This window comes from Bacillus sp. sid0103, from assembly GCF_019219025.1.
In genome coordinates this window covers 1-42,140 of record NZ_JAHUWN010000043.1, presented here as the reverse complement: position 1 = coordinate 42,140, position 42,140 = coordinate 1, and the positions used below count along the sequence as shown (strand labels likewise).

General features: G+C 37.4%; 47 protein-coding genes, 4 pseudogenes and 1 riboswitch. Of the genes and pseudogenes, 36 read left to right on the top strand and 15 right to left on the bottom strand.

Annotation, left to right across the window (positions count from 1 at the left end; genetic code table 11):
- Nucleotides 1-193 precede the first annotated feature (193 nt).
- Nucleotides 194-748 (bottom strand): helix-turn-helix domain-containing protein, encoded by a 555-nt coding sequence (locus KW850_RS29935; protein ID WP_218351326.1) that lies wholly within the window; start codon nucleotides 746-748, stop codon nucleotides 194-196.
- Nucleotides 749-865: 117 nt separating this feature from the next.
- Here KW850_RS29935 and KW850_RS29930 point away from each other — a divergent pair, with 117 nt between their 5' ends.
- Complete coding sequence (locus KW850_RS29930) at nucleotides 866-1,456, top strand: LysE family transporter (protein WP_218351325.1); 591 nt, start codon at nucleotides 866-868, stop codon at nucleotides 1,454-1,456.
- 585 nt (nucleotides 1,457-2,041) lie between these two features.
- On the opposite strand, the gene KW850_RS29925 is transcribed toward KW850_RS29930, so the two are convergent.
- Complete coding sequence (locus KW850_RS29925) at nucleotides 2,042-3,157, bottom strand: IS110 family RNA-guided transposase (RefSeq protein ID WP_218351324.1); 1,116 nt, start codon at nucleotides 3,155-3,157, stop codon at nucleotides 2,042-2,044.
- Nucleotides 3,158-3,333: 176 nt separating this feature from the next.
- Nucleotides 3,334-4,147 (bottom strand): annotated as a pseudogene (locus KW850_RS29920) (tyrosine-type recombinase/integrase).
- Between the two features lie 166 nt (nucleotides 4,148-4,313).
- On the opposite strand from KW850_RS29920, the gene KW850_RS29915 reads away from it, so the two are divergent.
- From KW850_RS29915 to KW850_RS29895, 5 genes and pseudogenes are all read left to right on the top strand, one after another.
- Nucleotides 4,314-4,739, top strand: a complete 426-nt coding sequence (locus KW850_RS29915; RefSeq protein ID WP_308128880.1) for a GNAT family N-acetyltransferase — start codon at nucleotides 4,314-4,316, stop codon at nucleotides 4,737-4,739.
- 153 nt (nucleotides 4,740-4,892) lie between these two features.
- Nucleotides 4,893-5,060 carry a hypothetical protein gene (locus tag KW850_RS29910; RefSeq protein WP_218351322.1) on the top strand — a complete coding sequence of 56 codons (168 nt, stop codon included), beginning with the start codon at nucleotides 4,893-4,895 and terminating at the stop codon, nucleotides 5,058-5,060.
- A gap of 32 nt (nucleotides 5,061-5,092) precedes the next feature.
- Entirely contained in the window at nucleotides 5,093-6,337 is a 1,245-nt protein-coding gene (locus KW850_RS29905) for a serine hydrolase domain-containing protein (protein ID WP_218351321.1), read from the top strand.
- 518 nt (nucleotides 6,338-6,855) lie between these two features.
- A pseudogene (locus KW850_RS29900) lies at nucleotides 6,856-7,262 on the top strand (NADPH-dependent FMN reductase); the annotation flags it as partial.
- A 242-nt stretch (nucleotides 7,263-7,504) separates the two neighbouring features.
- Nucleotides 7,505-7,735, top strand: a complete 231-nt coding sequence (locus KW850_RS29895) for a hypothetical protein (RefSeq protein WP_218351320.1) — start codon at nucleotides 7,505-7,507, stop codon at nucleotides 7,733-7,735.
- A gap of 139 nt (nucleotides 7,736-7,874) precedes the next feature.
- Here the strand turns inward: KW850_RS29895 and KW850_RS29890 are convergent, their stop codons facing one another.
- Complete coding sequence (locus KW850_RS29890) at nucleotides 7,875-8,366, bottom strand: RrF2 family transcriptional regulator (RefSeq protein ID WP_218351319.1); 492 nt, start codon at nucleotides 8,364-8,366, stop codon at nucleotides 7,875-7,877.
- Between the two features lie 205 nt (nucleotides 8,367-8,571).
- On the opposite strand from KW850_RS29890, the gene KW850_RS29885 reads away from it, so the two are divergent.
- The 6 genes from KW850_RS29885 (at nucleotide 8,572) to KW850_RS29860 (ending at nucleotide 12,408) form a co-directional block, all read left to right on the top strand.
- Complete coding sequence (locus KW850_RS29885) at nucleotides 8,572-9,225, top strand: FMN-dependent NADH-azoreductase (RefSeq protein ID WP_218351318.1); 654 nt, start codon at nucleotides 8,572-8,574, stop codon at nucleotides 9,223-9,225.
- Between the two features lie 34 nt (nucleotides 9,226-9,259).
- Nucleotides 9,260-9,703 carry a carboxymuconolactone decarboxylase family protein gene (locus tag KW850_RS29880; protein ID WP_218351317.1) on the top strand — a complete coding sequence of 148 codons (444 nt, stop codon included), beginning with the start codon at nucleotides 9,260-9,262 and terminating at the stop codon, nucleotides 9,701-9,703.
- Between the two features lie 80 nt (nucleotides 9,704-9,783).
- Complete coding sequence (locus KW850_RS29875; protein WP_374226398.1) at nucleotides 9,784-9,999, top strand: MFS transporter; 216 nt, start codon at nucleotides 9,784-9,786, stop codon at nucleotides 9,997-9,999.
- Nucleotides 10,000-10,036: 37 nt separating this feature from the next.
- Nucleotides 10,037-10,954 (top strand): Gfo/Idh/MocA family protein, encoded by a 918-nt coding sequence (locus KW850_RS29870; protein ID WP_218351331.1) that lies wholly within the window; start codon nucleotides 10,037-10,039, stop codon nucleotides 10,952-10,954.
- Nucleotides 10,955-11,308: 354 nt separating this feature from the next.
- Entirely contained in the window at nucleotides 11,309-11,764 is a 456-nt protein-coding gene (locus KW850_RS29865; protein WP_218351330.1) for a GNAT family N-acetyltransferase, read from the top strand.
- A gap of 224 nt (nucleotides 11,765-11,988) precedes the next feature.
- Nucleotides 11,989-12,408 carry a hypothetical protein gene (locus KW850_RS29860; protein WP_218351316.1) on the top strand — a complete coding sequence of 140 codons (420 nt, stop codon included), beginning with the start codon at nucleotides 11,989-11,991 and terminating at the stop codon, nucleotides 12,406-12,408.
- Nucleotides 12,409-12,635: 227 nt separating this feature from the next.
- Here KW850_RS29860 and KW850_RS29855 read toward each other — a convergent pair whose 3' ends face one another.
- Nucleotides 12,636-13,097: a CBO0543 family protein gene (locus KW850_RS29855; RefSeq protein ID WP_218351315.1), complete on the bottom strand. Its 462-nt coding sequence runs from the start codon at nucleotides 13,095-13,097 to the stop codon at nucleotides 12,636-12,638.
- 331 nt (nucleotides 13,098-13,428) lie between these two features.
- Here KW850_RS29855 and queC point away from each other — a divergent pair, with 331 nt between their 5' ends.
- The 7 genes from queC (at nucleotide 13,429) to KW850_RS29820 (ending at nucleotide 17,558) form a co-directional block, all read left to right on the top strand.
- The gene (gene queC / locus KW850_RS29850; RefSeq protein ID WP_218351314.1) at nucleotides 13,429-14,085 is read left to right on the top strand and encodes a 7-cyano-7-deazaguanine synthase QueC; all 657 of its coding nucleotides are present in this window, start codon (nucleotides 13,429-13,431) and stop codon (nucleotides 14,083-14,085) included.
- A 3-nt stretch (nucleotides 14,086-14,088) separates the two neighbouring features.
- Entirely contained in the window at nucleotides 14,089-14,565 is a 477-nt protein-coding gene (queD, locus tag KW850_RS29845; RefSeq protein ID WP_218351313.1) for a 6-carboxytetrahydropterin synthase QueD, read from the top strand.
- Nucleotides 14,562-15,290 (top strand): 7-carboxy-7-deazaguanine synthase QueE, encoded by a 729-nt coding sequence (queE, locus tag KW850_RS29840; RefSeq protein WP_218351312.1) that lies wholly within the window; start codon nucleotides 14,562-14,564, stop codon nucleotides 15,288-15,290. The genes queD and queE overlap by 4 nt, the downstream gene beginning before the upstream one ends.
- A 34-nt stretch (nucleotides 15,291-15,324) precedes the next feature.
- On the top strand, nucleotides 15,325-15,864 hold the full coding sequence (locus KW850_RS29835) for a VUT family protein (protein ID WP_218351311.1): 540 nt from the start codon (nucleotides 15,325-15,327) through the stop codon (nucleotides 15,862-15,864).
- Between the two features lie 163 nt (nucleotides 15,865-16,027).
- Nucleotides 16,028-16,168, top strand: coding sequence for a hypothetical protein (locus KW850_RS29830; RefSeq protein WP_218351310.1), 141 nt, complete (start codon nucleotides 16,028-16,030; stop codon nucleotides 16,166-16,168).
- A gap of 278 nt (nucleotides 16,169-16,446) precedes the next feature.
- Nucleotides 16,447-17,154 carry a DNA alkylation repair protein gene (locus KW850_RS29825; RefSeq protein ID WP_218351309.1) on the top strand — a complete coding sequence of 236 codons (708 nt, stop codon included), beginning with the start codon at nucleotides 16,447-16,449 and terminating at the stop codon, nucleotides 17,152-17,154.
- A gap of 23 nt (nucleotides 17,155-17,177) precedes the next feature.
- Nucleotides 17,178-17,558: a M20/M25/M40 family metallo-hydrolase gene (locus KW850_RS29820; RefSeq protein WP_218351308.1), complete on the top strand. Its 381-nt coding sequence runs from the start codon at nucleotides 17,178-17,180 to the stop codon at nucleotides 17,556-17,558.
- A 197-nt stretch (nucleotides 17,559-17,755) separates the two neighbouring features.
- On the opposite strand, the gene KW850_RS29815 is transcribed toward KW850_RS29820, so the two are convergent.
- A complete protein-coding gene (locus KW850_RS29815) occupies nucleotides 17,756-17,899 on the bottom strand; it encodes a hypothetical protein (protein ID WP_218351307.1) in 144 nt (47 codons plus the stop codon).
- 387 nt (nucleotides 17,900-18,286) lie between these two features.
- Between KW850_RS29815 and KW850_RS29810 the strand changes: the two genes are divergently transcribed.
- Both KW850_RS29810 and KW850_RS29805 read left to right on the top strand, forming a co-directional pair.
- Complete coding sequence (locus KW850_RS29810) at nucleotides 18,287-19,075, top strand: alpha/beta fold hydrolase (RefSeq protein ID WP_218351306.1); 789 nt, start codon at nucleotides 18,287-18,289, stop codon at nucleotides 19,073-19,075.
- A 2-nt stretch (nucleotides 19,076-19,077) separates the two neighbouring features.
- A complete protein-coding gene (locus KW850_RS29805) occupies nucleotides 19,078-19,575 on the top strand; it encodes an undecaprenyl-diphosphatase (RefSeq protein ID WP_218351305.1) in 498 nt (165 codons plus the stop codon).
- A 269-nt stretch (nucleotides 19,576-19,844) separates the two neighbouring features.
- On the opposite strand, the gene KW850_RS29800 is transcribed toward KW850_RS29805, so the two are convergent.
- Nucleotides 19,845-20,081 carry a VOC family protein gene (locus KW850_RS29800; protein WP_218351304.1) on the bottom strand — a complete coding sequence of 79 codons (237 nt, stop codon included), beginning with the start codon at nucleotides 20,079-20,081 and terminating at the stop codon, nucleotides 19,845-19,847.
- Nucleotides 20,078-20,251, bottom strand: coding sequence for a VOC family protein (locus KW850_RS29795; protein ID WP_218351303.1), 174 nt, complete (start codon nucleotides 20,249-20,251; stop codon nucleotides 20,078-20,080). Before KW850_RS29795 ends, KW850_RS29800 begins: the two co-directional genes overlap by 4 nt.
- A 409-nt stretch (nucleotides 20,252-20,660) precedes the next feature.
- Here KW850_RS29795 and KW850_RS29790 point away from each other — a divergent pair, with 409 nt between their 5' ends.
- Nucleotides 20,661-21,020, top strand: coding sequence for an LGFP repeat-containing protein (locus KW850_RS29790; protein WP_218351302.1), 360 nt, complete (start codon nucleotides 20,661-20,663; stop codon nucleotides 21,018-21,020).
- Nucleotides 20,989-21,264 carry an LGFP repeat-containing protein gene (locus KW850_RS29785; protein ID WP_218351301.1) on the top strand — a complete coding sequence of 92 codons (276 nt, stop codon included), beginning with the start codon at nucleotides 20,989-20,991 and terminating at the stop codon, nucleotides 21,262-21,264. Before KW850_RS29790 ends, KW850_RS29785 begins: the two co-directional genes overlap by 32 nt.
- 221 nt (nucleotides 21,265-21,485) lie before the next feature.
- On the opposite strand, the gene KW850_RS29780 is transcribed toward KW850_RS29785, so the two are convergent.
- On the bottom strand, nucleotides 21,486-21,788 hold the full coding sequence (locus KW850_RS29780) for an EthD family reductase (protein WP_218351300.1): 303 nt from the start codon (nucleotides 21,786-21,788) through the stop codon (nucleotides 21,486-21,488).
- Between the two features lie 115 nt (nucleotides 21,789-21,903).
- Nucleotides 21,904-22,041 (bottom strand): hypothetical protein, encoded by a 138-nt coding sequence (locus KW850_RS29775; protein ID WP_218351299.1) that lies wholly within the window; start codon nucleotides 22,039-22,041, stop codon nucleotides 21,904-21,906.
- 252 nt (nucleotides 22,042-22,293) lie between these two features.
- A riboswitch (cyclic di-AMP (ydaO/yuaA leader) is annotated at nucleotides 22,294-22,432 on the top strand.
- A gap of 228 nt (nucleotides 22,433-22,660) precedes the next feature.
- On the opposite strand from KW850_RS29775, the gene KW850_RS29770 reads away from it, so the two are divergent.
- A complete protein-coding gene (locus KW850_RS29770; RefSeq protein WP_218351298.1) occupies nucleotides 22,661-24,565 on the top strand; it encodes an APC family permease in 1,905 nt (634 codons plus the stop codon).
- A 261-nt stretch (nucleotides 24,566-24,826) separates the two neighbouring features.
- Here the strand turns inward: KW850_RS29770 and KW850_RS29765 are convergent, their stop codons facing one another.
- Nucleotides 24,827-25,240, bottom strand: a complete 414-nt coding sequence (locus KW850_RS29765; RefSeq protein ID WP_218351297.1) for a MerR family transcriptional regulator — start codon at nucleotides 25,238-25,240, stop codon at nucleotides 24,827-24,829.
- 298 nt (nucleotides 25,241-25,538) lie between these two features.
- Here KW850_RS29765 and KW850_RS29760 point away from each other — a divergent pair, with 298 nt between their 5' ends.
- From KW850_RS29760 to KW850_RS29745, 4 genes are all read left to right on the top strand, one after another.
- Nucleotides 25,539-26,579, top strand: coding sequence for an NAD(P)-dependent alcohol dehydrogenase (locus tag KW850_RS29760; protein WP_218351296.1), 1,041 nt, complete (start codon nucleotides 25,539-25,541; stop codon nucleotides 26,577-26,579).
- A 377-nt stretch (nucleotides 26,580-26,956) separates the two neighbouring features.
- The gene (locus KW850_RS29755) at nucleotides 26,957-27,289 is read left to right on the top strand and encodes a cyclophilin-like fold protein (protein ID WP_218351295.1); all 333 of its coding nucleotides are present in this window, start codon (nucleotides 26,957-26,959) and stop codon (nucleotides 27,287-27,289) included.
- Nucleotides 27,290-27,312: 23 nt separating this feature from the next.
- Nucleotides 27,313-28,482: an MFS transporter gene (locus KW850_RS29750; RefSeq protein ID WP_218351294.1), complete on the top strand. Its 1,170-nt coding sequence runs from the start codon at nucleotides 27,313-27,315 to the stop codon at nucleotides 28,480-28,482.
- Between the two features lie 64 nt (nucleotides 28,483-28,546).
- Nucleotides 28,547-29,254 carry an SDR family oxidoreductase gene (locus KW850_RS29745; RefSeq protein WP_218351293.1) on the top strand — a complete coding sequence of 236 codons (708 nt, stop codon included), beginning with the start codon at nucleotides 28,547-28,549 and terminating at the stop codon, nucleotides 29,252-29,254.
- Between the two features lie 736 nt (nucleotides 29,255-29,990).
- On the opposite strand, the gene KW850_RS29740 is transcribed toward KW850_RS29745, so the two are convergent.
- A complete protein-coding gene (locus KW850_RS29740; protein ID WP_218351292.1) occupies nucleotides 29,991-30,389 on the bottom strand; it encodes a YmaF family protein in 399 nt (132 codons plus the stop codon).
- Nucleotides 30,390-30,460: 71 nt separating this feature from the next.
- On the opposite strand from KW850_RS29740, the pseudogene KW850_RS33665 reads away from it, so the two are divergent.
- The 6 genes and pseudogenes from KW850_RS33665 to KW850_RS29715 form a co-directional block, all read left to right on the top strand.
- Nucleotides 30,461-30,625: pseudogene (locus tag KW850_RS33665) on the top strand (hotdog family protein); the annotation flags it as partial.
- A 390-nt stretch (nucleotides 30,626-31,015) separates the two neighbouring features.
- Nucleotides 31,016-32,020, top strand: a complete 1,005-nt coding sequence (locus tag KW850_RS29735; protein WP_218351329.1) for an ROK family transcriptional regulator — start codon at nucleotides 31,016-31,018, stop codon at nucleotides 32,018-32,020.
- A 46-nt stretch (nucleotides 32,021-32,066) separates the two neighbouring features.
- A complete protein-coding gene (locus tag KW850_RS29730) occupies nucleotides 32,067-33,299 on the top strand; it encodes an MFS transporter (protein WP_218351291.1) in 1,233 nt (410 codons plus the stop codon).
- Nucleotides 33,300-33,377: 78 nt separating this feature from the next.
- Entirely contained in the window at nucleotides 33,378-33,758 is a 381-nt protein-coding gene (locus tag KW850_RS29725) for a VOC family protein (protein ID WP_218351290.1), read from the top strand.
- Between the two features lie 110 nt (nucleotides 33,759-33,868).
- Nucleotides 33,869-34,063, top strand: coding sequence for a hypothetical protein (locus tag KW850_RS29720; RefSeq protein ID WP_218351289.1), 195 nt, complete (start codon nucleotides 33,869-33,871; stop codon nucleotides 34,061-34,063).
- A 215-nt stretch (nucleotides 34,064-34,278) separates the two neighbouring features.
- Nucleotides 34,279-35,553: an L-cysteine desulfidase family protein gene (locus KW850_RS29715; protein ID WP_218351288.1), complete on the top strand. Its 1,275-nt coding sequence runs from the start codon at nucleotides 34,279-34,281 to the stop codon at nucleotides 35,551-35,553.
- Nucleotides 35,554-35,917: 364 nt separating this feature from the next.
- On the opposite strand, the gene KW850_RS29710 is transcribed toward KW850_RS29715, so the two are convergent.
- Nucleotides 35,918-37,123: a COG4705 family protein gene (locus KW850_RS29710; RefSeq protein WP_218351287.1), complete on the bottom strand. Its 1,206-nt coding sequence runs from the start codon at nucleotides 37,121-37,123 to the stop codon at nucleotides 35,918-35,920.
- A 416-nt stretch (nucleotides 37,124-37,539) separates the two neighbouring features.
- Between KW850_RS29710 and KW850_RS29705 the strand changes: the two are divergent.
- A pseudogene (locus tag KW850_RS29705) lies at nucleotides 37,540-38,854 on the top strand (IS110 family RNA-guided transposase).
- Between the two features lie 480 nt (nucleotides 38,855-39,334).
- Nucleotides 39,335-39,913 carry a hypothetical protein gene (locus KW850_RS29700; protein WP_256358535.1) on the top strand — a complete coding sequence of 193 codons (579 nt, stop codon included), beginning with the start codon at nucleotides 39,335-39,337 and terminating at the stop codon, nucleotides 39,911-39,913.
- A gap of 215 nt (nucleotides 39,914-40,128) precedes the next feature.
- Here the strand turns inward: KW850_RS29700 and KW850_RS29695 are convergent, their stop codons facing one another.
- Nucleotides 40,129-40,635, bottom strand: a complete 507-nt coding sequence (locus KW850_RS29695) for a DUF3231 family protein (RefSeq protein WP_218351327.1) — start codon at nucleotides 40,633-40,635, stop codon at nucleotides 40,129-40,131.
- Nucleotides 40,636-40,818: 183 nt separating this feature from the next.
- Nucleotides 40,819-41,841 (bottom strand): DUF3231 family protein, encoded by a 1,023-nt coding sequence (locus tag KW850_RS29690; RefSeq protein ID WP_218351286.1) that lies wholly within the window; start codon nucleotides 41,839-41,841, stop codon nucleotides 40,819-40,821.
- Between the last annotated feature and the right edge of the window lie 299 nt (nucleotides 41,842-42,140).

The following is a 42,140-nucleotide window of genomic DNA, read 5'->3' as shown; positions in this document are numbered from 1 at the left end:
GATTAGCTACATCTTGTGAATGATAACTAGGAGGAGCCGTGTGCGTGAATAGCGCAAGCACGGTTCTGCGAGGGGGGAGAAACACAATCTACCGCGAGGTAGAGAGGTTCTCTTCTACTCAACTAGTTTAATAACGCATTGTTATATTAGTGAATAATACAATGGTAAAACCCCGTTTTAATTAAACGGGGTTTTAATTTGGATAGTATAAAACCATACTTAATCGAGTTAATGTTTCTCCAGAATTATGATAAGTATGAGGTCTATCAGCCTTGAATCTAATAGAATCGCCTTTTTTCACTGTATATTCAACGTCATTTACTCGGACAGTTAATTCACCATCATAAATAGTTACAAATTCCTCAGTTCCTTCCCTGTGCGAATCAGCACTTAGGAACCCACCTTTTTCAATCTCAACAGAATATACTTCAAAACGTCTATCATCTTCAAAGGGAAAGTATGGATAAAGCCGATATTTCCCTTTATCCTCCACAAGAGTTTGAACCTCGCTCATTGAAATAACTTTTGTATCTGGCTGCGGATTATTGATTAAAGAAGTAAAAGAAATTTTTAATCCATTTGCTATTTTCCAGATAGTTGTAATAGTAGGACTGGATTCACCTCTTTCAATTTGACCAATCATTGTTTTACTTACACCAGTAACCTCTGCAACCTTTTCAAGGCTTAATTTTTTACTTTCTCTATAGGCTTTTAAGTTTTTGGCAATGATTTGATTTATTTCTTCCATAAAAACACTCCTAAAATTCATTATTTACAATATAACGTATGTATCGTACAATATAAAGGAAATCGTTATATTGTCTATTTCGAACATTATAACATACAATAAAAGGAGGGTTCCATTTTGGCTTTATTATCATTTTTGTTATATGTCTTTGTTACTGCTTTTACCCCAGGTCCAAATAATATTATGGCAATGTTAGTTGCTAACAAATACGGATTAAAAAAGACAATTAGATTTTCGTTAGGGGTTGGTTCAGGTTTCTTTGTACTAATATTATTGTGTGCTTATTTTGGTCTTTTGCTTAAAAGCTTCATTCCAAAAGTTGAATTTATAATGACTATTCTAGGTGTAATCTATATGTTGTATCTGGCTATAAAAATTATTACCAGTAAGAATGATGGTAATCACAATGATGAGGACAAGAATAACAGTTTTTTAACAGGTATGCTTTTACAATTCATAAATCCGAAAGGTATTTTATATGGCATAACTACAATATCAACCTTTGTCCTCCCATATCACACTTCAAATGTCAGCTTAATATTCTATTCATTCTTTCTAGCTTTTGTTGGTTTTTTAGGTACTTACTCTTGGGGTGTGTTTGGTTCAATTTTCCGAAAATTCTTATCAAAGTATAATACTCAGTTTAATATAGTTATGGCTTTATTATTGATGTTTAGCGCAATTTCGATACTTTTGGAATCGAGATAATGTAACGGGTGCGATGCTTTAAAAAGGCATCGGCTTTTTTTGATTTAATTAACAAAGCAGATTGTGAAGTATTGTACTGATATGAACGAAACTGTCAATGCTCCCTACCAAGTTGGTTTTGGTTTCGGTTTTTGTGCAACTCTAAGAAGAGAAGCGTTTTTCGGCTTCTTTGCTTTTTAGTTGGGTTTCAGCCTTTTCAAGGCTAGGGAATCTCCTTCTCAGCTTACTAACTGCTCCTCAATCTCCAAATTGGCTGTCAAGTGCTCTCCTTGACAGGCAATTTGGAGATTGAGATACTTTTTAAAGCTGAGAATGAATAAAATTACTCCTTTCATATTAATATAAAAAGTTAAGTACACGGCACGAAGGCAAAAATCTCAACTGCGGTTAGCACTCTGATATTCGTGGGTTTTCACATTTTATCTTTCCGTATAATGGAGCTTCCACTAACTTAAAACGTGAGTTAGCCTATTTAGGCATATCACAAGTACAATTCGTGGTTTCTCCTTACCGGTTTTTACCTTTGCCTCCGAGCCCTAAGCTCCGACTTCTAAATAAAATTGATATTTATTTTATTCGACATTATTACTTTGCCATGGATTTATTTTCAATTTCTTGAGTAACTGCCCAGATAAATCCTGCTAATTCTCTTGCAATGGCTGTTAATGCCTTTCCAAATGCTTTTCCACGTGATAATAAACGAAAATATTTTTTATGAAGGCGATTTTGAGCTTTCCATGAGATCATTTGAACATTGGGCAACTGTCCTTCTAGTCTTTTCTTTAAATCTCCCTTTATAGCAGGTGGAAATCGATAACTCCAAGCTGCTTCTACAAGCAACCGACGAACATGACGATTACCTGTTTTGGTAATTTTACCTTGCCTTCTGATTTCACCACTAGAACTTTCACTTGGAATTAAACCAACGTAAGACATTAATTTTTTGGGAGAAGTAAATCTCTTAAATGATCCTATCTCAGCCACAAGACTAGTAGCTGTAATCGTAGCTATTCCCCTCAATGATTGTAGTGCTTGAATCATTGGCGCATGGTAACCTTCGGTTGATTGTAATTTTATTTCTTCCTCTAATCGTTTTACCCTTTGCTCAATTTCTTGTAGATGGTGCAGATATTCTTGAAATACTACTTTAGACGTGGAGCGTTCAAACTTTAGAGTATTTAACCATTCACGATATCTACGAGTCCACTTTTTCCCATTGAAAGGAGGGTGAATATCATTCCGTAAAAGGAATTTAGATAATCGATGTTTAGCTCTTAATTCATCCTCTTTGGCATCTTCCCGAGCCCGAACTAAATCCCGAAGGGCTTCATCATCTTCTGTTGGCACATAAACAGGAGTTAATTCGCCGGCGCGAAATAACTTTGCTAGTTTAATCGAATCCCTACGGTCTGTTTTGATGCGCTCACCTGGTTTTTTAGGGATTAAAGATGGGGCGATCACTTCACACTCAATTCCTAGGCTATGAAAAAGTCGATATAAACCATAACCAGTTGGTCCAGCTTCATAGCACACTCGAAGATTCTCTTTTTCTCCAAGCTTTTTTACTAACTTTCTAATGGATTCCGGAGTGTTAGGAATCATTCCCCAATACCTTGGCTCATCACGACCTTCATCTGCAATGGCAACGGCAATTTTTTCTTTTGAAACGTCTAAACCTACATATTTTATGGTATCCTGCATAATAACTAGCTCCTTCCGTAATGTAGCTCTGATTTGGTTTGTTTTTTCCAGTAAACAGTGTAACCAAATTAACCTACGGTGTTACGAGTAAGGAGCTAGTTTCGTTCATGATAACTTAAAGAAACGGGTGCAAGAGTGAAAACAGCAACGCATGGAGATGCGTTACTGTTTTATTATTAAAAATACTTCCTATAAAATTCCTGTCTGATGCTTCCACTTAATTGGGCATAAATCCGGGTAGTTTCACTTTTTTCATGACCTAATAAGCTTTGAATAAAATCGAGAGGTGCTCCATTATTCAATAAATGGGTTGCATAGCTGTGCCTGAGTTGGTGCGGATGAATGTCTTTGTTAATGCCAGTACGGTTGGAAATCCGCTTTATTATGTATCTCATCGTGGCAATGCTCATTCGATGAGGATCGCGTTCCGTGACAAAGATGGCAGGATCCTTATCTACACGATTATCCAGATATCGTTTTAACCAAATTTCGCAGCGAATATTAAAATAGACCTCTCGTTCCTTATCGCCTTTACCTCTGATAACAGCTGACCGGTTCGACCAATTAATTCTACCCCTATCTAAGGTAACAACTTCTCCTATTCGGCATCCAGTGGAGAACATGAATTCAAACAGAGCCTTTTCCATAGGGGAACAACAGGCTTCCCGTAAATATTCAATTTCCATTTCGGTCAAAAATTTAGGAATTCGTTTTCCGGTTTTAGGTTCTTTTATTTTAGTTGCAGGATTTTTGGGAATATGCCCTTCTTCATGAACGAATTCGATGAGCCAAACTTGCAGGCTTAAGGCTTTCACTTGATTTTGCTAAATAAGTTTTTAATTGAACCGTAGTGATCGTATCAAGTTGAACATCATTAATAAAGCGTATAAGTAAGCCGGACTGTTGTTTATATGCTTTTAATGTTTGCGGCGAAAAGCCTTCAATACGTTTATCAGATTCATACGTTTCCCATGCTTGAGATAATAACAAGTTCATCTCTCCCCAAAAAATTCTTTTTTTCATGAATTATTGACCTGTTTCACGAAATTGAAACGGCGACTCTTATTAAGCTTAAGAAGCAGGTTAGTTGAAGAAGAAAGGACTATTTGATTATTAAATTGAATAAATAAAATAGAAATTTAAAAAGGAGAGGGAGATAGTTAAAATGAAAATAATAAAACAATGGAAACAAGAAGATAGTGATTACATAAGAAAAAAGGTGATTGAACATAACCTAAAAAGTCTTTCATATGAAGAAAAAACTCCTTCGGAAAATATTAGTTTTGTAGTGAAAAATGAAAAAGAAGAAATTATAGGAGGAGTAACGGCGACAACATTCTGGCACCACTTGCACGTTGACTTTCTGTGGATTTCTGAAGAATATAGACACGAAGGCTATGGTAGCAAGTTGATGAAACATATTGAAGAATTTGCAATTGAAAAAGAATGTCGACTGATAAACTTGGATACATTTAGTTTTCAAGCTCCAAATTTCTATAAGAAGCTGGGATATAAAGTGATAGGAGTAAGTGAAGATCATCCTAAAGGACATAATCAATACTATTTGGAAAAAAGATTATAAAAATCTTATTTAACTAACGGGTGCAAGAGTTTAAGTACGGAGATCGCTGCGGCGGTCTTTTCTTTTTGTGCTAACGTCCAGGATAGTTGAAGAAGGAATATGTATTTACTTACAGAATATACATAATTAGGTAATGTGAAGGTAGGGACTTAAATGGATAAGGGCAGTATTATCGCCCTGCTCGGCTCCAATGGGGCGGGCAAGACAACGGTTGTCAAAGAAGATTACTTACGGAATAATGGTGACTTTGAATTTGATGAAACCGAGAATAAACGTCCGATGAACAATTGGCTCTATGCTAAGCGCAGGACATATCCATAGGGCTGATAAAAAAGTAAAGAGAGGGAAACCAAATGAAAAAGATTACAACGGAACAAAGCAACAGCGGCTTCTCCGAAACTGGGCTGCGCAGAATGCGCGACGTGCTGGCACGGCATGTCGAATCCGGGAAGATTCCTGGGCTCGTCGCCCTGGTCAGCCGGTACGATGAGACGCACGTCGAAGCGATCGGGACGATGCGCCATGACGATGGTGCGCCGATGCGCCGGGACACGATCTTCCGGATGGCCTCAACGTCCAAGCCGGTTACGATCGCGGCGGCGATGGTCCTGCTCGACGAGTGCAGGCTGCGGCTGGATGACCTGGTAGAGCAGTGGCTGCCGGAACTCGCCGACCGGCGGGTGCTGAAGAGGATCGACGGCCCGCTGGACGATACCGTACCGGCGCGGCGGCCGATCACCGTACGGGACCTGCTGACCTCCACGTTCGGGCTCGGCATGGATATGACGTCGCTGGGCACTCCGATCATGAACGCGATCTTCGAGCAGGGGCTCACGCCCAATCTACCGGAGCCGGTGCCCGAGCCGGATGAGTGGATGCGCCGCCTTGGCGCGCTTCCGCTGATGCACCATCCCGGAGAGCGCTGGCAGTACCACATCAGCAACGATCTACTCGGCGTGCTCGTCGCCAGGGTCACGGGCCAGTCGTTTGAGACGTTCCTTCGCGAACGCATCCTCGACCCCCTGGGCATGAAGGACACCGGTTTCCACGTGCCCGCCGACAAGATCGACCGGCTGCCAACCCTCTACGCCCCCGACCCGCAGACCGGAGAGTTCATAGTGTGGGACGAGGCCAAGGGGGGACGCCACAGCCAGCCTCCGGCGTTCCAGGGGGGCGGCGGCGGACTGGTCTCCACCGTCGACGACTACCACGCCTACTTCCGGATGCTGCTGAATCACGGGATGCACGGGACCGAACGGATCCTATCCCGGCCCGCCGTCCAGCTGATGACCACCAACCGCCTTACGCCCGAGCAACAAGCCGCCCGAAACGCCATGGCCCGCAACAACGTCCATGTGTCATTCGGCCAAGGGCAGCACGGCGGCTGGGGCTTCGGGATGGCGGTGCGCACCTACCGTGGTGACTACGCGTCTATCGGCCAGTTCGGCTGGGACGGCGGAAGCGGCACCGCGACGTACGCTGACCCGGACAAACAGCTCACCGGAATCCTGCTCACCCAGGTTGGGGCGTCCACTCCAGATTCAACGCGGCTTATCCACGACTTCTGGACCATGGTCTACCAGGCAATCGAAGACTGACACCGAGCCCGCGGTTCGTCGTTCGTTTAAAAAAAGGCCAATGAATTTCATCGACCTTATTGGGGCAGAACCATGACGTGACGCGGAGTTGGTTGTTCGGAGTGGAAGCGGGCAGGGGCATGACCGCAAGTCCTTGGAGGTCTATTCAAAGCTTGTAATCACCGATGCCCAGCAGGGATATAACGAGGTCATCAATAAATAATTCCCCATTTAATTACATCTACATTGCGGGTGGTGTCAGCTTCGCTGGTACTACCCCTTTTTAAGTTGAAAAAATAAATTGATAAAAATGCTCGACTTAAGGGTGCGTTATTCCAGGAAGGATTAACGCCTTTTTTGTTGAAGTTATTGAACTAACGAAGCAGGAATGTTTAATTAGGGATAAAATATTATCTAGACCGACTAAAATCAATAACATTAAGGGAGTAAGCTATGAATTCAGAGAAGTTAATACGATGGTATAAGAAACATAATATAGAACAAAGAACAATTAATGATTTTTGGACATATCTTGATAATTTAATCTTCCGTTTTTAGGAACAACCGATGGAACAGAACCGGGAATTGCAGCATGGAATGAAAAACTTGCAAGCCTCGATGGATTCGTATTCATTGTTCAAGAGTACAACACAGTATTACGGGTGCATTAAAGAACGCTATCGATTTTGCCCGTGATGCGTGGTATAACTAGGCGGCTGGTATCGGAAGTTATGGTTCAACTGGAGGAGCTCGTGCAGCTGAACACTTACGTGGAATTCTTGCAGAACAAAAAGTGGCGGATGTTCGTACACATCCAACTTTAAGTCTATTTACCGATTTTGTTAATGGAACGGAGTTTAAACCACAAGATTTACTTCTTAATAATGTAAATGCGATGCTCGAAGAAGTGGTTGCTTGGAGCGGAGCATTAAAAACACTACGATAAAATTAAACATTTATTAAGAAATATTGGCTGAATTTCAGTAAAAAATCTTAACCGACCTTTACTATATTAAAAGGTCGATTTTAAATATTAAAGTTAAATGTATGTGAAGAATTTTACTTAAACTAAAGGGTGCAAGACTTAAAGATCCAGCTGCTTCAGCGGCTTTTTTTCTTATTCAAGTAAAGTAAGCAGGTTAGTTGCATAGATGTTGGGTAGAATATTTTATTTTTGGGAGATTACTTTTGATGTTAAAAGATGTTTGTAATTGCGAATTTTCCCATTCATTTAAACTAGAAGCGGATTTTGTGGCTGACCCAATTTGGTGCAACGTATGTGGCTGGAATCTCGATATTGATGACTTTCCGTTGACAGATAATCTTAAAAATGACTTATATCAATGGACTGAACAATATAAGAAAATCCCAATTAATGATCATAATGCAATCGGGCCATTTAATGGAATAATTTACTAAGATTGTGAATGGGCCAACTAGCAGGTTAATTGAGGATTGGTTGTAGTTCTTACTAGACAATTGAATGATACGATTCTTTGAACTAAGAAAAAACCTCTCTTAATTCCCTTTAATTAAGGAATTTCACGAGAGGTTTGTTTTATGTGTTGCTCTTCGAAAAATATTTCCGAGTATCTTCACGTATTTGTTTTGATAAGACACTATCAAGTTCTTCATTTAACCATGAAAGTGATTTACTACGTAAGTCATCACGCATTTTTTCTTCCGCAGATAGCATAACTAAATTGATGGTGCAAAAGGAGGGAGCTTGACAGCAGTTTTTTCTATACAAATAACCATTATCTTTAATATTTTTACATTGAAAAATAGGCTTAGGGCCTTCAATTGCTTCAATTACATCCCAAAAGGAAATATCTTCCGGAGACTTAGATAATCTATATCCTCCTTTTACCCCGGGGACAGAACTTACAATTCCAGCCTTAGATAATTTACCGAAAACTTTTGAAAGAAATGTCTCAGGAAGACCTTGGAATTCTGCCAAATCCTTTATCCCAATACTATCGTTGGAAGGAACATCAATTAAATAAACCAGACAATGTAAAGCATATTCAACTCCGACACTATACTGCATATAAACTCACCTGCTTTTGATTTTAAGGGTTATCAAATTGTATCTTAGGAGTATTTAGAGTTTTAGTCAAATAAAAGAAATCTCTTTTGGGTAAATCATATTCATTTGACAAAAATAATTATAGTATATATTATAGACTATGTTAATCGGCGATTAACTTAGTCTCCAATTTGGACTTAAAATTCATTTTAAAGGGGAAATAAAAATGAATAAAACACTTATCATTAACGCACATCCAAAAGTAGATGATACTTCTTCAGTAAGCTTGCAGGTTTTTAACCACTTTTTGAAAGCATATAAAGAATTAATTCCTGACAGCGAAGCAATTGAACAGATTAATTTGTATAGTGATGAAGTGCCTATGATAGATAAAACGGTTTTAAGTGCATGGGAAAAACAACGAAAAGAACAAGAGCTAACTAGTCAAGAACAAAAAGTAACGGAGCGTATGTCCGAGATCTTAAATCAATTTATAAGTGCAAATACGTATATCATTGTTTTACCTTTGCATAATTTTAATATTCCATCAAAGTTAAAAGATTATATGGACAATATCCTGATTGCACGTGAAACTTTTAAATATACTGAAAATGGGTCAGTGGGTCTACTTAATGACGGACGAAGAATGCTTATTATACAAGCAAGTGGATCAATCTATACCAATAATGATTGGTATACAGAAGTTGATTACTCCCAAAAATACCTGAAGTCAATGTTCAATTTCCTTGGTATTGAAGATTATCAAATCATTCGGGCGCAAGGAACTGCTTTACTAGAATCAAATGAAGTATTACAAAAAGCATATAAAGAAGCTGAAGAAGCTGCTTCTAGATTAGCACCTAAATTAATACTGACTTAAAGGCAAAGAAAAGAAATATAAGGAGGAAATTAAATTGGAACAACGAGTTGATTATTACAATGTAGCATCTGAAGCACTTAAAATAATGATGGAAATGGAGAAGTATACGAAAACAACAGGTATAGACCGTAAACTTCGTGAACTTATAAAAATTCGGGCTTCTCAAATAAATGGTTGTGCATATTGTCTTAACATGCATACAGCTGATGCTAGAAAAATGGGAGAAACGGAACAACGTTTATATTGTATTAGTGCTTGGAGAGAGTGCACATTTTACACAGATCCTGAAAAAGTGGCTCTTGAGTTGACAGAATACGTAACTTTAATCCCGACAAAACGTGTGCCAGATGAGCTTTATCAACGAGTACGTGAACATTATGACGAGCGACAATATGTTGACCTTGTACTAATAATTAATCAAATCAATAGTTGGAATAGAATATCTATTGCAATGGGGAATACAGCAACTGAAAAATAATTATTCTCAACAAACATCTTATGGGTGTTCGGCACAGTTTGTAAACAAAAGGCATCCAAATAAAGTAACAGGTATCTATAATGCAATCGATCACATCACTACTTATTGTTCGCTTTTTCCATGGAATTGGATTTGGAATGGCAACTACAGCTACCGGAGCCATCGTAGCAGATCTCATCCCTGAATCACGAAAAGGGGAAGGGATGGGCTATTATGGATCTTGGTATGGTAGTTGGACCTTTTTTAGGGTTAACTATTATGCATCACGGAGGAACAAATCAATTGTTCTTCATTAATGCTTTACCAAATCTATATATGAAAAGGATGATTAATTTGATGAAACCTAGAATCGGTATGGTAGGACTGGGTGGTATCGCTCAGAAAGCATATTTGCCTATTCTTTCAAAAGAAACAGATTGGACATTTGCGGGTGCATTTTCACCCAGTAGAGAGAAGAGAAAGGCAATCTGCAATCAGTATCGTATACAAGATTTTGATAGCTTACTAGCATTGGCTCAAGAGTGTGATGCCGTGTTTGTACACAGCTCTACTGAATCACATTATGAAGTGGTTTCGGAACTGCTTAGCAAAGGGATAGATGTATATGTCGATAAACCATTGGCAGCATCTATTTCAGAAGCAGAAAAATTAGTCGAATTAAGTGAAAAATTGGGAAGAAAGCTTATGGTTGGATTTAATCGTCGTTTTGCTCCAATGTATGTGAAAGCAAAGGAAAAAGCGAATAATATAGCTTGGGTACGTGTTGAAAAGCACAGAACGGACAGTGTGGGTCCTTATTCTTATGAGTTCACAATGTTAGATGATTATCTTCACTTAGTCGATACAGTACGTTGGTTGGGTGATGGAGATCTTAGTGTGCTGTATGGAACTGTTCATACGAACGATGAAAATCAACTTTTATATGCGCAGCATACGTATGAATCCTCTCAAAATATATCTTTCACCACAGCTATGCATAGAAAAGCAGGAACGAATTTAGAACAAATAGAATTGATAACAGACGGAGCAATTATCCGTGTAAAAAACATGAATACAACAGAAATCGAAGAAGAAAATGCAATATCTACAACAGTTTCTTCTTCATGGGAAACAACTTTAAAACAACGAGGCTTTGAAGATGCTGTACAGCATTTCATTTATTGTATTCAAAATGATGAGCAACCCCTTGTTGATGGATTAGAAGGGTTAAAGTCTCAACTACTTGTTGATCAATTACTAAAGCAAAAATAATTAAATTCATAAGTAAATGGTGTATAAAGCTGGCTTTTAAAGTCAGCTTTATATTTTGATTAACTTCCTATAATCTCACTTATGTTATATAGGCAGAAAAGAAATATGTTTGTTCCACAAACGGGCGCTTTTCTTTAATAAGAAGGCGTCTTTTTGTAATGAGATTATGTTTAAGTATAAAAGAGATTGTGAAGTTTCTACTTAAACTATAGGGTGCAAGAGATAAGGATCGGGATGGCTGCGGCGATCCCTTTTTCTTATTGCACTTACGTGGCAGTTTAGTTGAACAAAATTTAAATCTGTAGTTTAATTTATTGCAGAACATTCAAAAAAATAGGGGGGCTTAATTTGGAAATGTGGATTAATAAAGGGTTTTCAATTTCTACAAATAAAGAGTATTTAGATTTAACATTAATACATACCTTCTTGAGTCAAGAAGCCTACTGGTCAAAGGGGATACCCAAGCAAATAGTAAAAAAGGCAATGGAAAATTCTCCGTTATGTTTTGGAGTTTATAAAGGTGAAGTAGGTAAAGACGTTATTGAACAAGTTGGTTTTGCAAGGGTAATTTCTGATTTAGCAACTTATGCCTATCTATGTGATGTGTTTATATTGCCAGATTATCGGAAATTAGGGTTATCAAAATGGTTAATGGGTATTATCACAAACCATTCCGAATTACAGGGAGTTCGTAGATTTATGTTAGCTACTAATGATGCACATTCATTATATAACCAATACGGTTTTGAACAAATTGTTAATCCAGAACTATTTATGCAAAAGGTACTTAAAAATCCATATCAACAATAAAAACTCTTCTAACGATTGCAAGAGATCAAGATCCAGCTGCCATTAGCGGCTTTTCTTGTTTCACTAACGTGGCAGGCTAGTTGAACATCAAAATGGTTCGTTGATGTCCTATTGAAACAAATTACGAAACAACTTGGTTTGGAGATAAGGGTTAGTGGCTGTTGTGGATAATATTAATTGAAGATGCGAAATCTAACTGTAAAAAATTTTTGGGAGTAAGCATCGTGAAGAAAACGATTGTCCTCTTTACAATTTTATTAATGATTGCCACAGATAACTTGGTTAATGCGAAACCTCCAGAGCCAAAGGAAATTAAACCGTATGCAGAAGACTGGTATGTTACACCAGAAGATATTATTCGAGATATTATATTTCCAGCTGTTGATAAAAGGGTAATAAAAGAGTATGGAGGAAAAGAAGCTTCTGGTTTTGGCTGGCAGCAACGGAGGATTGTTAATATTCTTTATAACAACAATCATTCTTATGATATTTCCTTAAGAATTCAAGTTCCTGACAGTAACAATAATCCATTTGAATATGGAGAAGACTTGGTTAAAGTAAGAGTATCTCCATCTTGTGATAGTCCTAAAATTGGATGTAGTCATGGCTTTATGGTAGAAGTATTAGATTACGAACATAAGTAATGGGAAAAGGTGTTGCCTTTAATTGGTAGCACCTTATTTGAATCGAACTTTTTCAACTAACGGGTGCAAGACTTAAAAATCCAGCTGCTTCGGCGGCTTTTTTTCTTATTCAAGTAAAGGAGCAGCATTCCTGTAATGAAGAAATATGAGGTTTGAACATAAAAAAGCCCCTTGCTGTGATTTTAGCCGCTAATTCGAATTTTGTACTTCAAAACCGAACCCGTTTGTCAGCGGTTCCCTTTTTTTAGTAGTCGTTTTACAAACCATACTTGTAAAAATAGTAATTCGTATAAGAAGGGATAGGATATAGCTGAATGCCACCATTTCCATCCATTGTTAAAGTGTTCATAGCCTGCAAGATAAAAGGAATACTCAAATGCCGTTGAGAATATAGACCAGGCAAGGACATAAGCAACTTTGGCTTTCCTGGTTCGTTCATAAGGATACCCATTAATCAAAAGAATGGTAGCTGCTGGATAAATACCCAGGATAATAAGGGTACTTTCCCAATCAATAACCCCTGGTTCAAAGAATCCATACCAGTCCCATTTATCAGTCCATCTGTCCGTAAATTCTGCGAAAAATAGCCCCCAGAAGACCGAAGCGTAATAAACAATAGGTTGTAATTTCTTTTTGGTGATTAAGGCTACTGTATTAAAGGTCAATACAGAAAAATAAAGATACCACATAAGCGCCCTCTCTTGACTCTCGATAAGTATAGGATGTGTTTATCGTAGTTTTTTATCATGATCTATGGCAATAAATTTGAAGAATGGCTTGTACATTGCTTATTAAACAACCAAGCTTTAATGATCTGAAAACAAAGAAACTCGAAAAATGTCGACAAATAGGTGGAAAGATAGTAAAATGGGTTTATTATTGTGTATATTTTTGAATTGAATAAATAATCGCATTAGCGATAAGAGGTTCTAGCCCCCCTCATTAAAAAAACTAAGATGAAGCAGTACTTCTATCTTGGAGTGCTGTTTTTTCTATTTTGAAAGGAAGTATCGGAAAGAAATGTTAAAAAATGAGAAGGCCATTGTTGTATTTAGTGGTGGACAAGACAGCACCACTTGTTTATTTTGGGCATTAAAACAATTTAAAGAAGTAGAAGTCGTGACATTTGATTACAATCAACGGCATAGTTTAGAAATTGAATGTGCGAAAAATATAGCGAATGAACTTGGTGTGAAGCACCATATTTTAGATATGTCATTACTGAATCAACTAGCTCCTAATGCGTTAACACGTTCAGATATTGAAGTTACTGATGGCGGCGAGGGTGAACTACCGTCGACATTTGTGCCTGGCCGTAACTTGTTATTCCTGACGTTCGCAGGTGTATTAGCACGTCAAATTGGTGCCAAGCATTTGGTAACTGGTGTGTGTGAAACAGATTTCAGCGGCTACCCGGATTGCCGTGATATTTTCATCAAATCACTGAATGTGACCTTGAATCTATCCATGGACGATAATTTTGTCATTCATACCCCATTAATGTGGATCAACAAAGCAGAAACATGGGCTCTAGCGGATGAATTAGGCGCATTAGAATTTGTACGTGAAAAAACATTAACCTGCTACAACGGTGTGATTGCCGATGGATGCGGCGAATGCCCAGCCTGCGTATTACGAAAAAGAGGGCTCGATGACTTTTTAAATGGGAGGTTTTAAACGATGGGTTTTAGAATCGTCGATAAACTTCAAAAAATAAATGAGGATATTCATCCTCATCAATTAAAATATCACGCAAAACGTGTACTAGTGAGCAAAGAATTTACTTTCGATGCTTCACATCACTTGCATTGCTATGAAGGGAAATGCAAGAACTTGCACGGTCACACGTACCACGTTATTTTCGGAATCAGCGGTTTTGTCGATGAACGCGGCTTAATGATCGACTTTGGTGATATTAAAGAGATTTGGAAAAATGAAATCGAAATATTCCTTGATCATCAATACTTGAATGAAACCCTTCCTTCGATGAATACAACAGCGGAAAACATGGTTGTGTGGATTTACGAAAAAATGAAGGAAGCATTAGCTACAGAAGAGCGTAAGAATCAATATCATGGAGCAAGAGTCGAATTTGTTCGTCTGTTTGAAACTCCGACCAGCTATGCAGAAGCGAGAAGGGAGTGGATGGAGGAATGAGTAAGATTCCTGTTTTAGAAATATTTGGTCCAACCATTCAAGGAGAAGGCATGGTCATTGGTCAAAAGACGATGTTCGTTCGGACCGCTGGCTGTGATTATTCCTGCAGTTGGTGTGATTCAGCCTTTACATGGGATGGCAGTGCCAAAGAGGATATTCAGCAAATGACAGCTGAAGAAATTTGGGCTGAATTAAAAAGAGTCGGCGGCGATAATTTCTCGTTTGTAACGATCTCAGGCGGAAATCCCGCTCTGCTGAAAAATTTAGATGTTTTTATCGATTTATTAAAAGAAAATGATATAAAAATTGGCATCGAAACGCAAGGCAGCCGATGGCAGGACTGGTTCGTCAATATCGATGAACTAACGATCTCACCCAAACCGCCAAGTTCTAAGATGGTAACTAATTTTGAAATCTTAGATGCTATTTTTCAAAATTTAAACGACCATGATTTTAAACACCAAGTGAGCCTAAAAGTCGTCATCTTTGATGAAGCGGATCTAGAATATGCGAAAACGGTCCATAACCGCTACGCGGATATCCCTTTTTATCTTCAGGTCGGAAACGATGATATCACGAATGGCAATAATAACGAATTGATTCAAAAACTATTGATGAAATATGAGTGGTTAGTCAATTGTGTAGTTTCGGATCATGAATTGAATGATGTAAAGGTGTTACCGCAATTACATGCACTTCTTTGGGGGAATAAGCGAGGTGTGTAAGGCGAATAGAGGTTAGAAAGAGAGTAAGGAAAGAATGAGAATCCTATTATATTTAATATCAATTGTAACCGCGAATGTTGTTACTGCAGCTTTCGCACCATTGCAACTGGGCGTATTTATTGTTCCAATGGGAACATTGTTTATTGGAGCCACGTTTATTTTTCGTGACTTGGTTCAAAACAAATATGGAAGAAAAAAGACTTATATTTTCATAGGAACGGCCTTATTATTGTCTGGACTTGTGTCATTCATACTAGGTGATACACTGATCATCGTGTTAGCTTCTGCTCTATCATTTGCAGTAGCAGAAACAACCGATACAGAAATTTATTCAAGATTAAATCTACCAATGAGCTGGAGAGTGTTTTATAGCGGAATCGTTGGCGGCCTATTGGATTCCGTCATTTTCGTCATTATCGGCCTAAGCCCGATGGGGGCAAACTTCTTACCATGGGAAGCCGTTCCAGCAGCCATCCTCGGGCAAGTCATCGTGAAAACGATCATTCAGGCGATTGCAGCAGGACTATTAAGCCTTGTATATAAATCATCCAATCAGAATACGGTATCTAATTAATATAAATGCACTTGCCAAGGAGAGTGAGAGAATCACACCAAGGTAAGTGCTTTTTTATATTCAGTCAAGAATATTTTAATTCTTGTTAAAAATAATGCACATTTCCTCCCATTCAACATATAGTAACTTCTGTGAGAAATTTTATTGGAAGGAAGAAATCACCATGAACAACCATCATTTAAAAATAACTACAACTAAAAACGAGTATAACAACGGAGGAACCGGATATAAAGTGATTGAAATCAATGTAACCGATCCATCTGAAAATTTATTTGCAGTGGTAGCTCCTATAAAAATGAAATAGTATGGAAGTGTGTACTACTTGTTTCGGGCGCATTTCATAAAGAACGCTGAGCTGATTTTAGCTCTTTTTTATTTAATAAACTGGCAGGATAACGGTATTAAGTTCAAGAATTAATGAAGATGGAAATGTTGAAAAGAGGTAGTAAAAATATGGGATGACTTTTTGTTTTCCTTGTTCTAATATAGAATAAAAAGTCGTTCTCAGTAATGTATATTGTTTAGTCATTTAGATAGTTAAAATGAAGTGGGTATGATTATTAAGGAGGGAAGTGCAAAACGATGGATTTCGAAAAGGTTATGCAGGAACTGGAAGCGCTCGGTAAGGAGCGAATGAAAAAGATGTACATAAGCAATGGTGCACACGAGCCGGTTTTTGGCGTGGCTACAGGCGCAATGAAGCCGCTCGCAAAGAAAATCAAGAAGAATCAGCCTTTGGCCGAGCAGCTTTACGCCACCGGGAACTATGATGCCATGTATTTTGCCGGCATCATTGCGGACCCAATGGCAATGACTGAGGCAGATTTTGATCGTTGGATCGATGCGGCGTATTTTTATATGCTTTCCGAATACGTGGTGGCAGTAACTTTGGCGGAAGCCGATATTGCGCAAGTTGTTGCCGATAAGTGGATCGCAAGCGGTGAAGAACTTAGAATGTCAGCAGGCTGGAGCTGTTACTGCTGGCTTTTAGGTAACCGTAAGGACAGTGAATTTAGCGAAAGCAAGATTGCCAGTATGCTTGATCAGGTGAAAAATACGATTCACGATTCTCCTGATCGAACAAAATCCGCGATGAATAATTTTCTCTACACAGTCGCGATTTCATATGTGCCGCTCCATGATAAGGCGGTTGAAACTGCAAAGGCAGTAGGCCCAGTTGAAATCAGACGAGGCACGAAAAAAAGCAGTACCTTGCTTGCTTCCGAAAATATTCAAAAGGAAGTCGATAGAGGGAAGCTTGGTTTTAAACGCAAATATGTAAGATGTTAGCATGTTTTGTAGTGTAACTAAACATGAACGAGGCTCCATACATCATTCGAAGGTTAACGAAGGGGCTCACTGAAGCAAACGACGCTTCCTATCAATTTGATTATCAGTTCGGCTACGCTTCTGTTGTTAATGAAGAAAATATCACCAAATTAGTTGATAATACCCTCGTAGAAACCTTTGGTGAAAGTAATCGGGTGATATCCCAAGCAATCATGGGTGGAGAGGATTTCTCGGCATTTTCAGAGGCAGCACCAGGTTGCTTTGTGTTATTGGGGGCAGGAAATGATAGATTAGAAGAAAATTTCCGTCATCATCACCCTAAATTTGATGTTAAAGAAGAATCATTGATTCTTGGTGTTAATGATTATGTTCAAACTGCATTAACATTTTTGAATGAAAAATAAATCACTTCATTTTTCCATGAAGTGGATTATAGAAGGTGAGAAGGAAGCGCAGGCACGGTATTAATCCTGTCCGCTAACTCCTCACTTTTTTTATTTAACCTGATATGAGATTCCTTAATAAATCGGAACTTTCACAGCGACAATGGTACCCCATCCAAGCTTACTCCGAATCGTAATTCCATAATTTTCTCCATAGGTTAATTAAAATCGTTTATTTGTATTATAAAGACAAGTGGACCAAGAACAGAACCCAAAGCAGCTTCAGCGACAGCACCGACACCAGTTCCTACCGCTTCGCCAGCATCATTATCGACACGGTTACGTTCGTTTTTATCAGCCACTCAACTCACTCCTTATTCAGAATAGGCAAGTGCTTGCCAGCACAATACCGTTACATATTTTGCTCTATAAGGACAGATTTACGCGAATGTTAAATCTGTCCTTAAAACTTTGCAATTTCCACTATCCTTCACGTTGTACAATAAGAAAAGCTGCCATAATGACAGCCATCTTAAACAAACGCACCCATTACTTTAAGTAGAATGTTTCACAATCTTTCTAAATTACCTATTTCGGAAAGGAGCGAGATTTCTGAACATTTAACATTCTAAGGGATGACTGGGAATTTGAGTTGTAAAATAGTTTGGAAGGCCAAGCTATTTTTGTATGATTCAACAAAAATGCCAAATAATAAATGAAAGCATGGTTTTATTAATTGAGGTGATATAATGCCAATCCTCGAAGTTGATGAAAGTAGCCTTTATTACTCTGTTAAAGGAAAAGGGATTCCTATCATTTTTATTCATCCGCCTGTTCTAACTTCCACAAACTTCATATATCAGGCAGAAGAACTATCCAATCATTTCCAAATCATCACCTTTGATATACGTGGACATGGAAGGAGTCCTTTTTCAATCAAACCCGTTACTTATCCACTCATCGTAGAGGATATAAAAAAGCTAATGAACCATCTGAACATTAAACAAGCCTTTTTATGTGGCTATTCAGCAGGGGCATCTATCCTATTGGAATTTTTGTTATCAACATCAACGGGGCGTATTTTAGGTGGAATCATTATTAGTGGGATGTCTGAGGTAAATGACTGGCGTCTAAAAAACAGAATACTTCTTGCTAAAAACCTTTTAAAGATTGGGGCATTGCCTGCTTTGGCTTGGTCAATATCAAAAAGCAATTCAGATACAGAAGAGTTATTCGAGAAGATTTTACTAGAAGCTAAAAAGGGAGATGCAAGGAACATCTTGCAATACTATGATTACAGTTTGGACTATAACAGTTCGAATCAACTTGAAAAAATCAATATGCCTATTTCCCTCATATATGGCGAAAAGGATAAACCATTTTTTCGTTATGCACAACAATTACATAGTAAACTCCCTCAAAACGAAATAACCTTTGTTGAAGGCATTAAACATCAGCTACCAACAAAAGCAGCAGGTGAATTGAATAAAGTTATTTATCAATTTATTGAGAAACATTCTAGCAAACGGGGTGAATAAGCTTGGATGTCAAACTATTTCGTTTAATAAATTTACTTTCCGGACGTTATTTGGTTATCGATAAATTAATGATACTTATTTCCAACAAGATCAAATTTGTTTTCTTTTTTATTTTAGTGATTCAACTTTTTAGAAAAAGGAAAGTATTTATTGAAGCAGTAGTGTCTATTGTGATTACATTATTCATGCATTATATAACTAAGTTATTTTATTTTAAGCCACGTCCATTTATAGACAGGAGAGTACGTATACTTACCCCTTCTAAATCCGATTCTTCCTTTCCAAGTAAGCATACTTTACTAACTTTTGCCGTTTCAACAATATTTCTCTTTTATCAACGCACCGTTGGATCTATTCTGTTAGGGTTCTCGGTTTTAACGGGATTGTCACGAATTTGGGTAGGACACCATTATCCCTCTGATATTGCAGGAAGTGCAGTTTTAGGTTCTTTTACAAGTTCGATCATTCATAAATTATTAATAATTTCAAAAAGAAAATAGAGCGACATCATTATCTATATGGGTATCAATATTATCCATATTGTCACCATCCGTATGGACATTACCCCTATGAATCTTCATAGTAATAATATTAAAGTATTTTTTATTAAATGGGATGTTCGTACTTAACGATCAGTGAGGTAGTGACATGACAGAGCAAAAGAGCTGAAGAAAGGATCTTCAGCTCTTAATCATTTTTTATATAAAAACCACAAGAAGGAGTTTAGCAGAAAAGATAATGACTCAAATGTATTATGGGATTACCGTATCTATTCTACTGTAAACATCCAACTTACTCCATATTTGTCCTTCACAGAACCATGCAGCTTGGCAAAGAATGTTGGTTGAAGATCCATAAGAATGGTTCCACCATCTTCGAGCACATTCCATGCATTTTTAGCACGCTCTTCAGAGTCAAGTTCGACACTGATGACTACCTTCTCACTATTTGGAAAGTCCCGATTTCCATCCGAACCCATAATAATACCCGAATCTGTTAATTTCAATTGTGCACATGCAACACAAGGTTTTTATCGCTTTCAGGAACAGGAAAATTAGGATTTGCCGGCATCTCACCGTATCTTTGCATTAAAATCATTTCTCCATCAAATGCTTTTTGATACCATTTAAAAGCCTCTTCGCATTCTCTGTTAAACATTAAATAGGGTTTAATCATTATACTTTCTCCTTTGTCATTAAATTAGATAAGCCATGGTTCTTAATTAACAGCAACAGTGGTCATATTTTATATTATACACGAACATTTGTTCTTATTCAATCTATTAAATAAGTTTCATTCTCAGCTTCCTATTACACTTTAATCAAGCTGAATAAAGAGGTAGTAATATTCGCTTTTATAGAGTGGGGGAGAATTTCCCTAGTTGGAGTAATTGCCCAACCACTATTCTGTATCCTTGCACTTACCTTACACACAGTGATTTGTGTTGTTATGTTTGAGAAGGACCCCGGGCAGACGTGCGTTGAAAAGATTAAGGGCCCCAAAATATAAATGGACAGTCACCTAGAAAGAATACAGCCAAATATAATAATAGGAAAACTAAGATTAAGTTAGGGAGGAGTATACATTGAATATAGATCCATATAGGCAGATTCCCTACTACGGACACTATTTTCCCATAAATCCACATAGACAATACCGTGAGAGTGAAATTGAGGCTAAATATCAAGAACTTTTAAGAAGGGGGTTTAAGGGGCCTCCAATTACAGCTGAGAGCACTGCTCGAGACGGAGTTGGGCGATATAGGCATTATCGCGAACCGAATGGTCGAGAGTGGTCTATTTATTGGCACCCTGAATCTGGGGCAAAAGAGGTTCATGGTCCTATTCGGGATAAGTGGGTCAGTCTTGGCCGTGAAGGTTTTGGCTATCCAATCACGGATGAATTTGTTACAAATGATGGAACTGGACGGTTCAACTTTTTTTAAAGCTGTACATGAACAGGGGAAGCCACTAAAGTCAATCTTCTGGTCATTGAGAACGGGTGCCCATCCTATAACTGGACCAATACTGGCCAAGTGGGCAGAATTTGGCTTTGAAAGCAAGCTTGGTTTTCCAATGGAAGACGAAAAAGCTCGACCTGGTGGCGGGCGAATTCAACTGTTCCAACATGGTTCAATCATTTGGACTCCCCAGATAGGTGCATCTGTTGAGGGGCTTCCACCGTCATAAACGAATCCTGTTAACCGAGTATTGTTGTAAGCTTCAGTACTTACAGCAAAATGGATTATAGGAAAAATATGATGAATGGTGCCTAACAAATTTAAAAGCACTAATTCAAAACAAATTAAAGCGAATGTTACTTTCCGTTTATTTGGACGGTAACCTTCGCTTTAATAGTTTATTACCTATTGAACATTATTAGAAACAACGATTTAGTAAAATCAGTCTTCTTATTCAACAATTGTGATAATTGGAGGATTATTTAGGTATTTAAATAAATCTATTCCATCCGCCTTAGCATCTTTGGCCTCAGGGCTGGACAATGCTTGATTTAGTGTATCCATGCTTTCAAATTCAAGTTCCGTGATTAAGTAAAAGTTTAAGCTTGTATTTTGCGTCTGAATGACTCGTCGAATCGATTCACTTTTTATATGGGGAATCTTTCTTCCCAGAGGAACATGTACATCAAAGTAATGTTTCTCAAATCCTTCTTTGTCCTTTGGTTGTTCATAAAGAATGATAATTTTAGCCAATAGACAAAACCTCCTCATTGTCAATCATTCTATATTATTCAACCGTATTTTAAGCTATTCCATTGGAACAGGAAATGATAGGTTAGAAGAAAATTTCCCTCAGGGGGAAGACAAATTAATATTGGAGAAAATTTTCTAAGAATGGATCCAGATCATCACTACCTAGACATGTTTCACAAATTATTAAAACGGTCATTTGTTCTTGATTAATAACATCTTTTTTATCACCACAAATGGTACAAACATGTTCCATTTTAATCACTCCTTTTTTCTCATATTCATATTTTTCCCATAATGTCCTCTATAACTCCTATTAAAAAAAATAGAAATAAATTAAATCCAAATTTTGAGAGTCGATCGGAATAATAGAAATAAAGTGAACGAAGAAGTAAATAGTGAATGTAAGCGTTTTATTGTAGAAAAAATGAATTTATTCATCTTTTATCAACCTTTTTAAGCCTTTACAATTGATTTTCATGGGAGTATTATCAAGCACATAGGAAAAAATTTTATATTGCCTAGTCCCCAAAAGGGAACGGAGGACCCATTTTTTTGGGGTTAATTCTACTATTTGTAGAAGGGATGTGATACTCTTTCGCCATCCTACCCGTCAGCTAACTTCGTCGGCTAAAGCGAAGGAGGTCAAAAGACCACCTATGAAGGTGCTTTTTTTGTGCTCTTTTTACAAGAAAAGCTCACTTTCGATTTCGGAGGTCTTTTTGTTTTGGAAAAAATAGGAAAAGGAGGACACAATTAAAGTGGAATAGTGTATTTCTTGGTTCTCCTATTTGATTTTAGGAAAGCCTACATACAGCAGTACGAGCACTTTTGATGTCTTATTATTATTATTTAGATGATAAGGAGTATGTAAAATGAATGATCCAAGGCATTGGGTTGAAATAATATTATTTATTATAGCCGTATCCCTAATTTGGGTGGCATTTACCAACTTTGCAGGCTTAAAACGAGTTTTAATTGGTCGACGCATGCGAACCGCTGAACTATTAGGACAACACACAAAAATTGTATGGTTCATCGCTTTACCGATCCTTGCTGCTGACCTTTATTCTTCCGTGTCTTATGGCCCAGAAGCGGGGATGATTGAACTTGCCAGGTTTGGAGAAGAAGGAAAATGGTTAATCATCCCCATAACTATTGCTACCATTACTCTTTTAGCTATTTTAATCTCTTCGTACATTATGGGGATTTTAGCTTATCCTAGTGGAGGCGGAGCATACGCGATTGCGAAAGATAATTTCAAGGCTAAATGGGTTTCGCTAATAGCTTCCAGTTCCCTGCTAGTTGATTATATACTGACCGTTGCAGTGTCTGTATCAGCAGCCTTAGAAGCCGTTTCCTCCGCTTATCCTGCGGCCGAACCTTTCCGAACGGAATTAGGGATTACGATTATATTTTTGCTTTTGATTATGAACTTGCGTGGTGTGGCTGAGTCAGCAAAAATATTTGCATGGCCTACCATTGGATTTATGTTATGTATGCTCTTATTAATCTTTACTGGTGTATTTGATGGATTAAAACATGGATTTGTCCAGGAGTCTACCCCTCCATTTGGTACGGTGCCTGAAGGATTAGGCATATTGCTGATCCTAAAAGCATTTAGTTCAGCTTGTTCGGCATTAACAGGAATTGAAACGATTTCAAATGCGGTTCCTGTTTTTAGGGATCCTCAACAAAAAGGAGCCATAAAAGCCTATATCACTTTAGGAGCAATTACTGGCTTTACTCTTATAGGTTTTGCATATCTGTTATATATCAAAGGGATTTCACCTTCACCTGAAAACACGATGTTGTCCCAGTTGGCAGAAATGTATGTTGGTCATGGAATTTTGTATCAGATAATTATCTGGTTCACATTTATTGTATTAATATTGGCAGCAAATTCAACTTTTACAGGTTTTGCACAATTATCTGCGATTGTCGCAGCTGATGGTTTCTTACCCCGTGTCCTAACAAACCGAGGGGATCGCTTAGCCTATTCAAACGGTATTATTGCACTAGCAGCGGCTGCAAGCGTATTAATCTTAGCCTTTCATTCAGAAACCCATGCTTTGATTCCGCTTTATGCAATCGGTGTATTTCTGTCCTTCTCAATTGCACAATTCGGTTTGGTCCGCCGATGGTTAAGAGTAAAGGGTTCACGTTGGCAAATTAAATTAGGTGTGAATATTGTTGGGTTGATTGTGACTTCTATCGTTACGGTAATTGTTGCTGTCACCAAGTTCACAGGTGGAGCCTGGCTTGTCTTAGTGGTTTTGCCATTAATCGTTTTCATGTCGCTAGCTATACGTCGCCACTACAATTATGTGGCAGAAGATCTGTATATAGACATTGATAAAGAGTTTCCAGAAATGCGAGAAGTTACAACGATTGTACTTGTTTCAGGAGTCCACCGGGTAGTTAATAATACACTATCTTTTGCAAAAAGTTTGGGCGGTAATATGATTGCTGTTTACGTGGGATTTGATGATGAATCAATTGTTAAAATGGAGGAAAAGTGGGAAAAATGGGGTTCTCCATGTAGACTAGTTGTCCTTCGAAGTAAATATCGTTCAGTGTTGGAACCACTTAATCGCTTTATGAAAATAGTAGAAGAAAAGAAAGGTGAAGGGCACATCCATTTGATTATTCCACAGTTTATACCAAAAAAATGGTGGCATAATCTGTTGCATAATCAAACTGCCCTTCAATTGCGGATTTGGTTTCTCCGCCATAAGGATGTAGTGATCACGACTGTACCGTATCAGCTAAAAAAGTAACAAAGGCAAATGAAAACTATAGTTCTCTTAAAGCGAGGCATTACCATAAAAGGTATGCCTCCTTCTTTTTCACTAACAGGTGCTTAAATTCAACAATGTATGGCTGTTTCGACAGCCATTTTCTTATTTCACTAACGGGAGATTAGTTTAAGTATATTTCTTCACAATGTAATAGGAAAAGGATAATCGGCTTTTTTCTCTTATTGGGTTTTAAAACAATATGCAGTTTCTTAGTAAAATGGATACTAAACTCAATATGATCTACGTAATGGAAATCCCTATTTTATCGTTTTTATGAATATCTTCCGTTCCGGCATCCAATGCAGTCTTGTAATATCTGCATTTATGTTCGATGACTTCCATTGTTTTTTTTAGTTCTTCTATTTGTGCTTCTACAATAGCTTTTCGTTCCATAAACATGTCATATCTTTGTTGCAGCGTGGAATCCCCATCAGAACACCAATCAAAGAAATTTTTAATTTCCTTAATAGGCATCCCTGTGGATTTCAGACATTCAATTACTTTTAGAGCGCCAATATCGGATTCTTTAAAACGCCGCGTTCCGTTAGATGTCCGTTCTACAAAAGGCATAAGTCCCTCCTTATCGTAGTAACGCAAGGTATATACTGTAAGATTCAATTCTTTTGCAACTTCGCTGATCGTGTATGTCTTCATCATTTATCTCCTATTCTTAATGATTTAGACTTCGAGTTAACTCTATGAATGAAAGAAATTTATCATGTTGTATGCTAAATGTCAAATGTTATTTAACATACAAGGGAAGTAGAATTAAAAATAGAGTTTTTTTGAAATAAGGTATTGACCTAGAGTTAACTCTAGGGATTAGTATTGTTTTGTAAGAGAAGTTAAGTAGGGTAGAAATGAAAGAGAGGGAATTTGAACCTGAGTTATGCATTTATACCCGGCACAAGCGATCCTATTGAAAAAATATAAATTATTGGAGGTTTTATTAATGATAACTGCTAAAGCACGAGCTGTAGACGGTCCAGACAAACCGTTTCGAGCTGCTGAAATTAAAAGACGAGACCTTGATTTGCATGATGTTTTGATTGAAATTAAATATGCAGGCATATGCCATTCTGACATCCATACTGCTCATGGCGAATGGGGTCCCGTGAACTATCCACTCGTGCCTGGCCATGAGATTGCCGGAATTGTCACCGATGTAGGAGCAGAGGTCACAAAGTACAAGGTCGGTGACCGGGTAGGGGTTGGATGTATGGTTGACTCCTGTGGCGAATGTGAGAATTGCCGTAAAGGAGAAGAACAATACTGTCTCAAAGGAAATGTCCCTACCTACGCTGGTGTTGACAAATACGGTGAGCCTACTCAAGGTGGCTATTCAACCCACATTGTCGTAACGGAGGACTTCGTAGTGAGAATTCCTGATAGCATTGAGCTTGACGTCGCAGCCCCATTACTTTGCGCAGGTATTACGACCTATTCGCCATTAAACCATTGGGGGGCTGGTCCAGGTAAGAAAGTAGCAGTTGTTGGTATGGGCGGTCTTGGTCATATGGCTGTCAAAATTGCACATGCCATGGGTGCTGAGGTTACCGTTCTGTCACAATCATTGAATAAAAAAGACGATGGTTTGCAATTTGGCGCAGACAACTACTTTGCCACAAGTGACCCGGAAACATTCCAGAAACTTGCTAGAACCTTTGACTTAATTATTAACACGGTTAGTGCAAGGATCGATATGGATGCTTATTTCTCACTGCTTACTCTGGATGGAACACTAGTAAACGTGGGTGCGCCAGCAGAGCCATTGTCAGTAAATGTGTTTTCTCTTATCGGTCATCGCCGTTCATTTGCAGGTTCAATGATTGGTGGCATCCGAGAGACTCAGGAGATGTTGAACTTCTGTGCAGAACACAACATTGTTCCTAAGATTGAAGTCATTTCAGCTGACCAAATTGATGAAGCTTACGAACGCGTATTAGCTTCAGATGTGAAATATCGATTCGTGATTGACATCAGCACAATGTGAGTTGCGTGAATGATAAATTCTAATGGTATTTAGAGGGTGTCCAAAAAGCTTGGCTTTTTGGACACCCTTTTATATATGTTGCTTCAACGTGAATTAAGCCCAAGTTAAAATCAGCACAACTCTTATTTTTTGAAAATCGATATTATTGACCTAATGATTAATAATCCATTGGGTAGTTGGTCCATTGATCATTCTATATTAAATTTTTTAATTGACTACTCATCTATACAGCTTGCGGAAGTAGTAAGAATGGGAGTGAAAACATTGGTAATGTTACTTCAAATAAAAATTCAAGTGGTGAACAAATAGTTAAAATCGATGAGCAGGACAAACAGAATAGTAAGGATTCACCAATTGATAATGGAGGTTTAGTTACTATGGAAGATGTTAAAGTCAAATTGGCATTTAATAACGAGGAAGTAATGGTGAATATGTATGATCATTCAGCGAGTAGAGATTTTTTAGCTCAATTGCCGTTAACAGTAACATTAGAAGATTATGTAGGTAAAGAAAAAATTAGCGTTTTACAAAAAAGATTATCGGTAGATAATGTGAAATCCGAAAACCAACCAAAAAAAGGAGACTTTGCTTATTATTCTCCTTGGGGAAATTTGGCTATTTTTTATAAAGGTTTTGAGGATGCCACAAATGATCTTATTATACTAGGTAAGATTGAATCTGGAAAAGAAAACTTTGAAAAAGTCAATTAAAGGAAGAGGTTTGGAGAACTATTTTGCAAAAACAAAATAATTTACTCATATTTATATTAACCATTGGAGTCTTCGGCATCTTGAATACAGAAATGGGGGTTATTGGGATATTGCCTTCCATTGCTGATCACTTTCAAGTCAGTATAGCAAAAGCAGGATGGCTGGTGAGTTTTTTTGCCCTTGTTGTTGCAGTATCTGGTCCAACGATGCCTTTATTATTTTCAGGGATCAATCGTAAGAAGGTCATGTTACTTGTACTAGGTGTTTTTGTATCGGGGAACATCGTATCTATTTTTACAACCAACTTTACCATTCTATTAATGGCTCGGATCATTCCAGCCTTTTTTCATCCCATTTACTGTTCATTGGCATTTACAGTAGCGGCTGCCTCAGTAAGTAAAGAGGAAGCTCCAAAAGCTGTTTCCAAAGTATTTATAGGAGTATCTGCCGGTATGGTAGTCGGTGTACCAATCGCAAGTTTTATTGCTAGTGTAACTTCTTTACAAATGGCGATGGTGTTCTTTGCTATTGTAAATATGTTAGCATTTGTTGCTACCTTACTATTTGTACCCTCTATGCCAGTTAAGGAAAGACTTTCTTACGGAGCACAAGTATCGGTATTAAAAAAATCTATTACTTGGCTTTCAATTGTGTCTGTCATTTTATTAAACTCAGCCGTATTTGGAGTTTATAGTTATCTTGCAGATTATCTGAAAACTGTTACGAATATGTCTTCCAATACCATCAGTCTAATATTATTCGTATACGGCGGAGCCAATATTATTGGAACCATTCTCGCAGGGAGGTTACTTACTAAAAATGCGATCAAATCTGTAGTGACATTTCCTTTTGCATTGGGAGTTGTTTACATCCTATTATTCTTTTTTGGACAATTTACCGTACTAATGGCGATCATTACTTTAATTTGGGGGATTTTAGCTGGAATAGGGGGCAATCTTAACCAATATTGGATTACGTCTTCAGCTCCCGAAGCTCCTGATTTCGCAAATGGCTTATTTTTAACATCTGCTAATTTAGGAACAACATTTGGCGCTGCTGTAGGAGGGTTAATTATTTCGGATATGGGCATACAATACGTCGTATTGGTGGGATTCCTATCATTGATATTAAGTTTGGTAACTATTTTACTAAGAAACTACATGTTTACCCCTACACAACAACTTTCAAAATAAGAATTATCACTATTAGGATTTTTAGATAACACTCAATCTGAGAACGAGAAATGGAGGATTTAAAATGTCAAAAGATATAAAAGTTGCACTTGTCACCGGTGGGAATCGAGGTATTGGATATGAGCTGGTTAAACAATTGGCTTTGAAAGGTTTTAAGGTCATTTTGGCAAGTCGTGAGCCAGAAACGGGTCATGAAGTTGTGCAAAAACTTAAGGAATCAAATCTGGATGTTTCGTTTGTGGTGATGGATGTAGATAATCAAGAAAGCATCCATCAAGCTGCCATTACTGTAAATGAGCGTTATGGTAGATTAGACGTATTGATTAATAATGCTGGCGTGTATCTAGAGGAGAATAAAAAATTAGTGGCAATGGACCCTTCCATTCTGGAGAGAACAATGACAACCAATTTCTTCGGCGCTTTCCATGTGATCCGTTCCTTTATTCCCCTCATGGAAAAACAAGGCTATGGGAGAATCATTAATGTTTCTTCAGAATATGGGGCGATGAGCGAAATGTCATATCAAGGAGTAGGCGCTTATAAGTTGTCTAAATTTTCCTTAAATGGATTGACACGATTGGTTGCTGCAGAAATCAATGGAGATATTAAAATAAATGCAGTCGATCCAGGATGGGTAAGCTCAGATATGGGTGGACCATCGGCTCCAAGAACACCAAAGCAAGCAGCTGAGTCTATCCTTTGGTTAGCAACTATTGGACCTGAAGGACCTAATGGAGAATTCTTCAGAGATGGAAAACGAATCGATTGGTAAGCATTAGTAGTAGGTCAAGAAATTCCTTTCTGGTAGAAATCGAAAGGAGCGGAAGAAAAGTGATGAAAAAACAGTTTAACATCGTTGCTGTGACGGAAATTGCTCATCCAGCAAGCTTGATTGTAATCCAAGGTACTCCTATGGGCCCGTTTTTTATATAAAAAACGGGCTCTATTATATTTGGGGAATGAAAATATAATAGAGGAGGTAAGTTTTATATCTATATTAGATTACATTTTCTTCATCCATGGTTATTCCATTTTTATGAAATGCATTAATCGCTATACGAAATCTCCTGGTTGTGTCGTTTGATTTTGCATTCAATGCATCGCATTTACAGAAATGGGTGAAGGAGTATGGCAAAACGAACAATTAAAAATTGTAGGGTATTAAAGCCCCTTTAGTAAAATTAATAGGCAGCCCTTAATGTAATTATTATTCTATTATTAGCTATTTGTTTAGGTTTACTGTTGTCCCAGATAGAGGTTTCTAATACTATCGTTGTAGTCATAATAGGAGTCATAAGTTATGTAACGGGTACTACGAAGGAAAGATTAGATAAGGTAAGCAAAAGCCGTGAATGATCAGGTTCTATCTATTAAATTAGGTTACCATTAAGAGAGGTTACCTCAAAATCCCAAAATTTAATTACTGAAACACAATTGTAGAGGGAATAGAAAAGGTGAAACACTAGTAGGTGCTCACCCTTGTCCTCCGTAAAGGTAACCTTTTCCCCTTATACAAGAGGCTTTTCAATTAAAGTAGCAAATTCAAGCTCATGGACATGTCCATCATCTAGGGTAGTGATTCCTTTGACAAAGTGTACATGCTTACCATTGCCAACTGGGATAGCAGGACCTGTTTGTATTCCTACCTCATGATGATGATCTAAAAAGTCGGTATTAGTTAATATTACATGTACATGACTATCACCCTTTGGAATTACTTCACTTGTAACCCCTGCAAAACGATGATTATGTCTGTCCTCTCCTTCTTCAGCTAATTTGGTACTTGCCAAAAATTCATGAACATGTGTTTGTTCTGATTCTTCAGAATTTGTTTGATTGTTAGACTGCGCATCTTTTTGAGATCGATTTCTTTCATAATTTTCTCTTCCCCTTTGAACTTTACTCATAAAATGGAACCCCCTTTTAAATTAGAATACTGTTTATAATATTAGTAATGGTAAGGTTTTATGAAAAAAAGATTTTAAGACCTGTATTTACGGGGGATACAATAAATTGTGTAGTGAAAATTGAAAAATACGAAAGGCAAGAAAATAATAGAACAGCTATCATTGCATCCTTTTTATGTGAAAATCAGAATGAAAAGGAAGTAATAAAAGGGGATTTTTCAGGTATAATACTTTAAATTCTTTATAATTTCTTCAACAAACGGAGGCTAGAGTTAAACAAGTTAAGGCTGCTTCGGCAGCCTTTTCCTTCTTCAACAAACGGGGCATGTTAGTGGAATAAGAAAGATTGTGAAATATTGTACTAAACTATCGGGTGCTAGAGTTGAAGCATGGACCAGGCACCAAGTTATTTACTAGGTGCCCTGGAGGATAATCATACGGTGGAACTTTAATCCTGCCTCTTTTTTAATTTATGATCTCCATTGTTTTTGGTAATTTTATATGATATAGTTTCAACATTACTTATTAAAGATGTTTAATAAGTTTTTTTGTTAGACACTTATTAAAGTTCTTTAATAAGTTAATTTTAATAGGTGGTGACGCTTGTGAATGCTACTCCAAAATCGATGAGGAAGGTAATCCTTCGCGGAATTCGTAAATCTCTTTTAGAACTTGGAAGTGCTACAAAAGTTGATCTTAGCGATAAATTAGGAATTAGTTTTCCTACAATAAGTAAATTCTTGGCACAGATGGAAAAGGACGGTGAGCTTATTTCAGTTGGTCTTGATGATTCGAGTGGTGGAAGAAGGGCAAAAAGATATACATACAATCCGGAGTATATGTTAGGGTTGGCAATCTTTTTAGAGAGAACAGAGACAAATTATATTGTCTTTAACTGTTTAGGAGAAGTGAAGGATGTTGGAAAAACCTCAAGTGCATTAATCGATGATGATTTGAAATTATTAACCGAGTGTATTGAAGAGATAAAAGAGAAATATCCAAAAATTAGTTCTGTATCCATTGGTGTACCTGGTTCCGTTGATAATGGACGGATTATTTATATACCAGGGTATGAGTATCTTCAAAACTTTGATTTGAAGGGATACTTGGAAAATCGTTTCTCCATACCTGTTGTAATAGAGAACGATATGAATGCGGCAGTGCTTGGATATCACGATAGTAAGGGAAATAGGAAAAATAATTCTCTTATTTATTTATATTCAGGTCAAAATGGTCCAGGTGCTGGAATCATGGTAAATGGAGTTGTGGTGCGAGGAAGCACTAATTTTTCAGGAGAGGTTTCATTCGTTCCACAGTATGATGACCGAAATTTTGGTCAGGCTTTGGAAAATGGTAACCGGTCTAAAAAAGCAATGATATGTGAGGAATATGAGATCGATGCCATTAGCAGGTTAGTAGCTTCATTTGTAGCTACCATTAACCCTTACACAATTATTTTTTGCGATGATGAACTCAACCAGTTTATCATAGACCAAATTGTAAAACGAAGCTCAATGTATATACCCGTAGAACATCTTCCAGAGCTTATCATGAGTGATTGGAAACAAGACTATCTATTTGGATTACAAAGTCTTGGCCTTGATCTCATGATCACCGGAATAAGCAGCTAAGACATAACAATGCCGATATTAAAAAAATTGTAAGGAGGGGTTATACATGGCTACATTCTTTTTACTAATTATCTACTTGGCTTTTATCAGCTTGGGATTACCGGATTCATTGTTGGGAGTGTCTTGGGCTATGATGCAAACGGAGTTTGGAGCACCGCTTGATACTGCTGGATTGCTTTTTATGACAATCGCAGGAGGAACAATCATTTCCAGTTTTGCTAGCGGAACTGTGCTTAAACGCTTCGGAACTGGAATTGTGACATTTTTCAGTTGTTTAATGACAGCTGGAGCATTATTAGGTTTTCATTTTGCTCCTTCGCTTGTTTGGTTATTTATTTGTGCCATACCACTAGGATTAGGTGCAGGGGCAGTTGATGCGGGATTAAACAATTATGTGGCTACACATTACAAAGCACAACACATGAGTTGGCTTCATTGTTTTTGGGGAGTTGGGGCTACACTTGGTCCTGTCATTATGGCTCAGTTTATTTCAGGGCAACATTCTTGGAGAAATGGGTATCTTACCATCGCGGGTCTGCAGTTTGTATTAGTTGTCATTCTTTTCTTCACTTTGCCTTTATGGAATAAGGTTGGAGGAAACAGCAATGTTCACGAAACTAAAGAGCCAGTAAACACAAATAGTGCATGGAATGGATCTGATGCTGAAAATCAAAAACCCTTGCAAATTAGGGGAGTAAAACTAGCTTTGATATCTTTCTTGTTTTATTGCGGCGCAGAAGCAACTATGGGACTTTGGGGAAGTAGTTTTCTAGTAAATGTTAAAGAATTATCCGTAGATGCAGCCGCAAAATGGGTTTCCTTGTATTACGCAGGAATAACCATCGGAAGATTTATAACAGGCTTTATTACTTTAAAAATAAGTAACCGCAATCTCATTCGAATAGGTCAAATTACAGCATTAGCAGGTACGACACTTTTCTTTTTACCAATGCCATCGATATTCGCACTTATAGGTTTTATCATGATTGGTTTAGGATTAGCACCTATTTTCCCATGTATGTTACATGAAACACCAATACGATTTGGAAAGAAACATTCTCAAACCATTATGGGGTATCAAATGGCTGTTGCTTATACCGGTAGTACATTCCTGCCTCCGCTTCTTGGTTTCATTGCAGCACACTCAACAATAGGAATCTTCCCGTTTGTTATTGCAGGTTTTGTTGCAATACTGCTTTGGGGTTCTGAAAAACTAAATGCGATATTGAATAGAAACGAACCATTAAGAGTAAAAAATAACAACTCCACAGTGATTTAATGGGGGGTATAGATTTAATCACCCGTAAGAATTTTTAAAAAGGTAAAAATATAACCTCATTTGAGGAGTGACAGTGAGATGAAAATAGAGCATGTGGCAATCTGGGTCAAAGATTTAGAAGCTATGAAGACATTTTATATTACGTACTTTAATGGGTATGCAAACTCAAAGTATCATAATAAAGATAAGAAATTTGAATCTTATTTTCTAACGTTTGACGGGGGTGCACGTTTAGAGATTATGTGTAAGTCAGGTATCGATAAGCCGGATCAGGACGATAGGATTGGCTGGGCTCATATTGCAATTGCCATGGGAAGCCGGGAGTCCGTTAATCAGTTGACAGCTCGCCTACAGAATGATGGTTACCGCCTAGTTAATGGTCCTCGTGTCACTGGAGACGGATACTATGAGAGTGTGATAGAAGACCCAGAAGGCAATCTCTTAGAATTAACTGTGTAAATATCGAGTAAACACTGGTTTGTTATTTAAATGGTCTATAAAAATCAACTAAAAGTGGAAAATACGCTAACATAGATAAACTTCTTGAACAAATTCCAGGTGTTGAACAAATGTTAGCTATTAAGGGAATAGGGAAAGACACCGTTGCAGGCTTTTTATCAGAGGTAGGAGACCTAAGTTACTATTTCCAAATAACGAGTTATCCACCAGTCTATTCTTCAAACCTGTGTTTGGCGGCCAGAAACCATGGCCCGTATTCCCAGTGGCCCATCGGGTTTGCACCAGAAAGAGCGTACGGATTTTGATTTGGTATATAAACATGCGGGAACCATAAATTCCCTGTCCTCCTCACTTCACTGGATTCCAGGTAGGATTAGTAGCAAGCCTTAATAAGGATTAATTGTAAAAGGAGCTCTCCGCTTTATGTGGCAGATGCTCCTTTTTTTATTAATGTGACAGGTAAGCTATTATGGTATTATTTATTATAAAAGTTATTTTAGAAGAACAGGTGGCGAACATAATGGGGAAGAACAAAATTTTAGCAATATTTGAGAAAGAATTAGTGATTGCCCTTGGCTGCACGGAGCCGGTTGCAATTGCTTTGGCTGCAGCGACGGCTAAAAGCTATGTAACGGGACAAATAGAAGAGATTAACGTAAAAGCGAGCGGAAATATTATTAAAAATGCCATGTCTGTCGGGATTCCAGGGATGACCGCCAAAGGTCTTGATTTCGCTGCTGCACTTGGAGCATTGTCTGGAGATCCAAATCAACAGTTAAAAGTTTTAAACGGGCTTACAATAGAGGATGAGCGAATGGCGATTAAACTCATTGAAGAAGGTAAAGTAACAGCAGGTCAGGCAGATACAACGAAAAGACTATATATTGAAGTGATTGTACGAACAGATAAGCAGTATTCGAGAGCGATAATTTCTGATAATCATACGAATATCACCTTAATCGAAGTGGATGGAAAAGCTGTGTACCGTGGTGGATGTGAAAATATTGGGATTCAAACAGATGAAGAGGAATTAGAAGCGCTTACGATAAATGAAGTCTATGAATGGGTTCTTCAAGCAGACCTTACTGACTTAGCTCTAGTAAAAAGGAGCATAGAGTTAAATAGAATGATTGGAATGGAAGGCCTTTCCGGAAATTATGGACTCAATGTCGGCAAAACAATTAAGGAAAATGTGAAAAAAGGAATCTTATCCGATGATTTAGCGACTTCGGCCATGTCTCTTGCAGCCGCTGGTTCAGATGCCAGAATGGCTGGTTCAATACTCCCGGTAATGGCGAATACAGGGAGTGGCAATCAGGGCATTGCTGTAACACTACCGGTTGTAGCAGCGGCAGAGAAGCTACAAGTATCTGAGGAAAAGATGATTCGAGCGGTTGCTCTTAGCCATCTCATAACCATTCATATTAAATCTAAATTTGGTCGCCTTTCTGCTTTATGCGGTGTAACCGCTGCAGGAATGGGGGCAAGTGGTGCAATTGTTTATTTACTTGAGGGTGGTCTTCAGCAAATTAAGGCAGCGATACAAAACACTATCGGCAATGTTTCTGGTATGATTTGTGACGGGGCCAAGGCTGGATGTGCCATGAAAGTCTCAACTTGTTCGAATGTCGCTGTTCAATCAGCACTGCTTGCACTAAACCATCAAGAAATCCAATCGACTGATGGCTTTATCCATGATGATGTTGAAAAGAGTATTGAAAGCTTTTGTAAACTAGGAAATGAAGGAACACGGCAAACAGATGAACTCATTTTAAAATTAATGCTGGAAAAATAATATATTAAACATAATTATCTTTTAAAAGTCGGCAGCATTGCCGACTTAGATATTTTTCCACCTCCAATCATTTTTTACTTCCCGCAAACAAGGAATTAATAATAAAAAAAGCGTTAAAAATGAATGCGTTTATAAATTTATAAAATAATAAAATAATCAAAAAATATTCAAGCGACTACTTTTACAGTGTTACCCTAATAAATAATTTAAAATGAATCGATGATGAGAAGAGTAGGGTTAGTTCCTTGTCCCAACGGTCAGGAGGTAACGAAAAAGAGCCTAATTTCTCATATGTAAAAGAGGAATTGGGCTTTTTATAGAATTACATTTAAAAAGGAACCACATTTAGCGATTCCCAAGAATTTTATTTATTTGCTACATTTATGATACTAAGCGAATTGTTAAGTGCAGATTTACAATAATTGACATCGGCATTTGACTTACGAACTGCTGCTAATACAACGTCAATCGTTCCATCGATTTTAACCCAAGTTGTGCCATCTATTTTCCTAAGTTTAGGCTCCGATGTGTCCCAATTATGTTCCAACTCGTCTGCCTCTTTTTTCACCAAAGTAAAGTCCTTTGAGTTTACTTTGTTTAGCATATCACTTTCGATTTTAACAAAATCTGTTAATTGTCCAGATAATGTAGTTTGTGCAGAATCGGTTTGCGCTTCTATACTATTGTTGCGCCAAACATAACTGCCTACACTGACAGCTAAGAAAATACAAATTACCGTAATGGTTTGTTTCAAAACATTTTTCTTACTTTCATTTGTTTGGTTTGTTTCTGCTCTTTCACTTTTTGAATTTATATCAATTTTTGTAACAGCAAGAAAAATGATGATTGCAAAAATAGCTAAAAGAAAAATCACACTAGTTACTGTTGTCCCCAAACCTAATCCGCCATTATTTTTTGGTTGAGATAGGTAATCTCCTAATGATGCTCCGAGTGGACGAGTCAGAATATACGCTATCCAGAAAGCCAAAATTCCATCAAGTTTCAAAAATTTCCAGGCTAAAAATACACAAGCTATTATTACAACGACTATAATTCCTGTGTTTAGATAACCAAAACCCAGTTGTTCGGAATATAAATCTCCGACTGCTGTACCAAGTGCAAATGTGAAAAGAATGGTAAGCCAATAGAAAACTTCTCTTTTTCTGCTATGAATCGAGTGGATCGAGAGTGTTTTTTCACTAAGATACCAAAAAAGAAAAGTTAATCCTAGCAACATGGAGAAAACTACGGTACTAAGCTCAAGAGGTACTCCCATACTGTCTGTTAAATTATCAGTTACCAACGTACCAAATACACTAATAAGTACAACCGTTAGCCAATAAATGCCTGGAACATATTTCGTTGTTCTGAATTGTAGATACAGTACAATGAAAAACGCGATTCCCATAATTCCAGTAGTCAGAGTTAAACCAAGTCCAAGGTTGAAATTGATGAAATCAGCAAATGTTTCACCAACAGTTGTGCATAAAACTTTGATGATCCAGAAGAAAATAGTAACTTGTGGTACCTTGTTAAGTAAAATTTTCAAATTACTTTGGTTTTCTTGCATACAAATTTTCCTTTCTTTACAGTGAATTCCCATCCAAATTCATGTTTATTATTAGGGGAAGTCTGGAGCTGTTCCCCCACAGTCGTTTCCAAAATCTTGATGATCCAATGAAAAATAGGGTGTCCTTAAAAGAACTCATCTCCTTTTTGGAAGTAGTTATTCTTTCAAAGCAATTTCCATCTCTTTTTTTCATTTGAGACGATGCTGTCTCTACTATATAAGAAATTTAGGAGCTAGTTATTAAAAATTGATTAAAATTGACTAAAGTGTCCATTAAGTATAGGCGGGCATTTTTTTATTGAGCTAACGAGGCAGCATTCCTGTAATGAGTGAAAATGAGGTTTGAACAAAAAAATAACCTCTTGGTAGAATAAGAGTGTCTTAAAGCTGGCCAGCGAAAAAGGACAACAACTCAAATACCAGGAGGCTTTAAAAAGAATTATAACCAAAATAAGAAGATTGCTCAAATCACTTCTCAAACTCTTATTATAGGAGTCGACATTGCTAAATTCAAGCATGTGGCACGTGCCCAGGATTTTAGAGGAAAGGAGTTCGGATCGCCTTGTTATTTTGAAAACACAAAAGAGGGGTTCGGGCATTTTCTTACATGGATTTCTGAACTGAAGAGAGAACAAGCCATGGAAAAAGTGATGGTTGGAATGGAACCAACTGGCCACTATTGGTTCAACCTCGCACATATTCTGAAAGAAAATGAGATTAAGTTTGTAGTAGTCAATCCCTTGCATGTAAAGAAAAGCAAGGAACTCGATGATAATTCACCAACTAAAAATGATGTAAAGGACGCCAAAGTAATAGCTCAGCTGGTCAAAGACGGAAGATACGCCGAACCAACTATCCCACAAGGAGTTTATGCCGAGCTCCGAGTGGCAAAGAAAATTCGAGATCTTCTAACTGATGACCTCCAAACCGCCCAAGGGCAGGTTCACAACTGGATTGATCGGTACTTTCCAGAATTTCTAACGGTCTTTAAGAAGTGGGAAGGCAAGGCAGCATTACAATTTTTAAAACTAAATGCTCTACCGCATGAAATAATAAAATTATCTGAACAAGAACTGCTTACCTACCTAAGAAAAGCCGTTACTCGGAGTGTAGGACTTAGTAAGATTCGAGAGTTAAAGCAAGTAGCCAGTAAGTCCATCGGACTTCGGCAAGGCTCTGATATGGCTAAACTAGAGCTGAAAACGTTACTAGATAAATATGAATTAATCCAACTTAAATTCGAAGAACTAGATTCAAAAATAGAGAGTTTACTTGATGAAATACCAGGTGTACCACAAATGTTGGCCATTAAAGGTGTTGGAAGAGATACGGTTGCCGGTTTCTTTGCGGAAGTAGGTGACCTCAATGGATTATACTCATCCAAGGCAAATCATTAAGCTGGCTGGCTTAAGTTTAAAAGAAAATACATCTGGTAAGCACAAGGGGAAAACGACGAACACAAAGAGGGGCCGGAAAAAACTGAGGGCTTTGTTGTTCAGGGTGTGTATGATTCTTGTTGCCAAAAATTCAGCTTTTAAAGCATTACATGTGTACTATACTCAACGTTCTGATAATCCATTAAAGAAGATGCAATCCCTTATTGCTTTATGTAATAAACTGATCCATATTTTCTTTAGCATAGGTAAAAAGCAATTTGAATTTAGTGAAGAAAAGATGTTAAAGGATATTCCTCATTTGTCAGTATCAAAAAAGGTAGAAATGGCCGCTTAATTCTGTTTTAGATTAGATTAAATAGTAGTAACATTATAGATTTGGGTACATTTGAAGCGCGGATTAGTCGGCAAAGCAACTAAATTACGGGCAAAGGACCCTGTGGGGCAGCATGGCTGACATCCACCTCATGGAAAGGTTGGACGAAGGAATTTGAGAGCGAAGACTCTGTGAGGCATGGGAGGGTTGACCTCCATGAGAAATGTGGACATCCACCAGTGCGATCATATTTTGACTCATCAACCAATTTCTACCAAGTGATTGGTTAGTGGGCTCTAAGTCTTTTTTCTCAAAGGGTCCAGTTTTATCCTTTTCAGTAATGTTCACCCAACTATTAAGTTATTACTGGAAGGTAAAACTACTATGAATATCTAAGAAAAACGGAGAAATCGTGAGATTTTGCATTCTTTATTGAGGGAGTTTAGTTGAACATGGAATAGTGATAACATAAATGTAGTGATAACTATCGAAGTAGGTGAGATGGAAGTGAAGTTTAAATATTATCTTAGTGGAATTGGATGGGCTACTTGTATTGTTGAAGTTAATGGACAGAAATTAGAATTTACAGCAAGTTATTTAACAGATTGTTTATATGATTTTCTAAGGTCACTAATGCTTTTAAACTCTTTTTGTGTACCGAAAGATGAGATAAGAAAAGAAACTGAGTGTGAATGGGAGGGTGAACCAGAGGGAATTATTTGGTCTTTCGAATTAAAAGAAAATAATATACTGAACATAAAAGCCGTGTATTATGAAGATGCATTTAGTAAAGACAAAAATAAAACACTTATAAAAACGGAATACCCTTATGATAATTTTATTATGATTGTGTTAAAAGAAATAGATGCACTAATAAAAAGACACGGAATAATTGGTTACAGAGAAGAGTGGTATGATTTTGATTTTCCTTTAACCACTTTTTTAAAACTAAAACATTATATCATCCATAAACAAAAATATCCTATACAAGAAGTACAAGGAGAATTTGATAAAGAGACAAGAAGTAACTTGAAATATGATTTAGAATTATTGTTGCAAGAAATCAATAACCCTTCTTAAGCTAACGGGTGCAAGAGTTAAAGAATAGGATCGCTGCGGCGGTTCTTTTTCTTGTTCAACTAACGAAGCAGGATAGTTGAAGTAGAAAAATGACTCCTTTATGTCTCTTTTGACCTAAACTACATAACGCTGAGATGAAAAATTGCAAAGGGAGAGAAGACCTGATTACAAATAAGAAATGGGCAACACAAAGTGTCGCCCTAGAATATTATACATTACTCAGATTTCTTTAAATGAAGAGGGGGAGGGATTAACCATCCTTTTTCCTTATTTAACTTTAACATTTTTAAACCAAATTGTGCCTTTGCCAAATGAAACTGTCCATACATCATAGCAATATCTTCTCTGATACATTGTCCCATTATTTGGCTGCAAGCTACTAATGCAGCAGCGACGTCCTTGGAAACAGATGCACTAATCTCTGGATCAGTGAATCTTGCTCCAACAGGGATATCCTCTAAATTTGCGTTTGGACGATCTGGTGGTGCTGGTGGCAAGCCAATACCATTTGTTTTAAGAAGTTCTTGTAATTGGTTGTTTTCGTTTTTCATACCTTCAATTGCTTCTTCAATAAGTTTTTTCAAGTCTTGATCGCCAGTGTGATTAATATAAGACTGATAACCAGCAATTACGCCATTGTTTGCCAATAGGTGAGTCCAAGTTCCAAAAACCTCACCATAATGCATTGGTTCATCCTGAGGATTACCACTTAATATTCCCATGACTACACTCCTTATCATCTTTTGTACATTCATGAAATACTCCTTTAAAGGAAATAGAACACAGGGATTATTATTAAATACTATATTAAAGATTATTCATTTATAAAGTTACTTTTATGAAAGGGGCATTTTATTAGTATTGAGAAAACAAATCATTGCTGAGCAAATGGACTTTAAGGTTCTTTACGATTTATTTTTTCCTCTTACTAGTTCATCCCTATCTGATGCCATTGGAGGCTGTTCTAACCATCCATTCTTAATCATAATGTTTGCTCCATCTTCAGAATATAATTGAACTTCTAAGGATAACCTGTTATACATTGCAACAATATCCCCTCTTGGGCTTAGTGCAATACCTGTCCCATAAAAACCAACACTCAAACCTATCAAAGCAGATGTATAGAACATCATGATTCTATCTGAAAATGTATAGGTTGTACTATTTGTTATCTCTGAGTCCCAACTCATTGGGACAGGGAGTTTACTTTCCTCTAATTTTCCTCCAAATAATTTAATATGTTTATTCCCAATTTCAAGACCTTTGATAAAGAACTGTTTGACCTCCTTATTCTGTGCGACCTGACTAAACCCAGTAAGGGTAGCCACTCCTATAGCATTTCTTTGGAGATTAGCAAATAAGTTATCTACTTCTGCTGCTACTAATGGTCGTTTTTCTCCAAACACATCTAAAATAAACCCTTGCTTTTTTACATACTCAACCTGTTCTAAATTGGGCAAGTTAGGAGACCTTATGAACAATCCTTTTGATAATAATAAATCCTTGGACTTTTGGTATAATTGCATTGTTTCTGTAACACAGTCCATGTAATAGGTTGTAATGTCATGCCTAACAGATGTAGCTACACTAGCTGCATATAATGTAAGACCAACCTTAGCCATTTGGTTTATGAAATTTAATACATAACTGTCAGAATAAAGTCTAGGAGCAGTCAAATCAACATCCTCTTTAATACTAAAACCATGTGGAACTACATTCTTTTCTTCTGTTAATATTGCTGTTAATTTTTGAATATGTGACTTTGATAACTGTAAAGCATATTCAATTATTGGAATAATCTCAGAGTCCTCAGCCTTTTCTAAAAAATAAGTAAGCATACATATACTTGAACTATCATTCATGTATTGAGCCCATAGCTGAGCAACTTCTCCTGCTGTGAGCCTTATCTGTTTCCCTTTGTCCTCCATAGATATGACCTCCAAAAAAATATACTATAAAGTACTTTTTCCATAACAACCCTGTAATATGTAAACGTTCAAAGGTAAATCTATAATGGCGATTGTGAAGGAATATACTTAAAGTAACGGGTGCAATAGTTAAAGAATGGAGATCGCTGCGGCGATCTTTTTGCTTGTTGTACTCCCTCAGTTAGATACGATTATCTCTCGAATACTCACTTATTCGCAGGAATTCAAATCACTTGAATGATCAATAAGCCGTGGAATGAATGAGTAATTAGCATTTTGGCTACATGAAGGCGTACTAA

Coding starts and splice junctions, on each gene's coding strand:
- KW850_RS29740 (WP_218351292.1), bottom strand. CDS start 30,389: ATGAGTAAAGTTCAAAGGGGAAGAGAAAATTATGAAAGAAATCGATCT.
- KW850_RS29865 (WP_218351330.1), top strand. CDS start 11,309: ATGTGGATTAATAAAGGGTTTTCAATTTCTACAAATAAAGAGTATTTA.
- KW850_RS29830 (WP_218351310.1), top strand. CDS start 16,028: ATGAACAACCATCATTTAAAAATAACTACAACTAAAAACGAGTATAAC.
- queC (WP_218351314.1), top strand. CDS start 13,429: ATGTTAAAAAATGAGAAGGCCATTGTTGTATTTAGTGGTGGACAAGAC.
- KW850_RS29695 (WP_218351327.1), bottom strand. CDS start 40,635: ATGGGAATATTAAGTGGTAATCCTCAGGATGAACCAATGCATTATGGT.
- KW850_RS29890 (WP_218351319.1), bottom strand. CDS start 8,366: ATGCAGTATAGTGTCGGAGTTGAATATGCTTTACATTGTCTGGTTTAT.
- KW850_RS29785 (WP_218351301.1), top strand. CDS start 20,989: ATGATGGAACTGGACGGTTCAACTTTTTTTAAAGCTGTACATGAACAG.
- KW850_RS29885 (WP_218351318.1), top strand. CDS start 8,572: ATGAATAAAACACTTATCATTAACGCACATCCAAAAGTAGATGATACT.
- KW850_RS29690 (WP_218351286.1), bottom strand. CDS start 41,841: ATGGAGGACAAAGGGAAACAGATAAGGCTCACAGCAGGAGAAGTTGCT.
- KW850_RS29710 (WP_218351287.1), bottom strand. CDS start 37,123: ATGCAAGAAAACCAAAGTAATTTGAAAATTTTACTTAACAAGGTACCA.
- KW850_RS29935 (WP_218351326.1), bottom strand. CDS start 748: ATGGAAGAAATAAATCAAATCATTGCCAAAAACTTAAAAGCCTATAGA.
- KW850_RS29775 (WP_218351299.1), bottom strand. CDS start 22,041: ATGGAACATGTTTGTACCATTTGTGGTGATAAAAAAGATGTTATTAAT.
- KW850_RS29810 (WP_218351306.1), top strand. CDS start 18,287: ATGCCAATCCTCGAAGTTGATGAAAGTAGCCTTTATTACTCTGTTAAA.
- KW850_RS29910 (WP_218351322.1), top strand. CDS start 4,893: ATGGATAAGGGCAGTATTATCGCCCTGCTCGGCTCCAATGGGGCGGGC.
- KW850_RS29835 (WP_218351311.1), top strand. CDS start 15,325: ATGAGAATCCTATTATATTTAATATCAATTGTAACCGCGAATGTTGTT.
- KW850_RS29720 (WP_218351289.1), top strand. CDS start 33,869: ATGTTAGCTATTAAGGGAATAGGGAAAGACACCGTTGCAGGCTTTTTA.
- queE (WP_218351312.1), top strand. CDS start 14,562: ATGAGTAAGATTCCTGTTTTAGAAATATTTGGTCCAACCATTCAAGGA.
- KW850_RS29700 (WP_256358535.1), top strand. CDS start 39,335: ATGGAAGTGAAGTTTAAATATTATCTTAGTGGAATTGGATGGGCTACT.
- KW850_RS29755 (WP_218351295.1), top strand. CDS start 26,957: ATGGAAGATGTTAAAGTCAAATTGGCATTTAATAACGAGGAAGTAATG.
- KW850_RS29735 (WP_218351329.1), top strand. CDS start 31,016: ATGAGGAAGGTAATCCTTCGCGGAATTCGTAAATCTCTTTTAGAACTT.
- KW850_RS29875 (WP_374226398.1), top strand. CDS start 9,784: ATGCAATCGATCACATCACTACTTATTGTTCGCTTTTTCCATGGAATT.
- KW850_RS29820 (WP_218351308.1), top strand. CDS start 17,178: ATGAACGAGGCTCCATACATCATTCGAAGGTTAACGAAGGGGCTCACT.
- queD (WP_218351313.1), top strand. CDS start 14,089: ATGGGTTTTAGAATCGTCGATAAACTTCAAAAAATAAATGAGGATATT.
- KW850_RS29715 (WP_218351288.1), top strand. CDS start 34,279: ATGGGGAAGAACAAAATTTTAGCAATATTTGAGAAAGAATTAGTGATT.
- KW850_RS29795 (WP_218351303.1), bottom strand. CDS start 20,251: ATGATTAAACCCTATTTAATGTTTAACAGAGAATGCGAAGAGGCTTTT.
- KW850_RS29760 (WP_218351296.1), top strand. CDS start 25,539: ATGATAACTGCTAAAGCACGAGCTGTAGACGGTCCAGACAAACCGTTT.
- KW850_RS29905 (WP_218351321.1), top strand. CDS start 5,093: ATGAAAAAGATTACAACGGAACAAAGCAACAGCGGCTTCTCCGAAACT.
- KW850_RS29730 (WP_218351291.1), top strand. CDS start 32,067: ATGGCTACATTCTTTTTACTAATTATCTACTTGGCTTTTATCAGCTTG.
- KW850_RS29765 (WP_218351297.1), bottom strand. CDS start 25,240: ATGAAGACATACACGATCAGCGAAGTTGCAAAAGAATTGAATCTTACA.
- KW850_RS29725 (WP_218351290.1), top strand. CDS start 33,378: ATGAAAATAGAGCATGTGGCAATCTGGGTCAAAGATTTAGAAGCTATG.
- KW850_RS29855 (WP_218351315.1), bottom strand. CDS start 13,097: ATGTGGTATCTTTATTTTTCTGTATTGACCTTTAATACAGTAGCCTTA.
- KW850_RS29825 (WP_218351309.1), top strand. CDS start 16,447: ATGGATTTCGAAAAGGTTATGCAGGAACTGGAAGCGCTCGGTAAGGAG.
- KW850_RS29770 (WP_218351298.1), top strand. CDS start 22,661: ATGAATGATCCAAGGCATTGGGTTGAAATAATATTATTTATTATAGCC.
- KW850_RS29925 (WP_218351324.1), bottom strand. CDS start 3,157: ATGCAGGATACCATAAAATATGTAGGTTTAGACGTTTCAAAAGAAAAA.
- KW850_RS29745 (WP_218351293.1), top strand. CDS start 28,547: ATGTCAAAAGATATAAAAGTTGCACTTGTCACCGGTGGGAATCGAGGT.